The 57,671-nt window shown below is 57.9% G+C and carries 53 protein-coding genes (2 of these 53 cut by a window edge); 26 read left to right on the forward strand and 27 right to left on the reverse strand.

All coding sequences use genetic code 11. The features are described from left to right. Positions 1-1,239: the 3' portion of an ArnT family glycosyltransferase gene (locus ACN1C3_RS07575; RefSeq protein ID WP_419115185.1), read on the forward strand. The gene continues 297 nt to the left of window position 1, outside the view; the window shows 1,239 of its 1,536 coding nt (coding positions 298-1,536); its start codon lies beyond the left edge, outside the window; it ends in the stop codon at positions 1,237-1,239. Positions 1,240-1,276: 37 nt separating this feature from the next. Here ACN1C3_RS07575 and ttcA read toward each other — a convergent pair whose 3' ends face one another. Then, on the reverse strand, positions 1,277-2,101 hold the full coding sequence (gene ttcA / locus ACN1C3_RS07580) for a tRNA 2-thiocytidine(32) synthetase TtcA (protein WP_419115186.1): 825 nt from the start codon (positions 2,099-2,101) through the stop codon (positions 1,277-1,279). A 316-nt stretch (positions 2,102-2,417) separates the two neighbouring features. On the opposite strand from ttcA, the gene ACN1C3_RS07585 reads away from it, so the two are divergent. Next, complete coding sequence (locus ACN1C3_RS07585) at positions 2,418-3,020, forward strand: Yip1 family protein (protein ID WP_419115187.1); 603 nt, start codon at positions 2,418-2,420, stop codon at positions 3,018-3,020. 142 nt (positions 3,021-3,162) lie between these two features. Beyond that, positions 3,163-3,657 (forward strand): SprT family zinc-dependent metalloprotease, encoded by a 495-nt coding sequence (locus tag ACN1C3_RS07590; RefSeq protein WP_419115188.1) that lies wholly within the window; start codon positions 3,163-3,165, stop codon positions 3,655-3,657. A 34-nt stretch (positions 3,658-3,691) separates the two neighbouring features. Here ACN1C3_RS07590 and ACN1C3_RS07595 read toward each other — a convergent pair whose 3' ends face one another. Both ACN1C3_RS07595 and ACN1C3_RS07600 read right to left on the reverse strand, forming a co-directional pair. Further along, entirely contained in the window at positions 3,692-4,873 is a 1,182-nt protein-coding gene (locus ACN1C3_RS07595) for a CaiB/BaiF CoA transferase family protein (protein WP_419115189.1), read from the reverse strand. Between the two features lie 151 nt (positions 4,874-5,024). Then, positions 5,025-6,359 carry a dicarboxylate/amino acid:cation symporter gene (locus ACN1C3_RS07600; RefSeq protein ID WP_419115190.1) on the reverse strand — a complete coding sequence of 445 codons (1,335 nt, stop codon included), beginning with the start codon at positions 6,357-6,359 and terminating at the stop codon, positions 5,025-5,027. Between the two features lie 335 nt (positions 6,360-6,694). On the opposite strand from ACN1C3_RS07600, the gene ACN1C3_RS07605 reads away from it, so the two are divergent. Beyond that, positions 6,695-7,693, forward strand: a complete 999-nt coding sequence (locus ACN1C3_RS07605; protein ID WP_419115191.1) for an AraC family transcriptional regulator — start codon at positions 6,695-6,697, stop codon at positions 7,691-7,693. A 193-nt stretch (positions 7,694-7,886) separates the two neighbouring features. On the opposite strand, the gene ACN1C3_RS07610 is transcribed toward ACN1C3_RS07605, so the two are convergent. Both ACN1C3_RS07610 and ACN1C3_RS07615 read right to left on the reverse strand, forming a co-directional pair. Continuing rightward, positions 7,887-9,233, reverse strand: a complete 1,347-nt coding sequence (locus ACN1C3_RS07610) for an ATP-binding protein (RefSeq protein WP_419115192.1) — start codon at positions 9,231-9,233, stop codon at positions 7,887-7,889. Beyond that, entirely contained in the window at positions 9,230-9,907 is a 678-nt protein-coding gene (locus ACN1C3_RS07615; RefSeq protein ID WP_419115193.1) for a response regulator, read from the reverse strand. Before ACN1C3_RS07615 ends, ACN1C3_RS07610 begins: the two co-directional genes overlap by 4 nt. Before the next feature lie 330 nt (positions 9,908-10,237). On the opposite strand from ACN1C3_RS07615, the gene ACN1C3_RS07620 reads away from it, so the two are divergent. Next, positions 10,238-11,029, forward strand: coding sequence for a dienelactone hydrolase family protein (locus ACN1C3_RS07620; protein WP_419115194.1), 792 nt, complete (start codon positions 10,238-10,240; stop codon positions 11,027-11,029). Between the two features lie 206 nt (positions 11,030-11,235). Next, positions 11,236-11,961: a 4'-phosphopantetheinyl transferase family protein gene (locus ACN1C3_RS07625; RefSeq protein WP_419115195.1), complete on the forward strand. Its 726-nt coding sequence runs from the start codon at positions 11,236-11,238 to the stop codon at positions 11,959-11,961. 173 nt (positions 11,962-12,134) lie between these two features. Here the strand turns inward: ACN1C3_RS07625 and ACN1C3_RS07630 are convergent, their stop codons facing one another. Together ACN1C3_RS07630 and ACN1C3_RS07635 are read right to left on the reverse strand one after the other, a co-directional pair. After that, a complete protein-coding gene (locus ACN1C3_RS07630; protein ID WP_419115196.1) occupies positions 12,135-13,745 on the reverse strand; it encodes an ATP-binding protein in 1,611 nt (536 codons plus the stop codon). Next, on the reverse strand, positions 13,742-14,461 hold the full coding sequence (locus ACN1C3_RS07635; protein WP_419115197.1) for a response regulator: 720 nt from the start codon (positions 14,459-14,461) through the stop codon (positions 13,742-13,744). Before ACN1C3_RS07635 ends, ACN1C3_RS07630 begins: the two co-directional genes overlap by 4 nt. Positions 14,462-15,198: 737 nt before the next feature. Here ACN1C3_RS07635 and ACN1C3_RS07640 point away from each other — a divergent pair. Next, positions 15,199-18,093, forward strand: a complete 2,895-nt coding sequence (locus tag ACN1C3_RS07640) for a ribonucleoside-diphosphate reductase subunit alpha (protein WP_419115198.1) — start codon at positions 15,199-15,201, stop codon at positions 18,091-18,093. 230 nt (positions 18,094-18,323) lie between these two features. Here the strand turns inward: ACN1C3_RS07640 and ACN1C3_RS07645 are convergent, their stop codons facing one another. Genes ACN1C3_RS07645 through ACN1C3_RS07655 form a run of 3 tightly spaced genes read right to left on the reverse strand, consistent with a single transcriptional unit; the run spans position 18,324 to position 20,436 of the window. Further along, positions 18,324-19,568: an RNA polymerase sigma factor gene (locus tag ACN1C3_RS07645; RefSeq protein ID WP_419115199.1), complete on the reverse strand. Its 1,245-nt coding sequence runs from the start codon at positions 19,566-19,568 to the stop codon at positions 18,324-18,326. Then, positions 19,568-20,059, reverse strand: coding sequence for an SRPBCC family protein (locus tag ACN1C3_RS07650; RefSeq protein ID WP_419115200.1), 492 nt, complete (start codon positions 20,057-20,059; stop codon positions 19,568-19,570). Before ACN1C3_RS07650 ends, ACN1C3_RS07645 begins: the two co-directional genes overlap by 1 nt. A gap of 32 nt (positions 20,060-20,091) precedes the next feature. Further along, entirely contained in the window at positions 20,092-20,436 is a 345-nt protein-coding gene (locus ACN1C3_RS07655; RefSeq protein WP_419115201.1) for a YciI family protein, read from the reverse strand. Between the two features lie 286 nt (positions 20,437-20,722). Here ACN1C3_RS07655 and ACN1C3_RS07660 point away from each other — a divergent pair, with 286 nt between their 5' ends. Further along, positions 20,723-21,208 carry a GNAT family N-acetyltransferase gene (locus tag ACN1C3_RS07660; protein ID WP_419115202.1) on the forward strand — a complete coding sequence of 162 codons (486 nt, stop codon included), beginning with the start codon at positions 20,723-20,725 and terminating at the stop codon, positions 21,206-21,208. A 116-nt stretch (positions 21,209-21,324) separates the two neighbouring features. On the opposite strand, the gene ACN1C3_RS07665 is transcribed toward ACN1C3_RS07660, so the two are convergent. Continuing rightward, the gene (locus ACN1C3_RS07665; protein WP_419115203.1) at positions 21,325-21,822 is read right to left on the reverse strand and encodes a GNAT family N-acetyltransferase; all 498 of its coding nucleotides are present in this window, start codon (positions 21,820-21,822) and stop codon (positions 21,325-21,327) included. 49 nt (positions 21,823-21,871) lie between these two features. Between ACN1C3_RS07665 and ACN1C3_RS07670 the strand changes: the two genes are divergently transcribed. Further along, a complete protein-coding gene (locus ACN1C3_RS07670) occupies positions 21,872-22,252 on the forward strand; it encodes a hypothetical protein (RefSeq protein WP_419115204.1) in 381 nt (126 codons plus the stop codon). 46 nt (positions 22,253-22,298) lie between these two features. Here ACN1C3_RS07670 and ACN1C3_RS07675 read toward each other — a convergent pair whose 3' ends face one another. Further along, positions 22,299-22,787, reverse strand: coding sequence for a GyrI-like domain-containing protein (locus tag ACN1C3_RS07675; protein WP_419115205.1), 489 nt, complete (start codon positions 22,785-22,787; stop codon positions 22,299-22,301). A 67-nt stretch (positions 22,788-22,854) separates the two neighbouring features. Next, positions 22,855-23,517, reverse strand: a complete 663-nt coding sequence (locus ACN1C3_RS07680; protein ID WP_419115206.1) for a LysE family translocator — start codon at positions 23,515-23,517, stop codon at positions 22,855-22,857. Between the two features lie 253 nt (positions 23,518-23,770). On the opposite strand from ACN1C3_RS07680, the gene alaC reads away from it, so the two are divergent. Further along, positions 23,771-24,991, forward strand: a complete 1,221-nt coding sequence (gene alaC, locus ACN1C3_RS07685) for an alanine transaminase (RefSeq protein ID WP_419115207.1) — start codon at positions 23,771-23,773, stop codon at positions 24,989-24,991. Positions 24,992-25,590: 599 nt separating this feature from the next. Then, positions 25,591-25,875, forward strand: coding sequence for a fructose-bisphosphate aldolase (locus ACN1C3_RS07690; RefSeq protein WP_419115208.1), 285 nt, complete (start codon positions 25,591-25,593; stop codon positions 25,873-25,875). Positions 25,876-25,961: 86 nt separating this feature from the next. On the opposite strand, the gene ACN1C3_RS07695 is transcribed toward ACN1C3_RS07690, so the two are convergent. Further along, positions 25,962-27,314, reverse strand: a complete 1,353-nt coding sequence (locus tag ACN1C3_RS07695) for a GntP family permease (RefSeq protein ID WP_419115209.1) — start codon at positions 27,312-27,314, stop codon at positions 25,962-25,964. An 82-nt stretch (positions 27,315-27,396) separates the two neighbouring features. Further along, positions 27,397-27,930, reverse strand: coding sequence for a gluconokinase (locus tag ACN1C3_RS07700; protein WP_419115210.1), 534 nt, complete (start codon positions 27,928-27,930; stop codon positions 27,397-27,399). A 214-nt stretch (positions 27,931-28,144) separates the two neighbouring features. Here ACN1C3_RS07700 and ACN1C3_RS07705 point away from each other — a divergent pair, with 214 nt between their 5' ends. Continuing rightward, on the forward strand, positions 28,145-29,176 hold the full coding sequence (locus tag ACN1C3_RS07705) for a LacI family DNA-binding transcriptional regulator (protein ID WP_419115211.1): 1,032 nt from the start codon (positions 28,145-28,147) through the stop codon (positions 29,174-29,176). Positions 29,177-29,229: 53 nt separating this feature from the next. On the opposite strand, the gene ACN1C3_RS07710 is transcribed toward ACN1C3_RS07705, so the two are convergent. After that, a complete protein-coding gene (locus ACN1C3_RS07710) occupies positions 29,230-30,525 on the reverse strand; it encodes an SLC13 family permease (protein WP_419115212.1) in 1,296 nt (431 codons plus the stop codon). A 302-nt stretch (positions 30,526-30,827) separates the two neighbouring features. Here ACN1C3_RS07710 and ACN1C3_RS07715 point away from each other — a divergent pair, with 302 nt between their 5' ends. Then, positions 30,828-31,727: a LysR family transcriptional regulator gene (locus ACN1C3_RS07715; protein WP_419115213.1), complete on the forward strand. Its 900-nt coding sequence runs from the start codon at positions 30,828-30,830 to the stop codon at positions 31,725-31,727. Positions 31,728-31,966: 239 nt separating this feature from the next. Here ACN1C3_RS07715 and ACN1C3_RS07720 read toward each other — a convergent pair whose 3' ends face one another. Continuing rightward, positions 31,967-32,587: a DUF998 domain-containing protein gene (locus tag ACN1C3_RS07720; protein ID WP_419115214.1), complete on the reverse strand. Its 621-nt coding sequence runs from the start codon at positions 32,585-32,587 to the stop codon at positions 31,967-31,969. A 208-nt stretch (positions 32,588-32,795) separates the two neighbouring features. On the opposite strand from ACN1C3_RS07720, the gene ACN1C3_RS07725 reads away from it, so the two are divergent. The 6 genes from ACN1C3_RS07725 to ACN1C3_RS07750 all read left to right on the forward strand — a co-directional run bounded on the left by ACN1C3_RS07725 (position 32,796) and on the right by ACN1C3_RS07750 (position 40,406). Then, positions 32,796-33,428, forward strand: a complete 633-nt coding sequence (locus ACN1C3_RS07725; protein WP_419115215.1) for a glutathione S-transferase family protein — start codon at positions 32,796-32,798, stop codon at positions 33,426-33,428. 47 nt (positions 33,429-33,475) lie between these two features. Then, positions 33,476-34,216 (forward strand): NAD-dependent epimerase/dehydratase family protein, encoded by a 741-nt coding sequence (locus tag ACN1C3_RS07730; protein WP_419115216.1) that lies wholly within the window; start codon positions 33,476-33,478, stop codon positions 34,214-34,216. A gap of 205 nt (positions 34,217-34,421) precedes the next feature. After that, on the forward strand, positions 34,422-36,347 hold the full coding sequence (locus ACN1C3_RS07735; protein ID WP_419115217.1) for an IucA/IucC family protein: 1,926 nt from the start codon (positions 34,422-34,424) through the stop codon (positions 36,345-36,347). Further along, positions 36,337-37,545 carry an MFS transporter gene (locus tag ACN1C3_RS07740; RefSeq protein ID WP_419115218.1) on the forward strand — a complete coding sequence of 403 codons (1,209 nt, stop codon included), beginning with the start codon at positions 36,337-36,339 and terminating at the stop codon, positions 37,543-37,545. Before ACN1C3_RS07735 ends, ACN1C3_RS07740 begins: the two co-directional genes overlap by 11 nt. A gap of 14 nt (positions 37,546-37,559) precedes the next feature. Beyond that, positions 37,560-39,668 carry a TonB-dependent receptor gene (locus ACN1C3_RS07745; protein ID WP_419115219.1) on the forward strand — a complete coding sequence of 703 codons (2,109 nt, stop codon included), beginning with the start codon at positions 37,560-37,562 and terminating at the stop codon, positions 39,666-39,668. Positions 39,669-39,896: 228 nt separating this feature from the next. Beyond that, positions 39,897-40,406: a hypothetical protein gene (locus tag ACN1C3_RS07750; protein WP_419115220.1), complete on the forward strand. Its 510-nt coding sequence runs from the start codon at positions 39,897-39,899 to the stop codon at positions 40,404-40,406. 155 nt (positions 40,407-40,561) lie between these two features. On the opposite strand, the gene ACN1C3_RS07755 is transcribed toward ACN1C3_RS07750, so the two are convergent. Then, on the reverse strand, positions 40,562-41,434 hold the full coding sequence (locus ACN1C3_RS07755; RefSeq protein ID WP_419115221.1) for a LysR family transcriptional regulator: 873 nt from the start codon (positions 41,432-41,434) through the stop codon (positions 40,562-40,564). A gap of 99 nt (positions 41,435-41,533) precedes the next feature. On the opposite strand from ACN1C3_RS07755, the gene gstA reads away from it, so the two are divergent. Further along, positions 41,534-42,136, forward strand: a complete 603-nt coding sequence (gene gstA / locus ACN1C3_RS07760) for a glutathione transferase GstA (protein ID WP_419115222.1) — start codon at positions 41,534-41,536, stop codon at positions 42,134-42,136. A gap of 125 nt (positions 42,137-42,261) precedes the next feature. On the opposite strand, the gene ACN1C3_RS07765 is transcribed toward gstA, so the two are convergent. From ACN1C3_RS07765 to ACN1C3_RS07780, 4 genes are all read right to left on the reverse strand, one after another. Next, the gene (locus tag ACN1C3_RS07765) at positions 42,262-43,275 is read right to left on the reverse strand and encodes an ABC transporter substrate-binding protein (RefSeq protein WP_419115223.1); all 1,014 of its coding nucleotides are present in this window, start codon (positions 43,273-43,275) and stop codon (positions 42,262-42,264) included. Then, positions 43,272-43,838, reverse strand: coding sequence for a sigma-70 family RNA polymerase sigma factor (locus ACN1C3_RS07770; RefSeq protein ID WP_419115224.1), 567 nt, complete (start codon positions 43,836-43,838; stop codon positions 43,272-43,274). The genes ACN1C3_RS07765 and ACN1C3_RS07770 overlap by 4 nt, the downstream gene beginning before the upstream one ends. Positions 43,839-44,013: 175 nt before the next feature. Beyond that, on the reverse strand, positions 44,014-44,805 hold the full coding sequence (locus ACN1C3_RS07775; RefSeq protein WP_419115225.1) for a phosphate/phosphite/phosphonate ABC transporter substrate-binding protein: 792 nt from the start codon (positions 44,803-44,805) through the stop codon (positions 44,014-44,016). Between the two features lie 10 nt (positions 44,806-44,815). After that, positions 44,816-45,757, reverse strand: a complete 942-nt coding sequence (locus ACN1C3_RS07780; protein ID WP_419115226.1) for a fatty acid desaturase — start codon at positions 45,755-45,757, stop codon at positions 44,816-44,818. Between the two features lie 393 nt (positions 45,758-46,150). Here ACN1C3_RS07780 and ACN1C3_RS07785 point away from each other — a divergent pair, with 393 nt between their 5' ends. Continuing rightward, positions 46,151-46,573: a GNAT family N-acetyltransferase gene (locus ACN1C3_RS07785; protein WP_419115227.1), complete on the forward strand. Its 423-nt coding sequence runs from the start codon at positions 46,151-46,153 to the stop codon at positions 46,571-46,573. Between the two features lie 5 nt (positions 46,574-46,578). On the opposite strand, the gene def is transcribed toward ACN1C3_RS07785, so the two are convergent. From def to ACN1C3_RS07800, 3 genes are all read right to left on the reverse strand, one after another. Continuing rightward, positions 46,579-47,118 carry a peptide deformylase gene (def, locus tag ACN1C3_RS07790; protein WP_419115228.1) on the reverse strand — a complete coding sequence of 180 codons (540 nt, stop codon included), beginning with the start codon at positions 47,116-47,118 and terminating at the stop codon, positions 46,579-46,581. Positions 47,119-47,120: 2 nt separating this feature from the next. Beyond that, entirely contained in the window at positions 47,121-48,065 is a 945-nt protein-coding gene (locus ACN1C3_RS07795; RefSeq protein ID WP_419115229.1) for a YihY/virulence factor BrkB family protein, read from the reverse strand. A gap of 176 nt (positions 48,066-48,241) precedes the next feature. After that, the gene (locus tag ACN1C3_RS07800) at positions 48,242-48,433 is read right to left on the reverse strand and encodes a CsbD family protein (protein ID WP_419115230.1); all 192 of its coding nucleotides are present in this window, start codon (positions 48,431-48,433) and stop codon (positions 48,242-48,244) included. A gap of 199 nt (positions 48,434-48,632) precedes the next feature. Between ACN1C3_RS07800 and ACN1C3_RS07805 the strand changes: the two genes are divergently transcribed. The 5 genes from ACN1C3_RS07805 to ACN1C3_RS07825 all read left to right on the forward strand — a co-directional run bounded on the left by ACN1C3_RS07805 (position 48,633) and on the right by ACN1C3_RS07825 (position 53,804). Beyond that, on the forward strand, positions 48,633-49,010 hold the full coding sequence (locus tag ACN1C3_RS07805) for a hypothetical protein (protein ID WP_419115231.1): 378 nt from the start codon (positions 48,633-48,635) through the stop codon (positions 49,008-49,010). A 240-nt stretch (positions 49,011-49,250) separates the two neighbouring features. Continuing rightward, entirely contained in the window at positions 49,251-51,746 is a 2,496-nt protein-coding gene (plsB, locus tag ACN1C3_RS07810; RefSeq protein WP_419115232.1) for a glycerol-3-phosphate 1-O-acyltransferase PlsB, read from the forward strand. A gap of 128 nt (positions 51,747-51,874) precedes the next feature. Further along, a complete protein-coding gene (locus tag ACN1C3_RS07815) occupies positions 51,875-52,573 on the forward strand; it encodes a YbaY family lipoprotein (RefSeq protein WP_419115233.1) in 699 nt (232 codons plus the stop codon). Positions 52,574-52,688: 115 nt separating this feature from the next. Further along, the gene (locus tag ACN1C3_RS07820; RefSeq protein ID WP_419115234.1) at positions 52,689-53,087 is read left to right on the forward strand and encodes a YbaY family lipoprotein; all 399 of its coding nucleotides are present in this window, start codon (positions 52,689-52,691) and stop codon (positions 53,085-53,087) included. 27 nt (positions 53,088-53,114) lie between these two features. Continuing rightward, positions 53,115-53,804 carry a DUF4197 domain-containing protein gene (locus ACN1C3_RS07825; protein WP_419115235.1) on the forward strand — a complete coding sequence of 230 codons (690 nt, stop codon included), beginning with the start codon at positions 53,115-53,117 and terminating at the stop codon, positions 53,802-53,804. 42 nt (positions 53,805-53,846) lie between these two features. Here ACN1C3_RS07825 and ACN1C3_RS07830 read toward each other — a convergent pair whose 3' ends face one another. Beyond that, positions 53,847-55,202 (reverse strand): Fic family protein, encoded by a 1,356-nt coding sequence (locus tag ACN1C3_RS07830; RefSeq protein WP_419115264.1) that lies wholly within the window; start codon positions 55,200-55,202, stop codon positions 53,847-53,849. 212 nt (positions 55,203-55,414) lie between these two features. Continuing rightward, on the reverse strand, positions 55,415-57,671 hold the 3' portion of the coding sequence (locus ACN1C3_RS07835; RefSeq protein WP_419115236.1) for an efflux RND transporter permease subunit. 815 nt of this gene lie beyond the right edge of the window; only the last 2,257 of its 3,072 coding nucleotides appear in the window; its start codon lies off the right edge, out of view; its stop codon occupies positions 55,415-55,417.

Here is a 57,671-nt window from a genome sequence, read left to right on the forward strand (position 1 = left end):
TGGCTGGTCTATTTGATCGGCGAGCAACTGTTTCGCAAAGGTACTGGCCTGATCGCCGGGTGGATGCTGGCGACAACCTTCTATTTCATCTTCTGGGCACGGGTCGCTACCGCCGACATCCTGACTGTCTGCGGTGTACTGGCGGCCGTCTGGTGGTACTGGCGCGGCCCGGATGACACCCGCCTGGGCCGCTACACGGTGTTCTTCCTTTTGCTGGCTGCGACCTCGCTACTCAAGGGGCTGATCGGCTTCATCTTGCCGGGGTTGGTGCTGTTGCCGCACGTGCTCAGCGAGAATCGCTGGAAGCGCCACCTCAACCCGCGACTGTGCCTGGCCCTGCTGATCGCAGGCCTGTTTTACATGGTGCCGTTCGTCCTTTCACACTTCTATGGTGCCCCCACTTACGGCCAGAGCGGGCTCGGCCAAGTGTTCCGGGAAAACGTGGTGCGCTTCTTCCAGCCGTTCGACCAATTCGGCCCCATCTACACCTATCTGATCTACCTCCCGGTCTATACCTTGCCCTGGGCGCCGTTCTGGATACTCGGGTTGTGGCTGGCGCTACGCAATTGGCGGCAAACCGAACCCAACACTCGCTGGCTAATCTGGAGCCTGGGCCTGCTGTTCCTGTTCTTCACCGCCAGCGGCAGTCGGCGTAGTTACTATGTGTTGCCACTGGTGCCCTTCGCCCAACTGTTAGCCGCCTGGTGGGTCATGCGCCGTATTGACGAAAAACGCGCTGCCGGCAAGGTCAGCGGTCCAGGCTGGAAGAAAGGCTTCGGTGCGGCGGCAGCGCTGCTGATCGTGGTGCTGGGCATCATCTATCCCTGGACCAACCTCGGTGGTGGGGTCGTCCCGTTCAGCGCTCAGGTGCGTGCCGAGGCCAGCAAGAGCGCGCCCTGGAATCAGTGGCGTATCGTGATGGTTGAGGTCGATAACAAACTGCCGATGTACCTGCAGAATCAGGGTGCACCGTTCTACTACGTACAGGAGACCCAGGACTTTCCACGCGAAGGCGACAGTGCAACGCTACTGGCATGGCTGGAAAAAACCAGCGGCCAGCACTGGGACCCGCAGCGCACTATCATCGTCGCGCAATATCAAAAGGCTGATCAGTTGCCGCTGAACTACCTCGCCGCCGACCACCAGGTGATTCTCACCAAACCTAACAATGGTGAGCGGATGTTCCACTCTCGTGACTATGGCAGCGTTGCGTTTATCCCCAAGGTAACGACGCCTTGAGGGATCGATCGAGAGGCCTGGCAGGCCTCTCGATCTATTAGAGGTTCAGCACATTGACGAACCGCGAAGCTGCGGTTTCGTCGATACGCAGGTGGGTGAAGTCGAACAGGTTGCGGTCCGCCAGTTGAGACGGAATGACGTTCTGCAAGCTGCGGAAGATGCTTTCGGTTCGCCCCGGGGTCTTGCGGTCCCATTCCTGGAGCATTTCCTTGACCACCTGACGTTGCAGGTTTTCCTGAGAACCGCAGAGATTGCACGGGATAATCGGGAACTGTTTAAAGTCGGAATAAGCCTGGATGTCTTTCTCGTTGCAGTACGCCAGCGGCCGGATCACCACGTTGCGTCCATCATCGGCGCGCAGCTTGGGCGGCATGGCCTTGAGCGAGCCGTTGTAGAACATGTTGAGGAAAAAGGTCTCGACGATGTCATCGCGGTGATGACCGAGGGCCATTTTGGTCGCGCCGATTTCGTCGGCGAAGGTGTACAAGGTGCCGCGGCGCAGACGCGAGCATAACGAGCAGGTGGTCTTGCCTTCAGGAATCAGCTCCTTGACCACCGAATACGTGTCTTTTTCGACGATGTGGTATTCCACACCCAACGCTTTCAAATAGGCCGGTAGCACGTGCTCGGGAAAGCCCGGCTGCTTCTGGTCCATGTTCACCGCGACGATGTCGAACTTGATCGGTGCAACCTTCTGCAGGTGCATCAGCACATCGAGCAGGGTGTAACTGTCCTTGCCACCGGACAGGCAGACCATGACCTTATCGCCCTCTTCGATCATGTTGAAATCGGCGACCGCTTCACCGGCCTGCCGACGAAGGCGTTTCTGCAGTTTGTTCTGGTTGACCGTAAGAGTGCCCATGGCGCTTGAAATCCGCGAAGGTGTTTGACGAAAAGCCGGCATTTTACGCAAAAACTCTGCGTGGGCGAAGAGGCTGCCCATGCGCAAACCCCGCAAGGCTGGCGCATACGCAGTATTTGCACGATTCCAGAAGATGCAGCGATTAAGCCTCGCGTTTACAGCGCGATTTGCTCTAAAGGGTCGCACCTTTGCAAGCAACTCCTTTCTATACTGCGACATAAGGTCGAACACATACAGAGACCTCTACTTACTCAGGCCGCTTGGCCCGTAGGCGCTCCGTTGGGGGGCGATGGTAATAACAAAAGGAGTGACTGGCATGATCCATCACGTAGTGGGGCTCTTCACCCACCCTGATCAAGAATGGCGAGATATCCGTGGCGATGAAGAAGAAAGCATCAGCCATATGTACCTCACTCACACGCTGATTCTGGCGGCAATTCCTGCAATTTCAGCCTTTATCGGTACCACTCGGGTCGGCTGGGTCATCGGCAGCCGCGCTCCAGTCATGCTCACTCAGGAAAGTGCACTGTGGATGACGATCATGTCCTATCTGGCCATGCTCGGTGGCGTAGCCGTGATGGGCGCCTTCGTTCACTGGATGGCGCGTACGTATGATGCCAGCCCAAGTCTGGCCCGATGCGTCGCATTTGCTACCTACACTGCTACGCCGCTATTTGTCGGAGGTCTGGCGGCGCTGTATCCACACATGTGGTTGGGGATGATCGTCGGGACTGCCGCCATCTGCTACACGGTGTACCTGCTGTATGTGGGCTTGCCGACCTTCATGAACATTCCATCGGATGAGGGTTTTCTGTTCTCGAGTTCGGTGCTGGCCGTTGGGCTGGTCGTGCTGGTCGCGATCATGGCCTTCACCGTAATCGTCTGGGGCCTGGGCGTCGGCCCCGTCTACACCAACTGACGCCATCTATAACAAACAAAAAACTGCCAACACAGGCCGCCGCAAGGCGGCCTTCTAATGGGTGGGTGACCATTCGGCGACTGACCGATTCGGAATTCGCGAAGATTGCGGCATACTCGACACCTCTGGAGATCCGTACAGCATGCCCGAGCAACTCAATACCCGCGTCGAAGACTGTTTCCAACAAGCCGAATCCTTTTTCAAACGAACATTCAAACGCCCCATAGTCAGCTTCAAGTTGCGTGGACAGAAAGCTGGCGTCGCGCATTTGCACGAAAATCTGTTGCGTTTCAATCCGCAGTTGTACCGGGAAAACAGCGAAGACTTTCTCAAACAGACCGTGCCCCACGAAGTCGCGCACCTGATTGCCCACCAACTGTTCGGTGAGCGCATCCAGCCCCATGGCGAAGAGTGGCAATTGATCATGCGCGGGGTGTACGAGCTGCCGCCCAACCGCTGTCACACCTACGCGATCAAACGCCGCAACGTCACCCGTTACATCTACCGCTGCCCTTGTGCTGACAGCGACTTCCCGTTTTCGGCCCAGCGTCATGGATTAGTCAACCAAGGGCGACGGTATTTGTGTCGTCGGTGTCGGCAGACACTGATGTTTACCGGTGAGACCAGGGTGGAGTAGCTACCTGTGTGGCGGCCATGCCTCCGCACAGGCACTAAACAATCACCTTGGCCCCCCTCAAATCTTCTATCTGCCGCGCACTAAATCCAAGTTCAGCCAACACCTCATCGGTATGCGCGCCCAGCGCCGCGCCAATATGCCGGGGCTCAGGCAATCCGTCGGAAAACTTCAACGGGCACGCCATCTGCGGCTGCCTACTGCCATCGGCCCGAGGCACCTGGCTGACCAGTTCTCGCGCTTTCAGCTGTGGATGTTCGAGGGCTTCGGCGAGGCTGAGCACCGGTTCGACGCAGGCATCGACGTTGGCGAAAAGATCGCACAGCCAGGCAAAATCATGCTTCTCGAACTCAATCTGCAACTCCAGTTTGAGCGCCCGCTGCTGTTCAGGGTTGGGCGACAAACCTTGTACAGCCAGTTCCGGGCGGCCCAACGTCCTGCAGAGCTGCTGCATAAATGCCGGTTCAAGGCTGCCCACCGACAGCCAGCGGCCATCACGCGTGCGGTAGTAGTCGTAAAAACTGCCGCCGTTGAGCATCTGGTTTTCCCAATCAGGCTCGACACCGCAGGCCAGGTAACCGGCACCGGCCATGGCATTCAAACTGAATACACAGTCGGCCATGCTCACGTCCAGATGTTGCCCTTGCCCGCTGTGCTGGCGGGCAATCACGGCCGCCAACAGGCCTATCACACCGTGCAGCGACCCACCGGCAATGTCCGCCGCTTGAATCCCCAGTGGTAAAGGCCCGCTGTCCTTGCGCCCGGTGTAGCTGGCAAGCCCGGTCAGGGCCAGGTAGTTGATGTCATGGCCGGCGCGATCCTTATACGGACCGGTCTGACCGTAGCCGGTGATCGACACGTAAATCAGCTTTGGGTTGATTGCCTTCAAGGCCTCGTAACTCAACCCCAGACGCTCCATGACACCTGGACGAAACTGCTCCAGAACGATGTCGTAGTCCTGCACCAGTTGCTTGACCACCTCCAGCGCCGCGGGTTGTTTGAGGTCCAGCGCCAGGCTGCGCTTGTTGCGATTGAGGTAAGCGTGGCTGGCAGATACACCCTGATCATGGGGCGGCAACACCCGCAACAAGTCCATGCGGGTCGGCGACTCGATGCGCAAGACCTCGGCGCCCATGTCCGCCAGCAACAGCGAGGCAAACGGCCCCGGCAGCAAGGTGGAAAAATCCAGTACTTTGAGTGACGCCAGAGGACCTTGCATGAGTGCTCCACAATCCGAACCTATTACCTCCAGAGTAGGCAGCTGACAGGCCCACGGCAATCACTGCAAGCATCAGCCGGACTGACAGTTGCGCTCAAACCCCAGCCATGAAAAAACCCGCCGAAGCGGGTTTTTTCATGACACCACGGTGTTACTTGACGGACGTCGGAGTATGGCCTTCAGCCACGCCCAGATCGTCTTCTTCACGGGTGTCGGAGATACCGCGACCACCGGAAGTCAGCTCCGATTGCATCTTGTCGACGTCCAGCTCCTTGACCCACTTGGCCACCACCAGAGTGGCGACAGCGTTACCCACCAGGTTGGTCAGCGCACGGGCTTCGGACATGAAGCGGTCAATGCCGAGGATCAGCGCCAGACCGGCAACCGGCAGATGGCCGACAGCCGACAGGGTCGCTGCCAACACGATGAAGCCGCTACCGGTCACACCGGCAGCGCCTTTAGAGGACAGCAGCAGCACCACCAGCAAGGTAATCTGGTGAGTGATGTCCATGTGCGTGTCGGTCGCCTGGGCGATGAACACCGCGGCCATGGTCAGGTAGATCGCAGTACCGTCGAGGTTAAACGAGTAACCGGTCGGGATCACCAGACCCACTACCGATTTCTGCGCACCCAGGCGTTCCATCTTGATCAGCATGCGTGGCAGCACCGACTCCGAAGACGAAGTACCCAGCACGATCAGCAGCTCTTCACGGATGTAACGGATCACCTTGATCACGCTGAAGCCATGAGCGCGAGCGATACCGCCCAGCACCACCAGCACGAACACCACGCAGGTGATGTAGAAGCAGAGCATCAGCTGGCCCAGTTGCACCAGCGAGCCGACGCCATAGGCACCGATGGTGAAGGCCATGGCGCCCAAGGCACCAATTGGCGCGAGCTTCATGATCATGTTGATGATGTTGAACATCACGTGGGCGAAGCGATCGATGAAGTCCAGTATTGGCTTGCCGTAGGAACCCAGACGATGCAAGGCGAAACCGAAGATCACCGAAAACATCAGCACCTGCAGGATATCGCCAGTGGCGAAGGCGCCGACAATGGTGGTCGGAATGACGTTCAGGAGAAAGCCTACGACGCTTTGATCAGCACCGGCAGCCACATAGGCGGCGACCTTGGAGGCGTCCAGGGTAGTCACGTCGATGTGCATGCCGGCACCCGGCTGGACGATGTTGACCACAACCAGGCCCACCAGCAGAGCGATGGTGGAAACAATTTCGAAGTACAGCAGCGCGTAACCGCCGGTCTTGCCGACCGACTTCATGCTCTGCATACCCGCGATACCGCTGACGACGGTGCAGAAGATGATCGGTGCGATGATCATTTTGATCAGTTTGATAAACCCGTCACCCAGCGGCTTGAGCGCCACGCCGGCCTGAGGGTAGAAATGGCCGATCAGAATACCGATAGTGATAGCTACGATCACCTGTAGATACAGGGATTTGTACAGTGGCTGACGAGTCGTCATTGCAAAGATCCTCAAGTGTGTCGCCCGGCAATCATCCATCTGACGCCCACAACACCTAAAGTGCGAACCCTCCTGAACCGGAGGGATTTGTTTTATCGAGCTGCACGCTGGCAGACCTCTCATCCCTATCGCAAAGCCCGTGCCATCTCCCCGATACCCCCCTGAAGACCTTTAGGCATCAGGGGTAAGCAGCGCTAACCGGAACATTCCCCTTCACCGAAGTGGCGGATATCCGCCCATCGACCGACCAACGTCCTACAATTTGGCGGATATCCGCCTTGTCCATCTCCGGGGGCGTGGCTAACATCCGCCCCTCAGTGGACGGATCTACTCTCATGCGCGAACGTACCATCGCCAGTCATTTCGCCCGTGCCGCCCTCGGCGGAGCGCGCAGGCAGGGCTACGACTATTCGGGCCTGCTGCAACATCTGGGCATCAGCGCAGAGTTACTGGACGAGCCCAAAGCACGCCTCGCGCCCGAGCAATTCACTGGCCTGTTGCAATTGCTTTGGCAGGCGCTGGATGACGAATACCTGGGGTTTGGCCATGGCCCCAGTAAACGCGGCACCTTCGCCATGATGTGCCACGCCTTGATTCACTGCCGCAACCTGGAGAAAGCACTCAGTCGCGGCTTATTATTTTATAGCCTATTCCCCGACGCTCCGCGTCTGAGCCTGACCCGCGAAGGCGAAATGGCGCGTTTGAGCCTGGACGATTCGCAGCTTTGGGACCCGGATCACTTTCTCAGCGAATGCCTGCTGGTGATCTGGCATCGACTGGGCAGTTGGCTGATCGGCCAGCGCATTCGTCTGGAACAAGCCACCTTCAGCTACCCCAAACCCGAACACAGCGCCGAATACGATTTGCTGTTCCCTTGCCCGATGCTGTTCTCGGCCGAGAACAGCAGCCTGCTGTTTCACAGTCGCTACCTGAGCATGCCGCTGCTGCAGGACGAGCGGACTCTCAAGCATTTTCTCGAACGCTCGCCGGCCGATCTGCTGTCGCGACCGGATGACGGCGACAGCTTAAGCAGTCAATTGCGGCGTCTGCTCAGCCGTGACAGCTCTCGCTGGCCTGATCTTGAAGCCGTGGCTGCGCATCTGCATATCAGCCCGCAAACATTGCGTCGGCATTTGCGCGAAGAAGGGACGAGCTTTCAGGAATTGAAGGACCAGCTGCGACGCGACATCGCGATTTATCACTTGGGGCGCGCCAATCTGTCGTTGCAACAGATCGCCGAGCAACTCGGCTTTTCCGAGCCCTCGGCCTTTCACCGGGCCTTCAAGAAATGGACCGGGCTGACGCCCGGGGCCTATCGTGCGCAGGAGAATTGAGGGAGAAGTTGGTTTTGCGTTGCGGCCAGTGACGCCATCGCGAGCAAGCGAACGTCGCCCGGCCCTTCCCACATTAGATCGGTGTTGACCGCAATTTTGGTGGTTGAACTCAATTTAGTGTGGGAGCGGGCTTGCTCGCGATGAGGCCAGCGAAACCAACATGAATTTCCAGCGGCCCGAATAGCACGCAAACTCAAACCACCAAAAAATGAATCCTGAACGCCGCCCCGCCCAGCGGCGAATCATCCAGCGTCAACTTCGCGCCATAGCTTTCGATGATGTCCTTGACGACTGCCAGGCCGATGCCCTGTCCCGGATGCTGGCGGTCCAGACGCTCTCCTCGCTGCAGGATTCGTGCGCGTTGATCCGTTGGTACGCCGGGGCCGTCATCTTCCACGCACAACTCAGTACTGCTCAGGGTCTCGCGAACGCTAATGCGCACCTCGCTCAAACACAGACGGTAGGCGTTCTCCAACAGGTTGCCCATCATCTCGAGCAAGGCGCCCTGTTCGATCGGCACATAACACGGCTCTGACAGATCGAAAGACACCCGTACCCGCTTATCGCGATAGACTTTGTCCAGTGTGTCGCACAGGCTTTGCAGCACCGGCCGTAGCCGGACCTGATGACGAACCAGACCACTTTTTCGCAGGCTCGCGCGCTGCAATTGATAGCTGATCTGCTGACTCATGCGTTCGATCTGGCTTTGCAGCACCCAGGCCTGATCCCGATCCTGCGGTCGCCGAGCCATGTCCTCACTCACCCCTTGCAAGACCGTCAATGGGGTTTTCAAGCTGTGGGCCAGGTCATCCAGCGAATCACGATAACGAGTGCGCTGCTCGCGTTCGCTATGCAACAAGCGGTTCAACGAGCCGGTCAATCGCAGCAGCTCACGGGGGTGCTCTTCGCTGAGGCTTTCGCGGGTCCCGCCCTCGATCTGATCCAACTCCTGACTCAAACGCCGCAACGCCTGCAAGCCCCAGGTCAGACCAATCCAAAGTAACGCCAGCAACACCAATAGTGCAGCGCCGAAACCCAGATAGAGGTTTTCCCGCACCCCTTCCATAGTCAGCTGATACTCGCGCACCGGTTGCAGCGCGACAATACTGAACGCCGCGCTTTTGCCACCGAGCAACTTGACCTCGACGTCATAGACGAAGAACTCCTGGCCATCAGCCTCGCGAATGCGTGCGAACTCATTGCCACGCCCGTCGTAACGCGGGGTGTAGTTTATGTTTTCTTCCTGGGTTGCCTTCGAGCGCCAGACCAGATGCCCATCGCGGTCATAGATATAGCCGAGCAAACGGCTGTCGGTGAGATTGAAACGCTCATCCGGCAGCTGCGTCGGCATCAACAAGTGGTTGTTTTCGACCCGCGCAGCAGAAATCAGCGTGGTCACATCCGAGGCCAGGCGCTGCTCGATGGAATCCTGCAACGCCAGGCTGAATGCCCCCTGCATCGCCGGCAACAACGCCAGCATGAACAACACGGCCAAGGTGGTCGCCGCCAGCATCAAGCGCAGACGTAACGAACGAATCACCGGCAGCGCTCGTTGAACAGGTAACCCAGGCCGCGCACGGTATCGATCGGCTTGAACCCGGCAGACCCTTCCAGCTTACGTCGCAAGCGCCCGACCAAGACTTCGATCACATTCGGATCACGCTCGTCGTCATCCGGGTAGAGCTGCTCCATCAAGCGGTCCTTGGCCACCACTTGTTGGTGATGGCGCATCAAGTACTCGAGGATCCGGTACTCATAAGCAGTCAAGGCCAACGGCTGTTCATCGAGGGACGCCTGCTTGCGATTCAGATCAAGCAGCAAGGGCCCGGCGGTGATGGTCGACTGGGTAAACCCGCTGGAACGGCGCAACAAGGCATTGAGCCGTGCATCCAGCTCTTCGAACTGAAACGGTTTGACCACATAGTCGTCGGCACCCGCAGCCAGTCCTTCGACTTTGTCCTGCCAGTTACCGCGCGCGGTGAGGATCAGAATAGGAAAGGTCTTGCCTTGCGCGCGCAGTTGGCGAATCAGGTCGAGGCCGCCCATACCCGGCAGACCGAGATCGATCACCGCCAGGTCATGGTTGAACTGCGCAGTCTGGTACACCGCCTCCTCGGCATTGGCCACGGCCTCGACCACATGACCGCTGTCCGTGAGTCGGGTTTGCAAGTGATGACGCAGCAGCGCCTCATCTTCGACGACCAGCAGTTTCATAAAATCGACTCTCCAGGGGCGCTTCATGCGCCCTGATCACTTACACGGCAACGTCAAATTCAGGCCAGACTTTAGAAAGCGTAGTTGGCCGACAGCCAGGTTTGTTCGCTTCTGGTCAGGCTCAGCGACTCCTGCCTGCTGCTACCGCGCTCACTCATCTCGGTGCCGGCATTGCAGCGCAGATAACGGTAACCCAGTTCAACTGACGTGTTCTGCGAAACTTGCTGCTAGGTTAACCACCTGTCCCTGAACTCACCCTGAACGCGCTCTGAACCTAAGCTGAATCAAATCGACTAGGCTATCTGGACGTCTTTTAAAGGAGAGCTGACCATGCGCATGTTCCTTGCTTTCGCATTGCTGGTCTTGAGCGGGCTGAGTCAGGCGGCGATCAAGACCCAGGAAATTCCTTATCAGAGTCCGGACGGTACCAAACTCATCGGCTATTACGCCTATGACGACAGCATTCAGGGCGCTCGTCCCGGTATCGTCGTGGTTCATGAATGGTGGGGGCTCAACGACTATGCCAAGCGTCGCGCCCGTGACCTGGCCGCGCTGGGGTACAGCGCGCTGGCCATCGACATGTATGGCGAAGGCAAGAACACCGAGCATCCAAAGGACGCCATGGCCTTTATGGAGGCGGCGACAAAAGATAGCGCGGCGGCCAGTGCCCGCTTCAATGCCGGTCTCGATCTATTGAAAAAACAGCCTCAGACCGACCCGAACAAACTCGCCGCCATCGGTTACTGCTTCGGCGGCAAAGTCGTGCTGGATGCGGCACGCCAGGGCGTGCCACTGGCCGGCGTGGTGAGTTTCCACGGTGCATTGGCGACCACCACCCCAGCCACACCGGGCAGCGTCAAGGCCAAATTACTGGTTGAGCACGGCGCCAAGGACAGCATGGTCACACCGGACAACGTCAAGGCCTTCAAGGCCGAAATGGACAAGGCTGGCGCCGACTATAAATTCGTCCTCCTTGCAGGCGCCAAGCATGGTTTTAGCAACCCGGATGCCGATCGCCTGAGCCACGGCGATCATGGCGGGCCTGATATTGGCTACAACAAAGCGGCCGATGAGCATTCGTGGGCGGACATGCAGGCGTTCTTCAAGAAGATTTTTGGGTGATCAGCAAGACTGCATAACGGCCTTCGCGGGCAAGCCACGCTCCCACATGGATCGCACGTACCCTGTGGGAGCGGGCATGCCCGCGAAGCGAACACCGCGGTTTTTCAGGCATCGCGCGTCATCGTTCTTCGCGGGCAAGCCCGCTCCCACAGGGATTACACCAGAGTCACTACCCAGCGCTGTCCCGACCCGGCAAAATGCCCGGTATGAATCCACACCCCGCCCTTCCCGCCTGCTGCACCCCACTCGACGCTCACTGGCCGTTGCCTGTCGCTCTGCCGGAGACGGTGTTGCTGGGTACTCACTTTGATCCGTCGCTGTTAGCGCCCGATGATTTCCAGCGCAGCGCTATCGAGCCACCCGCGAGTATTCAGCGTTCGGTGGCCAAGCGTCAGGCCGAGTATCTCGCCGGGCGACTCTGCGCTCGGGCCGCCTTGCAGCAACTTGAGGGACTCGATTGCATCCCGGCCATTGGCGAGGATCGCGCGCCGGTGTGGCCAGCGCATATCTGCGGTTCGATTACCCACAGCACCGGCCGGGCCGCAGCCATTGTTGCGCGCAAGGCGCATTGGCGCGGTTTGGGGATGGACCTGGAAAACCTGCTCAACACAGAGCGCGCCCAGCGACTGGCCGGTGAAATCCTCACCCCGCCCGAGTTACAACGCATGGCCGCCGGCCCCCAGGAACACATCGCCCTGTTGGTGACTCTGACGTTCTCGGTGAAGGAAAGCCTGTTCAAAGCGCTCTACCCGATCGTTCAGCAGCGCTTCTATTTCGAGCATGCCGAACTGCTTGAATGGAGCGAAAGTGGACATGCCCGTCTGCGCCTGCTGACCGATCTTTCCAGCGAGTGGCGCAACGGCAGTGAGCTGGATGCGCAGTTTTCTGTGGGGGATGGGCAGTTGTTGAGTTTGGTCAGCATTGAGGCCTGAAGATCTTTAGCGCCTGTTCGGCCGTTATCGCGAGCAGGCTCGCTCCCACAGTGGACCTGTGTTGATCGCAAAATCGCGAACACACTGAAGATCTAATGTGGGAGCGACGGTGCGGCGATCCGACCTGCTCGCGATGGCGATCTATAGGCCAATAGAGAATCCTGGGACCTGGCTCAATTCTTCTCCTGATGCCGCGGCCAGCTCAGGCTGAAACACGCTCCGCCCAGCTTCTTGCTCTTGCTGATCAACGCCCGGCCGTCATGCCAGTGAATGATCCGCCGCACAATCGACAACCCCAGGCCATGCCCACCAGACGCGCGGGTTCGGCTGTCGTCCAAACGCAAGAAAGGCGTAAAGATCCGTTCCCACGCGCTTTCCGGAACCCCAGGGCCGTCGTCTTCGACATCCACCCGACAACGCTGCTGGCCGACCTGATAGCTGATGGACACCTGCGACTCGGCGTGACGCATGGCGTTGCTCAGCAGATTCTGCAACGCACGGTGCAGGTAGCGCGGCTCGGCCTCGACCCAGGCGTCATCACAGTCGGCAGCGGACAAACACAAACCGCGCTGAACCTTGACGTCGGCACGTAACGGCGCCAACTCGCTGATCACCTGGTTGACCAAAGCATCCAGATCGACCCGCTGAAAATTCAGCGCCGGCGAACCCTGCTCCAGGCGTGCGTAGGTGAGCATTTCGTCCACCAACCGGTCGAGGTCCTGGATATCGTTGTCCATGCCCACCCTGTATTTTTCCCGCGCTTGGTCGGTAGTAGCAGAACCGATCATCTCCAGACCAAAACGCAAGCGCGCCACCGGTGTACGCAACTCATGAGACACCGCCCGCACCAGTTCACGCTGAATCGCCAGCAATCGCTGCAGGTGCTCGGCCATGCCATTGAAGGCGGCCGCCAGGCGCCCGATCGAGTCGGCACCGCGGGCCGGCACCCGGGTTTCCAGGCTGCCCTTGGCGATCCGCGTCGCGGCCGATTCCAGCCCGCTCAAACGCCGCTCCAGTTGTCGCACCAGCAAATACACAATCAAACCGATCAGGCTCAAGCCAAGCGCTGCGATCAACACCAGCCATTGCGGCGGATAAGGATTCATCTGATACAGCGGACCGATTTCCAGCACCCAGGGCGTGCCGACCATACCGGCAAACACCCGTATCGAATCGCCGCCCTTGCCCAGCGCCATCACCGTATCGCCTTCGGAGACCCGGCGACGCTGGTCCTCGTCCATGTCCGCCTGATCGAGGGTGACCAGTTGCAGCTCGAAGCCAAAGCCCTTGTCCGCCTTCAGCGCCGCCAGGCGTTGCGGTTGCTCCGCCACCGGGTAACGCACCAGCTCATCGGCCAACAGGTAAATAGTTGCCCGCGCCAGTTGCTCGCTGATTTGTTGCACTTCGCCCGTGAGGACCAGTTGTTCTTTATCGCTGACCAAACGGTAGACCTTCGCCGCGTACGGGCCGGTCTGCTCAACCAGCGCCTGACCCCGCTGCACACGACTGCGCTGGGTCAGATCAAGATTGGTCTGGGTGAAGGTTTGCAAGGCCAGGGGAATCCCCAACAAACGCTCCCACACCACCAGCGCCCGACGCCGCTCGATCTCGCTCATCGGTTGCAGGTTGTCGGCCATCAACGAAAACGTACCGTGAGCCAAGCGCTCGCGGTACTGCTCACTGCGCACTTGATTGAGCAGGTTCAGCGCCAGCGCGCCAAGCACTGCCACCAGAATCAGCGCTGCACACATGCCGCCATAGATACGCAGGAAAATCGAGTTCACAGCGGCATGTCTACGCACGCTTCGGGGACGAACAAGTAGCCTTTGCTGCGAATGGTCTTGATCAGCCGTGGATGAATCGGGTCATCGCCGATTTTCGGGCGAATGCGCGAGATCCGCACATCAATGGAGCGATCCTGACCGTCGTAACCGATGCCCCGCAGCGCGGTGAAAATCTCTTCGCGGGAAAGAATCCGCCCGGCATTGGCCACCAACAGCCACAGCAAATCGAACTCGGCACTGGTCAGCTCGATACCGCTCTCATTCAGCCAGGCTTCGCGTAACGCGTTATCCACCACCAGTGGGCCGAACTGCAGACGCCTTTCAGGGGCCACTGCTTGCGGCGGCTCACTGCGCCGCAGTAACGCCTGGATCCGCGCCAGCAACAAGCGCGGGCGCACCGGTTTGCACACGTAATCATCGGCGCCCATGTCCAGGCCCAAGACCTGGTCCATGTCGTCGGTGCGCGCGGTCAGCATCAGGATCGGCCCGTCATAACGATCGCGCACCTTGCGGCAGATGCTCAGACCGTCTTCGCCGGGGAGCATCAGGTCGAGGATCACCAGGTCCGGTTGCTCGGCAATGATCCGCGCCGCTGCCAGGGCACCGTTACCCTCGATAGCGACCCGCAGACCGTTGCTTTCCAGGTACTCGCGGGTCAACTCAGCCAGACGCTGGTCATCCTCGACAATCAATACCTGCCAGGCTTCTTGCTCCACGGGTGACCTCTTTTTGCCAAAACCACAATTCAGGAAGGATCCACCCCTCTTTTTGTAATGATCAGGATGGATAAGACAGCGTATAGAAGGAGCGATTGTAGCAATGGCTCCCCTTAAGAACACAAGCAGGCAAATGCGCTCGGTGACAGCGTTTTTTTGTGATAGGGTTCGCGCCCGCAAAAATCCGCCCAAGGCTGTTTTCGGCGGCTTGATTCAGTGACAAACGGTCTATTACGGTACGGTCGCGGCCTACACGACGTTTGGCGGTTTCATACACAATTTACGCACAGCTTTATCCACAGGCAGCACGTTGCAATCGCCCCCCAAAACGCATTATCTTGTAGCCCGGCGGCAAAAAAACCCTACATGTAGGGTTTTGCGCAAAAAACCAAACACAAATCAGACAAGAAACTCAAGCGCTTTTCTTGCTTCTGTTTGGTTGAACTAAACACTTTTTCAGAAGCCCAAACCGCGCCTGCGGATGGCTACTGTTTTCCCGCCTCTGGCGGCGAAAACGGAACGGGTGTTGCAGTATGAATACTGTCACCCGTCAAGAATTCGGTTTTCAGCCCTGCGGCTGGAAACCAAAGACTTCGGCATGGAAGCGACGCCCGAAAGAGCTCCTTCCTACTGTCCTGAAGTTGTTATGCCCGGCGTTTGCCGGTTGTAGTGCTTCAGGACGGAACGGTGGGCACCGTGATGGTGCCCAAACAAACATAGAGAACGTGGAGACACCCATGCAAACCGACACAACTCGCGAGAACCCGCAGGGCACCGTGCCGCAGGCCGCTGATTCGAATCTGGATCTGTCCGCCACCGCGCCGGGCCAACTGCGCGTGATCAAGCGTAACGGCACTGTCGTTCCTTACACCGATGACAAAATTACCGTCGCCATCACCAAAGCGTTCCTCGCAGTTGAAGGCGGCACCGCTGCTGCCTCGTCGCGAATCCACGACACCGTTGCCCGCCTGACCGAACAAGTCTCCGCGACCTTCAAGCGTCGCATGCCATCGGGCGGCACTATCCATATTGAAGAAATCCAGGACCAGGTAGAACTGGCCCTGATGCGTGCCGGCGAACAGAAAGTCGCTCGCGACTACGTGATCTACCGTGACGCCCGCTCCAAAGAGCGCGCCGTTCGCACCACCAGCGAGGAGCCGGTACAAGCTCACCCATCAATCCGCATTGCCCTTGCCGATGGCAGCCTGGCACCGCTCGACATGGGTCGTCTGAACACCATCGTGACCGAGGCCTGCGAAGGTCTGGCAGAAGTCGACGGTGACCTGATCCAGCGCGAAACCCTGAAAAACCTCTACGACGGCGTGGCGCTCAAAGACGTCAACACCGCGCTGGTGATGACCGCCCGTACGCTGGTTGAGCGTGAGCCGAACTACTCCTTCGTGACCGCTCGCCTGCTGATGGACACCCTGCGTGCCGAAGGCCTGAGCTTCCTCGAAGTGGCCGACAGCGCCACTCACCACGAAATGGTCGACCTGTACGCCAAGGCCCTGCCTTCGTACATCGCCAAGGGCATCCAGTTCGAATTGCTGAACCCGGTTCTGGCCACCTTCGACCTGGAAAAACTCGGCAAGGCGATCAACCACGAGCGTGATCAGCAGTTCACCTACCTGGGCCTGCAGACCCTGTACGACCGTTACTTCATCCACAAGGACGGTATCCGTTTCGAACTGCCGCAGATCTTCTTCATGCGCGTGGCCATGGGCCTGGCGATCGAAGAGAAGAACAAAGAAGACCGTGCCATCGAGTTCTACAACCTGTTGTCGTCCTTCGACTACATGTCCTCGACCCCGACCCTGTTCAACGCCGGCACCCTGCGTCCACAGCTGTCGAGCTGCTACCTGACCACCGTGCCGGATGACCTGTCGGGCATCTACCACGCGATCCACGACAACGCCATGCTGTCGAAATTCGCTGGCGGTCTGGGCAACGACTGGACGCCTGTTCGCGCACTGGGCTCTTACATCAAGGGCACCAATGGCAAATCCCAAGGCGTCGTACCGTTCCTGAAAGTAGTGAACGACACCGCCGTAGCCGTCAACCAGGGCGGTAAGCGCAAAGGCGCTGTCTGCGCCTACCTGGAAACCTGGCACATGGACATCGAGGAGTTCATCGAGCTGCGCAAGAACACCGGTGATGATCGTCGTCGTACCCACGACATGAACACTGCCAACTGGATCCCTGACCTGTTCATGAAGCGCGTCTTCGATGACGGCCCGTGGACCCTGTTCTCGCCGTCCGAAGTACCGGATCTGCACGACCTGACCGGCAAGGCCTTCGAAGAGCGTTACGAGTACTACGAAGCCCTGTCCCAGTACCCGGGCAAGATCAAACTGTTCAAGACCATCCAGGCCAAAGACCTGTGGCGCAAAATGCTTTCCATGCTCTTCGAAACCGGCCACCCATGGCTGACGTTCAAAGACCCATGCAACCTGCGTAGCCCACAGCAGCACGTTGGCGTGGTTCACAGCTCGAACCTGTGCACCGAGATCACCTTGAACACCAACAAGGACGAGATCGCTGTTTGCAACCTGGGTTCGATCAACCTGCCGAACCACATCACCAACGGCAAGCTCGACACCGCCAAACTGGAACGCACCGTGAACACCGCCGTACGGATGCTCGATAACGTGATCGACATCAACTACTACTCGGTGCCACAAGCGAAGAACTCCAACTTCAAGCACCGTCCGGTCGGTCTGGGCATCATGGGCTTCCAGGACGCTTTGTACCTGCAACACATCCCGTACGGTTCCGACGCTGCCGTCGAGTTCGCCGACAAGTCGATGGAAGCGGTCAGCTACTACGCGATCCAGGCTTCCTGCGACCTGGCCGATGAGCGCGGCGCTTACGAGACGTTCCAGGGTTCGCTGTGGTCCAAAGGCATCCTGCCGCTGGATTCGCAACAGATCCTGATCGAACAGCGTGGCCAGAAGTACATTGATGTCGACCTGAACGAATCCCTCGACTGGGCGCCGGTCCGTGCCCGCGTGCAGAAAGGTATTCGTAACTCCAACATCATGGCCATCGCACCGACCGCCACCATCGCCAACATCACTGGCGTATCGCAGTCGATCGAACCGACCTACCAAAACCTGTATGTGAAATCGAACCTCTCGGGCGAATTCACCGTGATCAACCCGTACCTGGTTCGCGACCTGAAAGCCCGCGGCTTGTGGGACTCGGTCATGATCAACGACCTGAAGTACTACGACGGTTCCGTGCAGCAGATCGAACGCATCCCGCAAGAACTCAAAGAGCTCTACGCGACTGCTTTCGAAGTGGACACCAAGTGGATCGTTGACGCCGCCAGCCGCCGTCAGAAGTGGATCGACCAGGCTCAGTCGCTGAACCTGTACATCGCCGGCGCATCGGGTAAAAAACTCGACGTGACCTACCGCATGGCTTGGTACCGTGGTCTGAAAACCACTTACTACCTCCGTGCCCTGGCCGCGACCAGCACCGAGAAGTCGACCATCAGCACCAGCAAGCTGAACGCTGTTTCCAGCGGCGGTAACCACGGTGACGATTCGGTACTGGCAGCCCCTGCCGGTCCAGCGCCAGTGCCAAAAGCCTGCGCCATCGACGAGCCGGATTGCGAAGCTTGCCAATAAGCTGAGCGGGTAAGCGCCTGACGGCGCTTATTTGAAGCCCCCGATAGACCCTGGCTGGATTTGGGTTTATCGGGGGTTTTCTTTTGCCTGCGTGAAAAATTGCAGTGTTCGCTTCGCGGGCAAGCCCGCTCCCACAGGTTATTCGCCAGCCACAAATAGAGCGGTTCCACTCGGACACTGTGGGAGCGGGCTTGCCCGCGAAGAGGCCCGCAGGCACACAGAAACATTGATCATTTCAACTCCCTCAGCCGCCGCTCTATAAACCGCCGCTCCGGCAGTTGTTGAGTCAATTCAAGGGCCCGCTGCCAAGCCTCTCTGGCCTGCTCAACACGTCCCAGTTGCCGACAAAACTCTGCCCGGGCCGAATGTGCCAAGTGGTAATCAAGTAGTTCACCTCGCGCCAGAATGCCCTCGATCAATTCCAGCCCGGCCAAGGGCCCATCTCGCTTGGCCAAGGCTGCCGCGCGGTTCAGCTCGATAACCGGCGAAGGCACCGCCCGCAGCAGTACGTCATACAGGCCGACGATCTGAATCCAGTCGGTCTCCCCTGCGGTTGGCGCTTCAGCATGCACCGCGGCGATCGCGGCTTGCAGGCAATAAGGGCCAAAGCGCCGAGTGCTCAGCGCCTGCTCCACCAGAGCACAGCCTTCAGCGATCAGTTCGGCATTCCACAACGAACGGTCCTGTTCATCCAGCACAATCAACTCACCCGCAGCCGAAGTCCGGGCCGGGCGTCGCGACTCATGCAGCAGCATCAGCGCCAACAGGCCCATCACCTCAGATTCCGGCAGCAGCTCCATCAGCAAGCGAGCAAGGCGTATGGCCTCGGTGGTCAGGTCTTCCCGGGTCAGCTGCGCGCCCATCGACGCCGAATAGCCTTCGTTGAACACCAGATAAATCACCCGCAATACGCTGTCCAAACGCTCAGGCAGTTCGGCCATGGACGGCACTTGATAGGGGATTTTCGCATCACGAATCTTCGCCTTGGCGCGCACAATGCGTTGGGCGATGGTGGTCGGCGCCGTGAGAAAAGCCCGGGCGATTTCTTCGGTGGTCAGGTCGCAGATTTCCCGAAGCGTCAACGGCACTTGAGCATCTGCCGCCAAGGCCGGGTGGCAGCAGGTGAAGATCAAACGCAGCCGATCGTCCTCCACGTCTTCCTCGCTCCAGTCGGCCTCTTCGAGCGCTTCCATCTGGCTGACCAACGCCGCCTGGGATGCACTGAAGCGCGCCCGCCGACGCAACCCGTCAATGGCCTTGAAGCGCCCGGTCGACACCAGCCAGGTGCGCGGATTGTCCGGCACACCGTCACGCTGCCAGCGCTCGACCGCAACAAAGAAGGCTTCATGCAAAGCCTCTTCGGCAAGATCGAAATCGCCGAGCAAGCGAATCAGGGTCGCGAGTATCCGCCGAGACTCGGTGCGATAAACCGTCTCGACCAGTGCCTTGACCGCCCCGCTCGCCTCGCCCGGCATCAGTCGGGCATGCCTTCGGTCACCAGCGTTACCAACCGGTCCAGGCTCTGTCCCCACCCCTCATGAAAACCCATCGCCTCATGGGCCTGAAGATCCTCTTCAGTCCAGTGCATGGCGCGCGCGGTGTAGAGGGTTTTGCCATCTACATCTTCAAGGATCACTTCAGCGGTCATGAAGGGTTTTCCCGAAGGAATCCAGCCCGGTTTGAAAGCATCGGTAAAGACAATCCGCTGTGGCGCGACAATCTCCAGATAGATGCCCTGGGTCGGATACTCGCTGCCGTCCGGTGCGCGCATCAGGGTGCGAAACTGGCCACCGACCCACAGGTCCATCTCACATTCCGGCGTGGTCATGCCATGGGGCCCCCACCACTGCGCAAGCAACTGCGGATCGGTCCAGGCGCGGAAAATTTTACTGCGCGGTGCATCAATCAAACGGCTGAGGGATAACTCGAATTCGGCGGGCTGGCGCTGAGTGAGTTGAGCGCTCATCGGGGATCTCCTGCTTATGCTTATGGTTGTTATCAGGGATTCAATTCACGTACGGGACGTACTTCAACACTGCCGACTCGGGCCGCCGGGATGTTGCCGGCGACCTGGATGGCCTCGTTGAGGTCCTTGGCATCGATCAGATAGAAGCCGGCCAATTGCTCTTTGGTTTCGGCGAACGGGCCGTCGGTGATCGACAGCTTGCCGTTGCGCATACGCACCGTGGTGGCGGTCTGCACTGACTCCAGAGCCTCGGCAGCGAGCATCCGGCCACTGCCCTGAACCGACTCGGCGTAAGCCATGCATTCGGCATCCTTCGGGCTATCGGGATGACTGTGCAGCTGATGCTCGTCGCTGTAGACCAGACATAGATATTTCATGAAATTCTCCGTCACCAAGCAGATCAACTATGGCTGCTGATTCGCGGTTTGGCGAACCAAGGCGCGGATTTCAGTTTCGGGGGTGTGAGTGCTCATGAGGGTTCTCCTTGCGATTGAGGTGCGAAGGTTCATCGACCGACCGCTAATGTGCGGCGTTTAAATCGTGAAGACACCCTTAGTCGTATGGCACGAACCGAAATCGACACGTTCGATGTGTTGCCACAAAAATACTTTTGCCCGCCGCAAACTCGTTAGAATCCGGATCTCACCTTTGTCGGTACCGCTCGTGACTACTCAACTTGTGCCCTACGAAAGCCTGACCCCGGTTCAGCGCCGACAAGTCGAAGCCATCGAAGTCCACCCGCAGCAAAAGGAATTCTCTGGCGATATCCACAGCGCCTTGCACAGCCTGCTGTCCAAACCCAACCCCGGGGTCAAAGGCTTTGCCTTGCTCGCGAAGGGAGTTCCCGTGGCTTTCCTGCTGCTCAAACGTCCGCCGTGTCTTCCCCATTGGGCCGATGAAGACACGGCCACCCTGCACGCCCTGCAAGTCGACCACCGCGCCCAAGGCAAAGGCTATGGCAAAGCCTGCCTGCAAGCCCTGCCGCAAGTCGCTCGCCAAACCTGGCCGGAGATCAACGGGTTGATGCTCTCAGTGGACGCCCACAATGAAGCGGCGCTCAACCTGTACCTCAAGCACGGCTGGGTCGATACCGGCGAAGCGTACAAAGGCCGGATCGGCTATGAGCGCAGGCTGGCGCTGGCTTTCTGAAGAGATATTGACCTGTTGATCGTTCCCACGCTCTGCGTCACATCCAAAGCGGACGCGGAGCGTCCGGTGAGGCATTCCTTTGCTGCGCGTGGGAACGATCAATCATCGGTGTTACATCACAGATCCAACACCATTTCATGCCAGGCCATTCCGCCATGGTCTGAGGCTGAAGCCTTAAGGTAGATAAAACCGAACTGCTCATAAAACGGCACATGCCGCTCTTTGCACATCAGGTTGATGCTCGCCTTCTGCATTGCGCTCATGCGCTCGATGAACTCGCTCATCAAGCGTTTCGCCAGACCTTGCCCCTGATAATCTGGATGCACCACCACCGACATGATCACTACGTGCGGGCCGTCCGGGTCGTGGCCGATCAGTTCCTTGAAGGCTTCATCGGCCATTTCCACCTGCCAGGCGGCGCCGGAGTTGATGAACCCTGCGACCACGCCATCGGTTTCAGCCACGATAAAACCCTCAGGCCAGGTGGCGATGCGCGTGGCGATTTTTTCCCGGGTTGCGGCTTCATCGCCTTCATAGGCAACCGATTCGATGGCGAAACAGCGGTCCAGATCAGCGGGCGTGACCAGGCGGATAACAGTGTTTGACGATTTCATAGGAGACAACAGCTACCTTGTAAGGTGAAGACGACAGGCGCAACGGCCGGTGATTTTAACAACAGCTAAGGACAGGGGATCTTTGATGCGGCGGTTCCTGACAAAATTCTGGTCGCAACTCGATGAAGGCATCACCAAAGATGTCTTCGACAATCTCAGAAATTTTCTGATGTGCGCACTGCTATTCGCTGCGGGCAACGATGCTTTACGCGGCGACTCGCGGCTGCTCCTGGGCTTGTTCGTTTCTCATCTGGCCGGTTGGGGGATGATCTGCCTGGCCACGATCCTGATGCTGTTGAACATCTGCGATGGACTGAAAAAGCTCTCGAAGCTGCGCTATCACGTCGCCTTTCAAGTGCTGGTGTGTTTGTTTTACATCATCATGGCGGAGCGCATCGTCGAGCTGGTCTGGAACTTCAGATCGTCTTGATCGCGGGCAGCGCTCCTTTCTGCCCGCAGCTGGTTGTGAAGCTGAATCAGTCGGACTTGAGCGGCAGCCAAATCTCCAGAACACCTTCCCCTGTGTGCGGATTGAAGTCCGCGCTGTAACGCTCGAACTCCGGTGCATCCGCGGCTTCATGGCCGGACTTGGGCAACCAGGTTTTCCAGATGTATTGAAAGGTCTGGGGCAAGGTAGCCAACGAGCCTTTGTGCTCGAACACTGCATAGTGCTGCGGCTGTACTTCAATCCAGCGGTATTGCTCAGGCAAATCATCGAGCTTGCTGATTTCAACTCCGGCGATGTATTCAAAACCGCCCTTGCCATCCGGGTTGCAACAAATGCCGTAGGTCACGTCGTCTTTTTGGCCCGGGACCTTGCCGATATGCGGAATGAATTTTTCCCAAAGCTGCGGGATGCCTTGAGTTGTCTCGGCAGTAAACCGCCCGCCGAGCCCTGCAATCAGCAGGAAATGACCGTGTTCGAAACGCGGTTCAGCCCTTTCGACGCGTATTTGTTCATCCATGACTCAACTCCTGGAACAAAAAGGTGGGTTCGGCTGGGAGTATAGAAGCCAAACCCGATTCGCCCAGTCAGAGGCCGGGAAGTTGTGTGACCCCGGTCGAGCCGACGAACTCGTTGTAACCCGAAACGATCACGTAGACCGCGAAATAGCAGAAGATCGCTGCAGATGCCATGTAGGAGTATCGCAACAGTTTGTCGCCCAACAACTTGCCACCCTGGGTCGCCGCCAGGCACAAGCCACCACACCAAATCAGTCCGGCGCAAAAGAATCCCGCCAGAAACAACCCGGAGCTGAGCAGGCTCCCGCCGCCGGAGCGAGCAATGAGCGTGCCGCCCACCGCAGCGAACCAGAGGATGGCGCTTGGCGAGGACATCGCCAGAAAAATCCCACGGAAAAACTCGCGCCGATGGGAGCCGCCACTGACTTCGCCCGCCTCGGCCAGGGCCGCCTGATGGTAGATCGCCGAATAAATCATCTTCGCGGCGAAGTACAGCAGCAGTGTCGATCCGCCGATCCACAGCACCCAACGCACCGTCTCGTATTGCAGTAACACCGTCATGCCGGCCAATGCCAGCAGTGCGTAAATCAAATCACCCACGCAGGTCCCAAGCCCGAGGGCAAAACCCTGAAAATAACCGCGTTGCATGGCGAGGGTGATCATCGCGATATTGGCCACGCCGATATCCAGGCACAGCGAAAGGCTCAGCAAGAAGCCACTTGTAAATTCCATCGTTCATTCCATCGAAAGCGGTGAGTAGTCGGCGAGCATTAAACGCAGCGTTTTAACCCAAAGCGCGTACGGGTTGTATCGCAGAAAAATGCGGCGCTCGTAAATGTGCCGAATGTCGTCGCAAACGGCCATCGAAATATTTGATTACACGCTCTGGACAATCTGCCGCCCCAGCCCTTATCTTGCGCCACAGGCCACCGCAGTGGCCAACGTCGCTCGGACGGTTCCGGGCGCTTACGTACCAGAGGCACCCATGGCAGACACAGGTTCGCCGCGCCGCTTTGCGCGCATTGATCGACTCCCCCCTTACGTATTCAACATCACTGCCGAGCTGAAGATGGCCGCCCGTCGTCGTGGCGAAGACATCATCGACTTCAGCATGGGCAACCCCGACGGCGCCACGCCGCCACATATCGTCGAAAAACTCGTCACCGTTGCCCAGCGTGAAGACACCCACGGTTACTCAACGTCCAAGGGTATTCCGCGCCTGCGCCGGGCGATTTCCAATTGGTACAAGGATCGCTACGAGGTCGACATTGACCCGGAAAGCGAAGCCATTGTCACCATCGGCTCCAAGGAAGGCCTGGCGCACTTGATGCTCGCCACCCTCGATCAGGGCGACACGGTGCTGGTGCCGAACCCAAGCTACCCGATCCACATTTACGGTGCGGTGATTGCCGGCGCCCAGGTGCGTTCGGTGCCGCTGATACCGGGCGTGGACTTCTTCGCCGAACTGGAACGGGCGATTCGTGGCTCGATCCCCAAACCGAAAATGATGATTCTCGGCTTCCCGTCCAACCCGACCGCGCAATGCGTGGAGCTGGATTTCTTCGAGCGGGTTATCGCCCTGGCCAAGCAATATGACGTGTTGGTGGTCCACGACCTGGCCTACGCCGACATCGTCTTCGACGGCTGGAAAGCCCCGTCGATCATGCAAGTACCAGGCGCCAAGGACATTGCGGTGGAGTTTTTCACCTTGTCCAAGAGCTACAACATGGCCGGCTGGCGCATTGGCTTCATGGTGGGTAACGCCGAACTGGTCAGCGCTCTGGCGCGGATCAAGAGTTACCACGACTACGGCACGTTCACCCCGCTGCAGGTCGCGGCCATTGCAGCGCTGGAAGGTGATCAGCAGTGTGTGAAAGACATCGCCGAGCAATACTGCCAACGTCGCAACGTGCTGGTCAAAGGCCTGCATGAATTGGGCTGGATGGTCGAAAACCCTAAAGCCGCGATGTACGTCTGGGCCAAGATTCCGGAAGCCTACGCGCACCTCGGCTCGCTGGAATTCGCCAAGAAGCTGCTGGCGGAGGCCAAGGTGTGTGTGTCGCCGGGGGTGGGTTTCGGTGAATACGGTGATGACCATGTGCGCTTTGCACTGATCGAGAACCAGGACCGGATTCGTCAGGCCGTGCGCGGGATTCGCGGAATGTTCAGGGCGGATGGGCTGGTGCAGAAGACTGGCGCCAGTTGATCACCTGCCTCAAAAACCACCCCTCACCCCAACCCTCTCCCCAAAGGGGCGAGGGAGCAGAATGTGAGTTTCTGAGGATGTACTGCGACCTGAAAGTACTAGGTTGAATCCATAATCGACTCGGTTTCACAGGTCGCAGCAGTTCGGCAGACACTCAAGATCAGTCCCCTCGCCCCTCTGGGGAGAGGGTTTAGGGAGAGGGGTGGATTTCGGATCAGAACACCGCATCCGGCCCCTCCCACACTGGACCTGTGTGCTTTGGAGATTGGCCTTCGGCTCTTACTCACAAAGTCGGCCGTTCCTACAGCGCCCGGGTTGCACCTGCGCAAGGCCCCCCTTATAGTTCGCCCCGTCAGCTGACCTCGGTCAGCGACAGGGTTTCGCAGCCCTTGCAAAAATTTACACAACATCCGTCAAATGACAGCACAGACGAACTCCGTCTGCGTTTCGTTTTATGGCGGCTGTGCGTGGGAGACCTTCGGGTCTGCCGAGTTTGGTGTGAATTTTTCTCGGTCTGCGAACCCGCGCGCAGCTGCCACCCATTTGTTTCGCAGCAAATAGTGGCAGTCCTTCTTATTAGCTTAAGGAAGCCCCCAAAAATGCACACGCAGCTCCCGCCCCACCGCTTCATTCCCCTGACCCAAATCGCCACCGACTCTCCGGTTCTGGTGATCGACAGCCACGCGCCTCTGGTCGACCTACATGCTTGCGTCAGCGAACGTTTGCACACCGTCCTCAGTTACCTGACCTTGATGGCCTGCACCGCCCTGCGCGACACCGATGAACGCGACATCAGCACCGTGGCCAACGTCGCCCGGCTGATGGTCCAGGACATCAGTGATGTGCTTGGCGTGATCGAGACGCGAGCACTTGGGACGTCGTAAACCCGCCAGTTAATCGGCCACAAAAAAACCGCATCGCTGCGGTTTTTTTATTTGTGACTGGGCGGCTACAAGGTTATTCGCTCGCCTTAGACCACCAACGACAGCAGCATGATGAAGATCAGTGCGACGACGGACAGGATGGTTTCCATCGCGGTCCAGGTCTTGAAGGTTTCGGCGATGGTCATGTTGAAGTACTGCTTCACCAGCCAGAAACCCGCATCGTTGACGTGAGACAGAACCAACGAACCTGCGCCCGTTGCCAGCACCAGCAACTCACGGTTAACCCCCGGAATCATCCCCACCACCGGCACCACAATGCCCGCACCGGTAATGGTTGCGACCGTCGCCGAACCGGTGGCGATGCGGATCACCGCAGCCACCAGCCATGCCAGCAGAATCGGTGAGATCTGCGCATTCACCGCCATATGGCCGATCACATCACCCACACCGCTGGTCACCAGCATCTGCTTGAAGCCACCGCCGGCACCGATGATCAAGATGATCGCAGCCGTTGGCGCGAGGCTGGAGTCGAGCAGCTTGAGGATTTTCTTCGAATCAAAACCGCGCTTGTAGCCGAAGGTGTACAGCGACAGCAGCAGGGCCAGCAGCAAGGCAGCGATCGGGTGGCCGATCATGTCCATCCAGTTGCGCACGCCATGACCTTCAGGCAACGCCACATCAGCGAAGGTCTTGAGCAACATCAGGAACACCGGCAACAGCACAGTGATCAGGGTGATGCCGAAACTTGGCAGCGTGGAGGCTTCCGGTTCATGGGCCAGTTGATCCACCAGCTCCTGATTCGGATGACCCGGGATGTATTTGGAGATGAACGAACCGTACAGGGGACCGGCAATGATGGCCGTTGGCAGCGCGACGATCAGACCGTAAAAAATGGTTTTGCCGATGTCGGCACCGAATACACCGATGGCCAGCAACGGACCCGGGTGTGGCGGGACCAGACCGTGAACTGCGGACAGACCGGCGAGCAGCGGGATACCGATTTTGATCATCGACACGCCGGTAGTCCGGGCGACGATGAACACCAGCGGGATCAGCAGCACGAAGCCGATTTCGAAGAACAACGGAATGCCAACCAGGAAGGCTGCGCACATCATTGCCCATTGCACACGCTCTTTGCCGAACGCCTGGATCAGGGTGCGGGCGATCTGATCCGCTCCGCCCGACTCGGCCATCATTTTGCCAAGCATCGTGCCCAGCGCCAGGATGATGCCAACGAAACCAAGAACGCCACCGAAGCCGTCCTGGAAGGCCTTGATGATTTTGTCCACTGGCATGCCCGAGGTCAGCCCGAGGAAAGCGGCAGCGATGATCAACGCAATGAACGGATGCAGCTTGAACCGGGTGATCAACACGATCAAACCGATAATAGTGACCACTGCATCGACGAGCAGATAGGTCTCTTGGGACATGCCAAACATGGGGGTAACTCCTGTTTGTTGTTTTTATAAAGCGGCTTAAAACCGTCTGCTAATGGGACAGCGCTATCTCTTGGAGCAAAACTCACACCGCAAGTTTTAGCCCATGTTCAAGCCACCAGGCATTGGCCAGCTCAGCGAGGCGTTCAACACTGTGAGTGGACGCGTCGAGGGCCAGGGTCAGTGGCTCACCGACCGGCGATTCGAGGGTGGCAAACTGGCTGTCGATCAACGTCGAAGGCATGAAATGGCCCGGACGATGGGCGACTCGCTCAGCAGCAACCTGCGGAGTCAGTTCAAGAAATACGAAACCCAACCCCGGCAAGGCGCGGCGAAGGCGTTCACGGTAACTGTGTTTGAGGGCCGAGCAGGTCAGCACAGGACGCTGGCCACTGGCATCGACGCGGCGCAGCTCATCGCACAGGCTGTCGAGCCAGCCGGCACGGTCGTCGTCGTTCAGGGGGATGCCCGCGCTCATCTTTTCGATATTGGCGGCAGGGTGGAAAGTGTCGCCTTCGATGGCGGTGGCGCCGCTGATTCGGCACAAGGCTTCGCTGACGCACGTTTTGCCGCAGCCGGCGACGCCCATGATGACCAGGGCGGTGATAGGTTGATTCATGTAACACCTCAGCACGCAGACAGCGCTACCTTTGCTAAATAAAACTCTAGTGCAAAAATAGATTCCGCCGGCGCCTTCTTGTCATTTTTATGGGTTGCAGCATGTGCTGTTTCGACGCCGACGAGTGGGATCAGGCAAGCCACACTCAAGCATTTGCAGCCGCATCGAGACAGCGCTACCTTAGTGCCTTGAATTTTGTTTGGCAAGCCGTCCGATGACCTCCTCTAAAAACGATAAAAATACCCGCACCACGGGACGCCCTACCCTTAACGAAGTCGCGCGTCTGGCGGGTGTCAGTCCGATCACAGCTTCCAGAGCGCTGCGCGGCATCAGCAGCGTTGCCACCGAACTGGTGGAGAAAGTCCAGCAGGCCGCCCTCGAACTGAACTACGTGGTCAACTCCGCCGCCCGCGCGCTGGCCTCGGCCCAGAGCCATTCGGTGGTGGTTTTGGTGCCGTCGCTGTCCAACCTGCTGTTCATCGAAACCCTCGAAGCCATTCACACCGTGTTGCGGCCCAAAGGCTTCGAAGTGCTGATCGGCAACTATCACTACTCGCGCGACGAAGAAGAAAACCTGCTGCGCAATTACATGGCCTACCAGCCGCGCGGCCTGTTGCTGACCGGATTTGACCGCACCGAAAGCGCCCGACGGATGGTCGAGGCCAGCAACATTCCTTGCGTCTACATGATGGACCTGGACCCCGGTGCCGGACTGAACTGCGTCGGTTTCTCGCAACTGGCCGCTGGCGAGACTGCCGCCGAACATTTGATTTCGCGCGGTCGCAGGCGGCTGGCCTACATCGGCGCGCAACTCGATCAACGCACCCTACTGCGTGGCGAAGGATTCCGCCGGGCGCTGCAAAAAGCCGGTTTGTATGACCCCGACCTGGAAATTTTGACCCCGCGTCCGTCGTCGGTCGGTCTGGGTGGCGAGTTATTTCTGCAATTGATGGCCAGCCATCCGCAGGTCGACGCGATCTTCTTCGGCAACGACGACCTGGCCCACGGCGCCCTGCTCGAAGCCATGCGCTGCGGCATCAAGATCCCGCAGCAAGTGGCAGTCCTCGGCTTCAACGACCTGCCCGCCTCGGCTCACATGGTGCCGCGCCTGAGCAGCATCAGCACGCCGCGAGAGGCTATCGGCCGTCGCGCTGCCGAGCAGATGTTGACCCTGATGGCTGGCAACACCGTGGCCAAACCGGTGCAGGACATGGGTTTCGAATTAATGGTGCGCGAGAGTACTTAGTGGTCTGTGTGGCGACACGGTTTAATGAATTGGCCGTGTCTGCCGCTTCAGGATCATGGTAACCAACCCAGAAAGACGAACCATCCGTAATTGATGGGAACCAATACAACAAACGTGATGAATGCAAGCGCAAGACTCAATCGTAACGCTGCCACGAAAGGGATTCGTCCCATTTCAATAGCGAGAACAATCGGCGATGCCTGGTAAGGCAGAAGCGGTGTTGAAAACCCGATGACCTGAATCATCAGAACACTCAGTAATGGCAACCCGGATGCGGTGGCTAACGACTGTGCCAGGGGGGTAAAAAGCGCTGGCACTCCGTTCGCTGTAACCACAAAGTTGAGCAGCGTTGAAAGACCTACGATTGAGGCGTAGCTGCGCAACGGCGAGGCCGGATCCAACGGTGCGAGGGTGAGTACTTCATTGCCTATTAATGTTCCGAGTCCGCTTTGCCCTACAAGTGCGGCGAGTCCGAGGATTGCTGCGACATAGACTGCTGTCCGATGATTTACCTCTTGACCAAACTCTTCACTGGATACAAAGCCGATTCGGGGAAGGAGGCATAGGCAAGCTGCCACGAGACCGACCCATGCAGGGGAAATACCGTGCAAGGAGTCGGTAAGCCAGAGCCCCAATGTTATCAAAAGGAGAACTCCCAACCTCTTCTCCTCCGGACTCAAAGGGAGAGTTGGTTCCAGCTCTATACTTTTTTCCGCTTTATCTGGAAACAACCAGACAATGCATGCACATAGTGCTAGTCCCTTCAGAATGCCAAGCACGGGCGCGTGCAGTATCAGATAAGGCAGATAGGATAATTGCAGCCCGTACGTGGTATCGATCGCCCCCGCCATGACAAGATTTGGAACATTCGCAGGCAGAATGGATGCCGAAAGCTGGAAGGTTCCAAAGCCGACAGCGAGCGAAAGACCCGTACGCCCGGGACTTTTCTCCCTAAACCCCACTCGATCAGCAAACGCCAGGACAATAGGCATCAGAAGCGCAATACGTCCCATGTTAGAAGGCATAACAAAGGCAAGCGCGTAAGTGAGGCCAACAATGCCAAAGACCATGTGTGGATATGATCCGGAAAGATGGACCGCGAGCACCCTCGCACATCGAGCAGCCAATCCCGTCTTGCGGATAGCGATTCCAATGACATAGCCGCTGATAACGAGCCAGAATGCGGCTGAGGTAAACCCAGAGAAGATCAAGGAAGCGGGCGCAACATGGAGAATCATAGCGAACGCGAAGAACAAAAGTGCAGTCAAGTACTCCGGAAGTTTACGTGTTGCCCATAGCGCGATTGTCACAGCCACCAAACCGGCCGCCGTAATGAGTTGCACATCCATGTTGCTTTCCTATGTTCCGCGGATTTGGTTTTACGTCTTGATTTAACTCAGCTCCTGCAGTCCGCATTCATGGCAGGACTTATAACAAATCCAGCGCAAGATACCGGTTGGTCTGAGCGATTTTTTCGCGTTCCTCGAAACTCGTCAATTGCGGTGCCATGGCGCTGCTATCCCCAATTCTCGAACCGTAAACGTTCTGACCGAACCACTGACCGTATCTTTGGCGCAGAAGAAGCATGGCGGCAGACAAATAAAATGTCTAATATTTAGAAAATACAAAATTAGTATCTTTGGAGTCCTAATTGGAACTCAGGCATCTACGTTATTTCGTCGTCACGGCCCAAGCAGAGAACTTCACACGAGCAGCCGAGCAACTTGGGATCGCCCAGCCTCCACTTGGACAGCAGATACGTGATTTGGAGGATGAAATCGGTACGCCGCTTTTTCACCGGGTAGGACGCGGCGTCATACTCAGTGATGCTGGTAGGGTATTCCTGGTATCGGCGCAAGATATTCTTGCGCGTGCCGAGGAAGCCCAAAAAAACGCGCGGCGCGCTGCACGAGGAGAGGTCGGCTCGTTGAACCTGGGATTCACCGAATCCGCTTCGTTCAACGATACCGTCACCGGTTTGATCAGCCGTTACCAGCGACAGCACCCCAAGGTGGAGGTAAACCTTGAGGAGAACGATAGTGAATCACTTATTTCCAGGCTCGTCCGTGGAGAAATTGACGCCGCGTTTGTCAGGCCTCCCTTTGCTATGGGCGGCGACATTGACTTCATCACCTTATCCGAAGAACCACTTATTGTTGTCCTGCCTGACGGCCACCCCTTAACGTCACGCAAGCGTCTGTCGCTTGTTGATTTACGGCAGGAGAACTTCATCCTGTATTCGCGCAAATCCGGTTATGGTCTGAGTGCGGATATCGTGGCCGCATGCCGGCAATGTGGCTTCAATCCGACCATCCGTCAGCAGGCGCCCCAGCTATCGTCCGCTGTTAACCTGGTATCTGCGGGGATGGGTATCGCCGTGGTACCCGCATCGATGCAGCGAATTCAGCGCGATGGCCTGCACTACAGACCGCTTCGGCTTGATTGGCCCAAGGCCATACTTGGATTGGCCACGCGAAAGGCGAATCGGTCAACAATGGTCGAAGACCTGATTAGCTCGACTAACGAAGTGCAACTGGGTGGTACCCGATGAACCTTCCGACACGCAGGGCAAAACAAAACGGATTGTAAGTGCTTCCAGCCGCTCAATGAGTCTCTGCGGTTGTAAAGTCAGTATGGGAGTAGAAAGTCGAAGCTGCGAAACTTGGGGGAAAATACCACCCAATATTGCTTGACCCTGGCTCCCTCGATCCGGGTGACTCAGAGTAGGGTCAGTCAGTCGGGCGCAAATCGGAATGGCGGGAGCCTACACTCCTCCGCTTATTATCAAGGTCAGTGGGTGCTGGACATGGGTTTCAGTACCCAAGCGAATACGCCCACCCACAAGATTGAAGCGCCATAGTTGATCCGCTGATACAGACCAAACCCTTCCCCTGCTGCAACTGCCTGTCCCATCAACGGCAATACCAGCAGCGCGACCAACGTGCAGGCCAGCGAGAACCAGGCGAACCATTTCAAGCCCAGTACGCGTGTCGCCAAATAGATCCAGAGCGTACTTGCGAGCAGCAATGTGAGAAACATCACCATACCCGAGAGGTTATGCAGGTTCTGACTGTCCGAAGGATGCTCAAGACCACAACCCACATCGCAGGAAAAGTAACCGGTGCACAGGCTGGCGACGCCATGCAGCACGATCAACACACCGCTTGACCGCGCAAGCGCCGAGCCTTTGAACACCGCAAATACGGCGATGCCGAAAACGACAAACAACACACCCAGCGGAAAATTGTTGATCAGCGGCGAAAGCTCATGGGTGGGTGCACCCAGTGCTCCCAGCTCACTCATCGCCTGATTGAGATGGCTATAGCCCGGGTACAGACTGCCAGCGATAGCGACACCAATGACCAGCCAGACTGGCGTTATCAAGCCCGCCAGATACCCGTATTTCAACATTCCCTTGTTCAATTGCGCCGCACTCCATTGAGGCCATGCCCAAGATAGACGGGTGGCATGGGCTCAGAAATTTAGACACTCATGCAGCTAATGTCATCCTCTGGTAGCAAGCAAGATCAAAACGGCACCCGTTGTTAATTGTCAGGCGCCCAATCCCCCGAACACTGCTAGATTCCTTGGGTTAAATCACCACAGCCAGGGAAGCTCAATGGGAAACTCACTCAGAATTCTAGGTAAAGCCTCTTCAATCAACGTCCGAAAAGTCTTGTGGACCTGTCATGAACTGGGTCTGGCCTACGAGCGTGAAGACTGGGGCAGTGGCTTTGCCTCGACCCACACGCCAGAGTTTCTCAGGCTCAATCCCAATGCCCAAGTGCCGGTCATCATCGACGAGGCCGGGGTGCTTTGGGAGTCCAACACCATCTGCCGATACCTCGTCGGCAAGCAGCGAAATACCGACCTCTTGCCAACCGAACCCGTATCCCGGGCACGCGTCGAGCAATGGATGGATTGGCAAGCCACCGAACTCAATCCGTCTTGGAGTTACGCTTTCGTTGCGCTGGTGCGGCAGAACCCGGACTTCCAGGATCCACAGCGAATCGCTGCCGGCGTGCGCGGGTGGAACGAAAAAATGGGCATTCTCGAGCAGCAACTGGCCGTAACCGGTGCCTATGTGGCCGGCCCTGACTTTACGCTGGCCGATATCGTCATCGGTTTGTCGGTCAACCGTTGGCTGATGACGCCAATGGAGCGCCCCGACTATCCGGCGGTCGTGGCCTATTACGAAAAACTCAGCGAGCGCTCAGGCTTCAGGGAGCACGGTCGCAACGGCCTGCCTTGAGCACACAGCCGTTCAACCATGCCAACACCCCTAAAAAGAGGCAACCCATGAAAGGACTCAACGTACTGCTGACAGGCGCCTGCGGCAGGATCGGTAAAACATTCTTCGACGCGTCGAAGGACCGCTATCACTTCATCCTCACGGATCGTGTCGACCCTGATTTCGCCATCGGCCCCCATCGTTTCCTGCGACTGGACCTGACCGACAAACAGGCCTTGAGCTCAGTCCTCGAAGGCATCGATGTGATCGTTCACCTGGCCGGCATTCCTCACGCAACGGCCTCGTTCGATGAACTGCTGCCCAACAATATCCTCGCCACCACCTACCTGTTCGAGGCTGCCGTCGCGGCGGGCTGTAAACGGTTGATCTTCGCCAGCAGCGCGCAAACCATCGAAGGCTACCCGGTGGATCGACAGATCACACCGGGCATGCAAGTGATGCCGGCCAACCTATATGGCGTGAGCAAATGTTATGGCGAAGCCTTGTGCGCTTTTTATTCGGCCAAACACGACCTCTCGACCATTGCCCTGCGCATCGGTGCTTTCGAGTTCCCGGAGCGCCACGAACTGACCAATGCCCGTGACCTGAGCGCCTGGCTCAGCCCAAGGGACGCGGTGCAATTGCTGCAACGCTCGGTAGAAGTCGAAGGGGTGAGTCACCTGATTGCCCACGGCATTTCCAACAATCGCTTCAAGCGACTGGACCTGAGCGAAACCACTCGGGTGCTGGGTTATCAACCGATTGACGATGCGTTTCAGATGTTTGATTTGCCGATTGAGTACTCATAAGACCATAGGCTGAAAAAATTTTCAGGTCACCGAAAAGCCGGCTTCACCCCTTCACCGCCTAAGCATTACAGGCATCTGAAGCTCAAAAGGCCCGTCCTAGGGCCTTTCCTACAATACAAATGGGAAACGCTATCATTGGCACTAGCGTTTTCAAAAGGTATTCTCTGCGCGCTTTGTATCGAAACAGTGTCCCAAGGAGTCGGAATTGACACTCGCGCATATTGAAAAACAGCAGCAATTACTCTCGCGCTGGAGTGAGGCCCTCAACACCCCAGCCTTCAGATCCCATCGAATCACGCTCGATCATTTGAGCAATGCCCTGGAGCCCGCAGCGCAACGCAGCTTCCAACGTCTGATCCAGGCGCTGTTCCGCGAAGGTCTGATCAACCCCGACGACTGTGAATACGACGAGCACAGCCACTGCTGGTTACCGCTCGAGAATGGCGCCCATCTTTGTTTCGAACATTTGTCGGGAGGACGGATGAACAGCTGGGACGTGCGTGGCAGCATTACGCTGCACAGTTCCGCAAACCTGCCTCATAAAATCCAGCTGCCTTCTGAATTGCTGGCCCTGCTCAGCACCCGGCTCAACCCGGCTGCGTCGAGCGAAGTACTGGAACGTCTGGCCCTGGAGCTTGATGACAGCTTCAGCAATGACACGCTTTGCCTGGCCTTCCATCACGGCTGGACCCTCCAGCTGAAAGACCGGATTGACTCGGCCTGTGACGACAATCTACTGGCCTGGCTCAAAAACAGCTGCGTGCTGGAGAACCCGACCTCGCTGCTGGAACAGTGGGGCACACTGGGTCATCCCTGGCACCCGAATTACAAGACAAAACTGGGCCTCAGTGCCTCTCAGGTCATCGCCTTTTCGCCAGAGTTCGAGGCGAAATTTCCCATTGTGTTGTGTGCCCTGCACCGTCAATACGCCCACGTCGAATCGCTGACAGGTACGCCGGATTATTGGGACTGGTGGCAAGGCAACTTCCCGCAAGCCGCCGAACAACTGCATGCGCAATTGCAAAGCCGTGGGCTGGATGCAGCGGATTACCTCCCGCTCCCCGCGCACCCTTGGCAGGCCCATGAGGAATTACCACGGTTATTCACCAATGAGATCGCCGACAACCTGCTGATCGTGACCGATATCGTCGCGTTCACCGCTCATCCCACCATGTCGTTTCGCACCGTTGTGCCAGATGCCAGCCGCACCGCGCCGATGGTCAAACTCCCGGTGGCATTGCGTCTGACCAGCGTGCAACGCACCGTCTCGCCGCGCTCGGCGCGGATGGGGCCGCGCATCAGTCATCTGTTGCTGCAAATTCTCGATCAAGAGCCGCAGATCCAGCGCTTACTGAACATCGTGCCGGAACGCATCGGCGTGCATTACGCGCCACAACCGGTGGACGACGAACGTTCACGGCATGCCGCCGTGCTTTACCGGGACAACCCGCTGAGCCTGTTGAACACTGGTGAAATGGCCGTGCCGGTCGGCAGCCTGTTCGCGATGGATGAGCATCAGCAGCCCTTGCTTCGTCAGTGGGTGAAACTGGCACAAGGGCGCGATGACAGCGAAGCCATGCAGGCATTCTTCCGTGATTATCTGTCGATTGCCGTACCGAGCCTGCTCGGCATCTACCTGATGTATGGCGTGGCCTTCGAAGCTCACCAGCAAAACAGCTTTATGGTGATGGGCGCCGATGGGCAATTGAATCGCCTGCTGGCGCGCGACTTCGGCGACATTCGCATTGATCGCAAAACCCTGCATGCCCATGGCCTCGATATTGAGCTGCACGATCCGAAGATGACGCTCTACGACGAGTCCGGTTTTGTCCGCGACAAACTCCTGCACACCACGTTCATGTGCCACTTGGGCGAACTGGCCCTGCTCTGCGCTCGTCATTGGAACGTGCCGGAAAATCTCCTGTGGGATGAACTGGCGGCGCAGGTCAGTGATTGCTTTGACGCATTGCGCGAACGCGTCGAACCGCAGCGCTGGGAAACCGAGCGTCACGCCTTGCTCGTGCAGGACTGGCCGGCCAAGTCGTTTATGCGCATGCGCTTGCTCGACAGCCATGCCGATATCGTCGGCCGTCTCAGCAACCCACTGCGCGTTAACGCCCATGGCAGCTAAAGGCAGCGCTTTACGGCTGTTGGTGCTGATCCAGTTCATTTCCATGGGTGCCATGGAAATGAGCGGTCCGTTCTGGCCCTTGCAGATTCAACATCTGCTCGGTCCCGAACAGGCCCACTACACCGCACTGCTGTCAGCCATGGTCTATGCCGGCCCGATGCTTGCGGCCATGCTCTTGACGCCGTTGTGGGGTCGCCTCGGCGACCGCACCGGGCACAAGCCGATGATCGTTCGGGCATTGCTGGCGTTGGCACTGTGCCAAGGGCTTGCGGCCATTACGCTCGACCCATGGTTGCTGGTAGCGATCCGGGTGATGCAAGGCGCCCTGGCCGGCTTTCTGGCCGCCGCTCAGGCATACGCCCTGGCCTGCTGTGACAGCTCGGAGCGCGGGCGAACCCTGGCGCGCCTGCAATCGGCAACGGCCGTCGGCTCGCTGGTGGGGCCGGTATTGGGCGGTTGGTTGATGGACGTCTCCGGGTTTGCCCTGCTCTGCTATGGCGCCACGCTGATTTGCCTGCTGTGTGCACTGGGCAGCTTCTTTCTGCCCGCAGATACAGCGCGGTCAGCACAGAAAAAAACACCCGCCAGCACGGCCTTACCGAAAGGCTGGATGGGCGGAATTCTGCTGGTGATCGTGCTGATCCAGGCCGCAAAAATGATGCCTCAACCCTTCTATGCGCTGTATGTCGCCGATGTACTGCAAGCGCCCGGCTGGCTGATTGGCGCGACCTATGCCGCCAGCGCCGCGACCCTGGCCATTTCCGCGCCACTGTGGGGACGGCTGTTCGATCGCTGGCAACCGGCCTACACCCTGCGCGTCATTGAGGGCGTGGCGTGGTTGTGTGCGTTGACCCTCGCCGCAACCGCACTGGCCAACGAATGGATCGGTTTTCTCGCCACCCGACTGTTGTGGGGCCTTTGGCAAGGTGCCTTGCTGCCAGTGGCCTATGCCCTGATCGCCAATACCGTTTGCCCCACCCAACAGGGTTTTGCCCTGGGCCTGGGCAACAGCGCGGCGAAAGCCGGCGCACTGCTGGGTGCCGTCCTGGGCGGCATCGGTATGGGGCTGGTCGGGCTGGACCATAGCTTCTGGCTGGTGGCCCTGACCTACGCCTTGGCCGCGTTGGGCATCCGCTGGGTAAGAGCCTCAACCGCGATGCAGCCCACTGTTTTCTCTACCAACACTCATCAAAACTAAAAAAAGACCGCACCATGACCCGAACCAAGCTATCCCTGCTGATCCCGCTGATTGGCTCCTTCAGTGCCCCGACCTGGGCCGAAGAAACCGAGCAACCGGCCTCTCTGAACCTGCAAGCCACCGTCGTCTCGGCAACCCGCAACGAAGCGAGCATCGCCTCGATTCCAGGCTCGGTACAAGTCATCGACGAACACCAGATCCGTGAACAGAGCGGCGCCGGTCGTCGAGTGTCCGACATCCTTGGGCAACTGGTGCCGGGGATCGCACCGTCCACTGGTGGCATGAGCAACTTCGGTCAGACCTTGCGTGGGCGCAACATTCTGGTATTGATCGACGGAGTGTCGCAAAACGCTACCCGCGACAACTTCCGCCAGCTGAACAGCATCTCGCCCGCCAGCATCGAGCGCATCGAAGTAGTATCCGGCGCGAGCAGCATCTACGGTGCCGGCGCATCGGGCGGCATCATCAACATCATTACCAAGCGCAACCAGGGCCAGGACATCGCGTTCAGCAGCAAACTGGGGATGACCAGCGGCAACAACCTCAACCGCAAAGGCTTCGCCTACGAGGCGTTCCAAAGTGCGACAGGTCGTCAGGACGCACTGGACTGGTATGTCTCGGCCGACATGACCCAACGCAACGACCAGTTCGACGGCAACGGCAACCGCATTCCTCAGGACACGTCCCAGGGCAGCAACATGGACACCGAAACCTATGACCTGCAAGGTCGGTTCGGTTATGAGCTGGATGCCGACAAAAAAATCAGCCTGTCGCTGCAAGACTACAAAGACCAGCAGGACACCGGTTACACCAAGGATCCGAAAAATACCAACGACGCCGTCGCAGTAAAGGGCTTGAAGCTCGACGATCAGCCCTACACCCATAACCAGGCGGTCAACCTCAACTACGTCGACAAGGATTTCTACGGCCAGGGCCTGCAAGTCGAAAGCTACTGGCGTCGTGCAGATGCGCTGTTCTTTCCCGACCTGTCACGCGGCAAGGCCGGCGTCTCGGACAACAACAGCGTGCAAGACGTGTATGGCCTGCGCGCAGCCATCGACACCCCGCTGCCGTCCATTGGCGCTGCCACCGGCAACCTGGTCTGGGGTGCCGACTACGACCATGAGCGCTCCCGTCAGCGAGGCGACCAGTACACGGTCAATGGCCTGAACTACACCAAGACCGGCACCACCTATGAAATGGGCCCGGACATCGAAACGGCCACCAAGGCACTGTTCGGGCAAATGTCCTGGGACATCGGCGACTGGACCTTGCGCGGTGGCGTACGGCGCGAATGGATCGAAAGCGAAGTTGCCGACAGCATCGCCTATGGTGAAATCGTCCAGACCGGGAACCGCGCGGTCTTGCCCGGCGATACCCTCAAATATGATGCGACCCTCTACAACCTGGGGGCGGTCTATCACCTGAGCGAAAACCAGGACATCTTCGCCAATTACAGCCAAGGTTTCTCGCTGCCCGACATCCAACGCTTCCTGCGGGACGTCAACAGTCGCTTCGATATTCAGACCCTCAACGCCCAAGCGATCAAAGTCGACAGCTACGAGCTGGGCTGGCGCGGCAACTGGGATAAATGGCAGGCCGACGTCACCGTGTATGAAAACACTTCGGACGTGACTCAGTTCTACGACGCCAATGATCGTGTACTGCGCCTGATCAACCAAAAGGAGCGGGTACGCGGCATTGAAAACAGCCTGACGTATCGCCCGACCGATCACTGGTCGGTGGGCGGCACCTATGCGTGGGCCAAAGGCGAAACCGAGCAGGACGGTAAATGGATCGACCTGCCAGCCACCCGCATTTCACCGGCCAAAACCACCCTGTTCGTCGGCTTTACCGAGGACGACTACAGCCTGCGCCTGCAGGGCATGCGCCTGAGCAGCTACGACGCCGCTTTCAAGGACAACAACGGCCGCGACATCGAGGGCTACACCCTGGTGGACCTGCTCGGTTCGGTGGAACTGCCGGTCGGGCGTCTCGAAGGCGGGATCTACAACCTCACCGATCGCAACTACCAAAATCTGTTTGCCCAGGCCAACGCCCGGGCGCCGTTTGCCAATGCTGAAGGTCGCACATTGAGTGTGAGTTATTCGCTGGATTGGTAAGCAGCAGGGCAAGGCGACGATTTTAAGGCGTCGCCTTGCGTCTGGACGAGGTCACCCGGATGTCGATTTGAGGCAGGAAGAACGCGGTCGAAAGCGGCAAGGTTTGTCCGCTGGGCGGCGCGCCTTGACGGGCATGATGCTGTCATCCCCCGCAAAATCTGGGCATGGCTACACCGGCATGCAAATTGCCCCGTACCTGCCAATAGTCATTATTCAGGTGCTCGAATCATGTTGGTCAACGCACAGAAAGCCCCGACAGTGCAGCCTACTCAGCGGTCCGATATGGACCCGACCACGGCTGCCGCCAGCGCGCTTTACAGCGGTTTGATGCAGAACGTGCAAAATACCGCAAGCAATCAGGCCTCTACGACAACGCAACAATCCAGCAACACGGTGAACGACAACGTCGACGCCGCGTTCGCCAAAACCCGCGTGTTGCTGCAAGCCACTGCGCCGGCCACCAACACACCGAATGCAAGCACCGCCACGGACAGTACAGCGCTTACCGACTTCAAGGATTACATGAGCAAAACGCCCGAACGGCGGATGCGCGACAGTATTCTGAAAGAGATGGGTATTACCGAAGACGACGTGAAAAACATGTCGCCTGAAAAACAACTGGCGATCGGCAAGGAAATTGCCCAACGCGTTGAAGACAAAATGAAACTGGCCCAGGCCGATAAAGAGAACAGCGCCACCGGAAAACAAGTTCCTGAGACGTTTCTGGCTGCTCTTTAATCGCCTCAAGCAAGCACTGAAGAGGGTTTCTCTATCAGGCTGCAATGCCTGGAAGAGAACCCTTTTTGACCAATGCCGGTAAGTTAAGCGAACGCTCCTACACATACCCTTAACTGGCTGGCATTGCTCTTTTTGGCTGCCGATATCATAAACCGCTAAGCCGGGCGCAGCATTTCCAACAACGCTTGCACCGCCGCTGACGGTACCCTGCCCTGTGGCACCACCAGCGCGAACTCCCGATGAATCGGCGTGGTCAGCGGGACGATGCGCAGTCCTTTGCGATCAGTTGGCAGGGTCATTTCCGGCACCACCGTCACACCGACATTTTCCCGAACCAGCGTGAAAGCACTACTCCACTCGCGAACCTCAACCCGGACGTCGAGCAACGCAAGACCGGCGTCCGCCGCCAGGCTACGCGCATTGACCGAACAACCACCGGTGGCCAGAACGAAAGGCTGTGCGCTCAACTCTGCCAGCGACACACTGGCCTCGTTTGGGCGCCGGGCCAGCGGATGACCTATCGGCAGTACTGCCACCCAGTTATCGCGCCCCAACAAACCTGCGCTGCGCTCGGCAGGCGGATTCAACACGACGCCCACATCAATCAGGCCGGCACTGAGCAGGTTTTCGACTTCGTCATCGCTGACCTCCAGCGCCACCACCTGAATACCGGGATAAAGCTGATTGAATTGGCGCAGCAGCGGCGGCAGGAAGGTGGCCAGCACCATAGGGAAACTCGCCAGACGGATCGTGCCGCGTTGAATGTCTTTCGCGGCATCGACGGTGGTGCGAATGGTCTCCAGCGCCCCGAGCATCAACCGCGCCTGCTCGATCACTTGCAGGCCGATTGCGGTCGGTAGAGTCTGGCGGTTTTCCCGGGTGAACAGCTGCACGCCGAGCATGTCTTCGAGCAACCCCAGTGCCTGGCTGGCGCCGGACTGGGTCATGCCGACGCGCTCGGCGGCGCGAGTGATATTGCCGGCATCCGCCACCGCCACCAGCATGCGCCAATGCATCAGGTTCATCATGGCAGTAGCTGTCCTTATGGGTACGTTCTGAAAGAGTAATTTTACGGATGATGGCGACGACTATGACACTGATCAAAACCGTCCAGAAGAGTCCTCTCCATGAAGTTGTATTTCGCCCCTCAAGCCTGCTCGTTGGCGCCGCACATTGTCCTGCGTGAACTGGATCTTGCGTTCGAACTGATCCGTGTCGACAACACCACCAAGAAGACCCTCGATGGCGCCGACTTTCTCGCCATCAATCCCAAAGGTTATGTCGCGGCCTTACAGCTGGATAACGCACAGGTGCTGACCGAAGGCCCGGCCATCCTGCAATACCTCGCCGATCTCAAGCCGCAAGCAGGTCTGGCACCGGCTAACGGAACCTGGGAAAGAGCGCGTTTGCAGGAATGGCTGAACTTCGTCTCCAGTGAGATTCATGGTGGATTGGGGCTACTGTTCAACAGCTCGATTCCCGATGACGTGAAGGCGATTTTCCGAGAGAAACTGTTCAAGCGCTTCGCGATACTGACCCGGACACTGGAGCAGCAGGATTACCTGATGGGTGAGCAGTTCAGTATTGCCGATGCCTATCTGTTCAGCGTATTGCGCTGGACGCCGTTGTTTGCCATCGATCTGGGGCAATGGCCGGCTCTGGAGCGCTTTCAGGCGCGGATCGGCGAGCGTGCGACGGTTAAAGCGGCGTTGGTTGCGGAGATGGCGTAAGTCTTTAGTTCATTCGCGGGCAAGCCCGCTCCCACTGGGGCTACACAATGCTTGTGGGAGCGGGCTTGCCCGCGAATGCGATGTCTCAGGCGCCCTTGAAACATCAGGCAAATAATCGAATCCCTCTACAAACTCCCACTCACCCGCGTCGCCACCTCAGCAGGCACCCAACCCTGCCACACCTGCGGCTGATCCTTCAGAAACGCTTCGGCAACCTGTCTCGGTTGCTGGCGTTTTTCGCTCATTTGGCCGAGGGTCTGGTTCAGCAGATTGATCGGCAAGTCGACTTTCTCGAAGAACGCCACCAGATCCGGGTATTGCGCTTTGAACGGTGCGGAGACGCCAATGGCCAGGCTCGCGGGCATCGAGCGAGTGCCCTTGGGATGCGGGTTGTTGGCATCGGCCAAGGTTTTCCAGGCCTGGGCATCGAACGCCGGCTCTTCGAGTTTTACCAGTTTGAACCGACCCAGCAACGGCGTCGGTGACCAGTAGTAGAACAGCACCGGTTTGCCGCGACGGATCGATGAGGCGACCTCTGCATCCAGCGCCGCACCGGAGCCGGTGCGGAAGTTGACGAAGCTATCAGTCAGCTCATAAGCCTTGAGTTTCTGGCTGTTGACGATTTCCGAGGTCCAGCCGGTCGGGCTGTTGAGGAACCGCCCGCGGGTCGGATCTTCGGGATCACGGAACACATCCTTGTAGCGCGCCAGATCGGCGACAGACTTCAGCTCCGGAGCCAAAGGCTTGATGCCACGCTCCGGGTCGCCCTTGATCACATATTCCGGAACCCACCAGCCTTCCGTTGCGCCTTTGACCGTGTCACCGAGGCCAAACACCTTGCCCTCCGATTGCGCCTTTATCCAGGCCGGACTGCGCCCGGCCCACTCTTCACCGATCACCTGGATGTCGTTCTTGGCCAGCGCCGCTTCGAGGCTGACGGTGCTGCCCGGCATCGTGTCGGTCGGGTAGCCGTAACCTTTCTCGACGATCAAACGCAGGATCTCGGTGATCAGGCTGCCGCTTTCCCAGGTGATGTCGCCGAAGTGGATCGGCGCAGATTTCTCGGCGGCGGGTGCCTGTTGTGCCAGGAGGCTTAGCGCCAGCAGCGAGCTGCCGAGCAGGGTTTTGATCGATCTCATGCGGACCTCTGAATGGGGGGTTGTCGGAGTAATGGTGGGTTGGCACCAGGGTGGTTCGCGGCATTCCACGGCGCACAGACAGCGCTTGAGCGGACCATGTAATCACTCACCGAACGTTGGGAAATCCCAAGCTCCTCGGCGACTTCGGGATAGGTCAGGCCATTGACCCTGGCCAGCAGGAAAGTCGCCCGGACCTTGACCGGCAAGCGTTTGAGCTGACGGTCGATGCCGTGCAGGGTTTCGAGTACTTGCGCCAGAGCCTGAGGTGACGCCCCTTGGAATTCTTCGTCTTGCTGCAAGGCTGCGAGGTGACTGTGTTCCAGATCGCGGCGGCGCCAGAGCTGGTACATCAAGCGCTGGGCAATGGTGGTCAGCAGCGCCCGCGGCTGATGGATAGGGATCAGCCCCGGGTTGCTCAGCAGTTGGACGAAGGTGTCGGCGGCAATGTCTTCTGCATTGGCGCTGGAATCCAGATGGCGGCGCAATCGTGCGCACAGCCATGGGTAATGACTGCGGAACAATCCGCCCACGTATTCGCTGTGAGAAGTGTCGGCGCCGGACATGGAGGCTCCAATAGAAATGGTTGCGCTGTATGTCCGGTGTTCCGGTGACGCGATCCTAGCAAGGAGACTTATTCTTTAATAATACTTAAAAAGCATTTTTATATGTATTTTTGGAATTACGCGCCAAGCAAGATCTTTTGGCAAACCCAATGATTAACTGACTGGCGCCAAGCCTTCAGCGCAATCGACCAAAACCAAGCTCCTCGGCCTCTTGTTGATAATCAAGAAGGATTTGGTAATCGCGTTCAGAGGCCGGCAAAACCTCCCTCAGCCCAAGGGTCTCACCCACCTCAGGCAATGCCTGCAACGTCAGGTTCATCGCCCCACGAATCCGCTCAGACTGCTCATCAGACAACCCAGCGGCACCGATATACGGCAAGGTCGGGCTGAACGCACTGCGCGCCACCACTCGCAAACCGGCGACTTCCTCCTCGGCATAACGCGCCAGGTAGGCAAAGGTGACGCTGTCGATAGCCGCGAGATCCGCCTTGTCTTCACGCAACCAGCGCAGGCTCTCGCGGTGGCTGCCGCTGATGGAGACACTGGAGAAAAACCGACCGTCCTGTTGCAGCGGTGCGAGCCGGTGGCGCAACAGGTTCATCCCGCTGTTGGAGTCCTCGCCATTGATTACGCCACGACTGTCAAACAGCGCCGCCAGAGTCCGGCGGGGTTCATCGGTACGGGTCAGCAGCAGGCTGCAATGGTTGCCGCCAGAGCTGTCGGGTAGCTCATAGCGAGGTCGGCCGATCACCCGGACCTGTCCGCGCAAGGCTGTCATCAGCGGATAACCACAGGTCTGGGTCAGCAGCAGTTGCGGGGCGAGCCAGAGCTGCATCAATGCCAGACCCTCGGCGCTGCGACGGTTGACGTCGAGCCGTTCGAGGATACGCGTCAGCCATTGTTCGTTGGCCTGCCGTACCTGTTCGGGTGCGACGTACATCAATAGTTCTGCATAGCGTGACGTCATTATTGTTTTCTCAACTAAACGGATGCTCTGGGCTGTCCACCGCCGTCAGCCCATGTCGACGAAACAACTCACCATAGCCTTGCACCAAAAATTCGCCACTGCGCCTGAGCCACTGCTCACGGCGGGCACGGTACACACGAGGCAAGTAGTACCAGGGCAACCCCGGCAAGTCGTGATGCACCAAATGCAGGTTCAAATTGAGAAACAACCAGGTCCAGGGCCACGCCGCTTCGTTGATCACCGTGCGTTGCTCGGCTTGAGCGTGTGGGCGATGTTCATAGTAGGAGCGGATCATCGCCACCGACAACGCCGGCACGCTGATCAGTAATAGGTAATGCCAGACCGGCACCAGACTGTAGCGAGCGATGAAACCCAGCATCAATAACGTCAGCGCGCCGTGGGTCAGCCACATCCGCCACGCCTGTCGTTCGCCTCGACGCAAGCGCTGCAACTCGTCCTTCGCCAACCCCAGCAAAGCCAGTGGCGCACCCAATAGCAGACGGCCGAACACCGTCTTGTTCAGCCAGTGCAGGCCTTGTTCAAGCAACGAGCTGCCCTGCCATTGGTGGCGGCTCAGGTAGCGGCTTTCAGGGTCGCGACCGGGCAAGGTCAGGTCTTCGTCACGGTGATGCAGCAAATGGCTATCGCGATACAGCGTGTAGGGATACCAGACCGCAAACGGCGCATAACCCAGGATCTTGTTCAGCCAAGTAAGGCGCGTCGGATGTCCGTGCAACAGCTCGTGCTGCACCGACATCCACAGCACCACGATGGGGATCAGCAGCGCAGTACTCAGCCATAACCCGAGCCACGGACTGGCCAGCAGCACGCCAAACCAGGCGCCATAGACACCGATCAGTAACAGCCAGGTCGGCCACTCCGTGCGACCGGTGAGGCTCCGTTTCAGGACTTCGATTTCTTCACGTTGGGCTTGATCAAGATAATTGGACATGGCATCGCTCAAAGCAGGGAACCGCCGACAGACGAACGTCGACGTCATCCCTCTCTGTGCAATAACTCAGGGAAATCTTGCAGATCGATTGGTACTTACTTGGAAGTGAAAACTTAGAAATGAAAGCGGAGCCCGATTGCCGGGCTCCGTGAAAGACGACTCAGTGACCGAACACGCCGACCTTTTTGGCTTTCTTGTCTGCGCGTTTTTCATCGGCGGTTTTTGCCGGTTTTTTCTTTGCAGCTTTCTTTGAATCCATGCCTTTGGCCATGATGCACGCTCCACTCATACGGGATGTAACATGAGGTATAACACCTATTGCGCGGCAGAGTTTTATTTCAGCGATTTATAATTTTTTGCCCTTCATCACCTGCCATAGAAATCCTCTCAACCATGCCAGACCTTCATTTCAGCCCGCTTGCCGAGCCTCTACGCCCCCTGCTCAATAAGTTCTATCGCCTGCACAATTCGCCGATGCGCGCTGCCAGCGAGGGGCAATTGTGGGTAGCCAAACGAGAAGGGATCGTTGCCGGATTGTGCCTGTCGCCAGTTGCTCAAGGGCATTGGTTGACGGGGTTGTTTGTCGATCCGGCCTGCCGGGGCCAAAGGATTGGCACGCAGTTGGTCGAGCGTGCCGTTGCGCCTATCAATGGACCGGTCTGGCTGTTCTGCCACCCGGACCTGCAAACGTTCTACGAGGGAGTGGGGTTTTCCATCGACCCGCAGCTGCCGCAGTCCCTGACAGATCGTCTGGCTCGCTACGCTCGCACTAAACCCTTGATTGCCATGGGTATAGAACCGTTGGTTCGCGATTAATCGACTCAATCGTCCGCTGCAGGATCCATATCCGGAAACATCACGTCGATAAAACCAAACTTGCTGAAGTCGCTGATCCGCGACGGATACAACCGGCCGATCAAGTGATCGCATTCATGTTGCACGACGCGGGCATGGAAACCTGAAGCGATGCGCACGATGGGTTGGCCCTTGGGATCGAAACCTTCATAGCGAATCTGCTGATAACGCTCCACGGCACCGCGCAACCCCGGCACCGACAGACAACCTTCGAAGCCCTCTTCCAGAATCGGATTCAACGGCGTGATCAGCGGGTTGATCAGAATCGTCTGCGGAACGGCTTCCGCGTCCGGATAGCGTTCACTGTGCTCGAAGCCGAAGATCACCAATTGCAGGTCGACGCCCACCTGCGGCGCGGCCAGGCCCACACCCCCCACATGCTCCATGGTCTGGAACATGTCATCGATCAACTGCCAGAGTTCCGGGCTGTCGAACATTTCGGACGGTACCGGCGGGGCAATGCGCAGCAGGCGCTCATCGCCCATTTTCAGAATTTCACGGATCATGTTCAGACTTCATCAATGGTCGGGTTGAGCGAGTGATCCCGTCCCAGTCCCGAAACGTGGTGTTTGTCGTCGTGCTCGTCGAGGTCCTTTTCGCCAGGATGCTTGCCTTGAGCCGACATATGGTCGATCACTGCATTCATTTCCGCGCCAAGCAACAATGCCGCCGCAGAAATATAGAAATACAGCAGCAATACGATGATCGCGCCGATACTGCCATACATAGCGTTGTAATCGGCGAAGGCTTTCACGTAATAACCGAAACCCAGTGAGGCGAGGATCCACACCACCACTGCCAGCACTGAGCCCGCGGTAATAAGGCGGAACTCCTGCTTCACATCCGGCATGACGTAATAGATCAATGCCACGGCGACCATCAGCAGCACCACGATCAATGGCCAGCGCACAACGGTCCAGACGGTGACGATAAAATCCTCCATGCCGATCTGCCCTGCCAGCCATTCCATCACTTGCGGCCCCAGGACCATCAAGGCGGCGGCAGCCAGGAGCATCCCGGCGATGCCGACGGTGTAGAAAATCGACAGTGGAAAGCGCTTCCAGATCGGGCGCCTTTCGACCACATCGTAAGCGGCGTTCATGGCGCTCATCATCAGCCGCACGCCAGCGGACGCGGTCCACAGTGCAATCACGATACCCGCCGAGAGCAGCCCACCCTTGGATTGCTGGAGCTGGTCGATCACCGGGTTTACTTGTTCGAGGGCCTGGGGCGGTAACACCAGTTCCGATTGAAGACGCAGCCAGGAGAAGAAGTCCGGCAGGTGCAGGAAGCCGATCAGGGCGATGAGAAACAGCAGGAAGGGAAACAGCGAGAACAACATCTGGTAGGCAAGCGCCGAAGCATAAGTCGACATCTCGTCATCGATGAATTCGGTGACCGTTCGCGTCAAAACACGGTGCAGGGGCAAACCTTTCAAATCCGGAAAAATCATAGCGTCTCCTTCGCCGCAAAAGGGTTGAAGTCGGTGGCGACTCAGGGACCGTTTTCTTTCATCAAAGTAGCTTAGTTGACCACGTTGAAACAATTTCGTTGTTTAAACGCCAATGACCGACACAAAAACGGCCATCCGCGGATGGCCGTTCAGCTGCAATCAAACCGACGTCCACGTCAGGCTTTATCAATCGTTTTCTTGATCGCATCTTTGACCTGGCCTTTAGCCTTTTGCGCATCGCCCTTCAATTCCTGAGCTTTGCCTTCGGCCCGCAGCCTGTCGTTGCCCGTGGCTTTACCCACGCCCTGTTTTACACTACCCGCCACTTCGTTCGCGGTGCCTTTGATCTTATCGCCAGTGCTACTCATGGTGTTTCTCCCGGTAGAAAAAGGGGTATCAGTGTCCGTACGTAAAGATTGACCCGGCCCCAGTACGCAGAGTTTCATTTATTTTCACGGCGTCATTTCATCGCCGCGTGCAGGTTTGGCTTTATGTTTACCCCTCAACCCCCGAGAATGCGCAACGTATTCAGGCCATGGCGCTGAAGATCCAACCCGTAGGAATGTTATGAAACTCGATAAAGCGCAGGCCATTGCCCGCAGAAACCAGGAACTCGGCGGCGCCGTGCTGGGCGTCAATAACTGCCATTTCACTGAACTGAACCGCAACAAGAACATCTGGTGGTTCGATATCCCCGTCAGCCGCCTGGCCATCGGTCAGTACGAGTGGATTCACTTGTTGCTGCACACCCCGAGCACCGACCAGTTGCTGCACCTGAAAGTGCCAACCGTGTTTCTGCGTGAGAAGATGGAAGGCCTGGTGGTGCGCAACCAAGGCAAACGCAAGCCTACCGTGAGCCTGGAGTTGAGTGCCGACAAGGACGCCTTCCTTGAAGACGTGCGCCCGGCCGGTACTGGCGTGAATTTCGCGAAGTTTTTGCTGTAACCGCCGAAGTTTCCAACGCACTACACGTCACCGAAAAATCCGGAATCCGATAAAGATTCCGGATTTTTTATGCCTGTAACACCGGATCTGGATACTGCTCTGAACAGGGCTGAATGCAAGACCGGCATAAAAACCCTCAACTCAAGTTTACTTCCCCGCTTTTTTGCCGATTTTCGGTGAATACGGCACACTACCGGGCCCGAGCATCTGCTCGGTTTTTTTAACTAACGCAGAAGCCGTATGACCCGCTCCCCGTTCCGCCGTCTAGTGTTTGGCGCCTTGCGCCGACTGTTGTACCTCTGGGTTCGCTCGGAGACGATCAACCAGTCGTCCTTCACCCTCAAACTCGACCGCAGTCGTCCGGTGTTCTACGTCCTGCAAAACCCATCGCTGACCGATCTGGCCGTGCTCGACACCGAGTGCGGCAAAGCCGGTCTGCCACGCCCGGTGTTGCCGGTGTCGGTGGGCAATCTGCTGGAACCTGCCGCGTTCTTCTACCTGACGCCGGAGCCCGATTGGCTTGGCCGCCAGGACAAACGCGGCGCGCCGCCAACGTTGACCCGACTGGTCAGCGCCTTGAGCCAGAACGCGGTTGACGACGCACAAATCATCCCGGTCAGCGTGTTCTGGGGCCAATCCCCGGACAGCGAATCGAGCCCGTGGAAGCTGCTGTTCGCCGACAGTTGGGCCGTCACCGGGCGTCTGCGTCGCCTGCTGAGCATCATGATTCTGGGGCGCAAGACCCGCGTGCAGTTCTCGGCGCCTATTCATCTGCGTGAACTGATCGAACACAACAAAGGCCACGAGCGCACTGTACGCATGGCCCAGCGGATTCTGCGGGTGCATTTCCGCAACCTGAAAGCGGCGGTGATCGGTCCGGACATTTCCCACCGGCGCAATCTGGTCAAGGGCCTGCTGAATCAGCCGCTGGTCAAACAGGCGATCCTTGAAGAAGCCGAACGCGAAAACATCTCCCCGGAGAAGGCCAAGGCTCAGGCGCTGCGCTACGGCAATGAAATCGCTTCGGACTACACCTTCACCGCGATCCGTTTTCTCGAAGTGGTGCTGAGCTGGTTCTGGAACAAGATCTACGACGGCATCAAGGTCAACCACATCGAAGGTGTGCAGGCCGTCGCCCAAGGTCACGAAGTGATCTATGTGCCGTGCCATCGCAGCCATATCGACTATCTGCTGCTGTCCTATCTGCTGTTTCGCAACGGCCTGACCCCGCCGCACGTCGCCGCCGGGATCAACCTCAACATGCCGGTAATCGGCAGTCTGCTGCGCCGTGGCGGGGCGTTTTTCATGCGCCGTACCTTCAAGGGCAACCCGCTCTACACCTCGGTGTTCAACGAATACCTGCACACTTTGTTCACCAAAGGCTTCCCGGTGGAGTACTTCGTCGAAGGCGGCCGCTCGCGCACCGGACGCATGCTGCAACCCAAGACCGGGATGCTGGCGATCACCCTGCGCAGCTTTCTGCGCTCATCGCGGATGCCAATTGTCTTCATCCCCGTGTACATCGGCTATGAGCGCGTTCTCGAAGGCCGGACCTACCTCGGCGAGTTGCGCGGAGCGACCAAGAAAAAAGAATCGATCTTTGACATCTTCAAGGTCATCGGCGCCCTCAAACAGCGTTTCGGCCAAGTCGCGGTCAACTTTGGCGAGCCGATCAAGCTGGCGGAATTCCTCGACCAGGAACAGCCAGATTGGCGCTCCCAGGAACTGGGTCCGCAGTTCCGCCCGGCATGGCTGAACGAAACCACCAACCGCCTCGGCGAGCGTGTGGCTCAGCACCTGAACGAAGCAGCAGCGATCAACCCGGTCAACCTGGTGGCACTGGCCTTGCTCTCCACCAGTCGTCTGGCGCTGGATGATCGGGCCATGGCGCGGGTCCTTGACCTGTATCTGGCGTTGTTGCGCCGCGTGCCCTACTCGCCCCACACCACGCTGCCGGAAGGTGACGGCCGCGCGCTGATCGAGCATGTGAAAGACATGGACCTGCTGTCCGAGCAGAGCGATGCCTTGGGCAAGATCCTTTATCTGGACGAGCAGAACGCCGTTCTGATGACCTACTACCGCAACAACGTGCTGCACATCTTTGCCCTGCCGGCGCTGCTGGCGAGCTTCTTCCAGAGCAGCTCGCGCATGAGTCGCGAACAGATCCTGCGCTACGCCCGCGCTCTGTATCCGTACCTGCAATCGGAGCTGTTTATCCGTTGGTCGCTGGACGAACTGGATGCGGTGATCGATCAATGGCTGGAAGCCTTCGTCGAACAAGGCCTGCTGCGCTTCGAGAAAGAGGTCTACCTGCGCCCGGCACCGAGTTCGCGGCATTTTGTGCTGCTGACCTTATTGTCCAAAAGCATCGCGCAAACCCTGCAGCGTTTCTACATGGCCATCTCGCTGCTGCTCAACAGCGGCCAGAACAGCATCAGCGCTGAAGAACTGGAAGACCTCTGCACCGTCATGGCCCAGCGCCTGTCGATCCTGCATGGCCTGAACGCGCCGGAATTCTTCGACAAAAGCCTGTTCCGTCACTTCATTCAAACACTGCTGGATCTCGACGTATTGCGTCGCGATGAAGCCGGCAAACTGAGCTATCACACACTGCTCGGCGAACTGGCCGAAGGCGCGGCCAAGCGTGTATTACCGGCGGAGATTCGCTTGTCGATTCGTCAGGTGGCGTTGCATCGCAGTGAAGATGCGGCCGATCAGCCAGAAAACATCGGATAGATAACGGCTGAAGCGTCAGATAATTCGGCAAAGAAGCAAGGATGCTTCCTTGAAGGAATTTCTACCTAAATCTCTGACTACGCTACTCAGTACGTTGGCTTTTCAACGTTAATGATAAGGAAATCACCATGAGCAGCGAAACTGTACAAACCATGGACAAGGTAAAAACCCTCACCCTCAACTTTGTCTACCCGCAAGAGGTTATTTCGTGGGAAGGCATGAGTGCCAATCTGGTTATCCGAGATATCACATCAGCTGAAAATCCGGTTTCTATCGTTGCATGGGGAACGAATCAATTAGCCAATGCACTTGAAACGATGTCCTTCGACGTCGTCAATCCGACAGGTCTGGCACGTTATTCGATGAGTCTCGAACTGGCACGGGACGGCGCTTCATTGTTCAGCTGTTCGGAACACTTATTCAATATTTATTGGAAAGATACCGACGCAACCGACAATAGTGTGCGGGAACAGAAAACCATCTACCTCGATTCGCCAGGTACCCTGACCGTAGAGAATCTTGCCATGTTCAGATACCCGTATCCGGCCGATTCTGTTATCACTCTGAAACTCACAGAAATTTCCGAGACCGGGGCTCCGGGAGACTTACTTAATGAAAGCAAATTTCTGCAAGGCTCACCTCGACCGTTTTACGTTCGCTATGACACTGACAAAGTAAAACCTGGCCAACGCTACAAACTGACCGGTTCAATCAGCCGCGGCAAGGACAAAGGCGAAGATGGCGCCCATCCTCTGCGCAGTCTCTATGTATTGAAGCCTGCACAACCCACTGTTTCATTTGGCTCAGCAGTCACTTCCGCGCAGTAGGCTGAACTCTCGTCAGCGTTTCTTTAGTCAATCTGCCAACACTTTTCTCGGGAAAATCCGTTAAATTGTCGTTGGCGCCAGTCTTCTTCAGGCGTCAACGATAGGGATTTATCTCATGCAAAAACTCGCACTACTGGGTCTAGCCGCTTTACTCGGTGCCTGCCAAACCATTCAAACTGCGCCAAAGGCTAGCCTCGACGGCGAAGTGTTCTACCTGCAACGCATCGCCCTGCCGCCAACCGCGACCCTGAGCGTCAGCCTGCAGGACGTTTCCCTCGCCGACGCCCCAGCCATCGTACTGGACGAACAAAGCGGGCCGATCAAAGGCCAGGTGCCACTGCCTTTTCACCTCAGCTATGACCCCAGTCAGGTTAAACCCGGCCATCGCTACTCGGTCAGCGCGCGCATCGAAGTGGACGGCAAGCTAGTGTTCATTTCCACCGAACATCACGGCGTACAACTTGACGGCAAAAATCCGCAGCCGTTGAAAATCCGCGTCAACGCGGTACGTTAATCCCCTCTCTTGATTAAGGAAGCTGCCATGCTCCGTCCTTCCATTCGCTTCGCCAGCTTGTGTGCGGGCTTGTTGATTTCTGCCAGTGCGCTGGCTTTGTCCCTCAGCGATCTTTCGCAAAAGGACGCCACCGGCGGGCTCAAGGATGCCTTGACCCAAGGTGCGCAAATCGCCGTGAAACAACTGGGTACTCCAGGCGGTTTCAGCAACAATCCAGAGGTGAAGATCGAGTTGCCGGGCCAACTGGGCAAGGTTGCCAAAAAGATGAAGCAATTCGGCATGGGCGCCCAGGTTGATGAGCTGGAAGCCAGCATGAACAAAGCAGCCGAAGCCGCAGTGCCGCAAGCTCAGACGTTGCTTGTGGATGCGGTGAAGAAGATGAGCGTGGACGATGCCAAAGCCATTCTCAGTGGCGGCAACGATTCGGCGACCCAATACCTGAACAAATCCAGCCGCGAGCAGATTCGCGTCAAGTTCCTGCCGATCGTCAAGCAAGCAACCGATAAGGTCGGCCTGGCCAAGCAATACAACTCCTTCGCCGCCCAAGCCGCGACCCTCGGCGTGCTGGACGCGAAAGATGCCAATATCGAAGGTTATGTCACAGAGCAGGCGCTGAACGGCCTGTTCGAAATGATTGGCAAACAGGAAGAAAGCATCCGCCAGAACCCGGCGGCAGCGGCGACCAGCCTGGCGAAGAAGGTGTTTGGTTCGTTGTAGACGATTACGCGGCCCGCAGGAGCTGGCGGCCTTCGCCTGCTCCTATGCCCAGGCTTTTTTGATGTCCTGGGTGTCGCGCAGAAAGAAAACCCACTCACGGCCCTGCTTTCTTTTCTCGAAAACCTTCAGCTCTACCAATCCATTCAACGTGGCCGACGCCGTGTTGTACGAGCAACTCAGATTTTCTTTCACATTCACTGCCGTGAACTCCTTGGCCATGCCGCTCTTGGCCACCTGAAACACGGTCCGTTGCTTTTCGCTCAGTTGCTTGAAAAGCCCGGACTCTTCCAGCCATCGATCAAAGCCCTCAGCGTACGCCAGACTTTTCTGATAAGCCGCGGTGAACCCGGTCACCGCACGGACGATCACCGAGCACTGGTAATCGATGAAATAAGTCAGATCCAGGTCGTCCGTTTCGGTATGCAAATAGGACCGGCCATATTTCACCGGCGCATTGCGCAACAAGAGGCTGATGGCGATGTAGCGGAACGCCGAGAAGTCATTCTTGAACATAAACCAATAAAACAACGCTCGCGCCACACGACCATTACCATCACGAAAAGGGTGTTCGTAACCGAGGGCAAAATGCAGGGCAATGCCCTTGATCAGCGGATGAAGGTAGTCGTCATGCGTAGGGTCGTTGTGGGATTGATTGATCCAGTTCGACAGCGCATGGAGCCTGGCCTGGATTCCCGCTGCCGGTGGCGGCGTATGGACCGTGTTGCCTATACCGTCCTGGACGACAACTTCGTCATTAAGCCTGAAAGCGCCCGGTGAGTACTGGCCATCATCGATGCCCTCGACACCGACCCGGTGGAGCTGCGTTATCAACTCGATACTCAGCGGCTCATGGCGTTTGTCCCAGGCAAAGATCATCATTTTATAGTTGCCGATAACCATCCGTTCATCGGGGGTGCGCGGCAGCCGGTTGCGCTTGAGCATATCTTTGGCCACCTGCGTGGTGGTGGCTGCGCCCTCGAGCTGGCTGCTGCTGATGGCCTCGTCTTCGATCAAATCATTGAGTAGATAATTGAAATGCGCTCGCTCACCGATCTTGCTGGTCATGTACTCAAAAGCTGCGGTGGTCGCCTGGCGGTCAACGGTCGAGAGGGTCTTCTGTGCGAGCGGCGTGAGGATGAACTTGCCCCATTGAGTGGGTTCCCCCAATGGCAGAAGGCTGGAATATTGAGCAGTGCGGGCTTTCTTGACGAGCGCCCAACACAAGGTTGAATCAAGGCCCGGCGCCCAGCGATAACGCAATTCGTCGAACGGCAGATAACGCCCTTGGTCATCCAACGGTTTAAGCAACGCCAGATAGTCGGGCAACTTCTCCTTATAGGGAGATTTGCCCAACAGATCGAAAACGCTGTCCGGGTTTGCGGGAGGACTTTTGATCATTGCTGTCTCAAAAAAGCAAAAAACTGAGCTCTGAGTACAGCACAAACACAGCACTGTCTCAATATTTATGAAAATTGAGACAGTGCTCGTTCCCACGCTCTGCGTGGGAATACCGCCATGGACGCGCAGCAATCGCTCTGGATGTGACGCAGAGCGTCACGGGATGCATTCCCACGCGGGAGCGTGGGAACGGTCACATCTGTGCCGTTTTATCACGCCTGCTCTTTCTTCACCCTGAACCACGCCGCATACAGCGCAGGCAGGAACAGCAGCGTCAGCGCTGTCGCGACAATCAACCCGCCCATAATCGCCACAGCCATTGGCCCGAAGAACACGCTGCGTGACAGCGGAATCATCGCCAATACGGCGGCCAGCGCAGTCAATACGATTGGCCGGAAACGTCGCACCGTGGCCTCGATGATGGCTTGCCATGGTTTTAGTCCGGCAGCGATGTCCTGCTCGATCTGGTCCACCAGGATCACCGAGTTACGCATGATCATCCCGGACAGCGCGATGGTCCCGAGCATCGCCACGAAGCCGAACGGCTGGCGGAACACCAGCAGGAACAACGTGACGCCAATCAGCCCCAGTGGCGCAGTGAGAAACACCATCGCCGTGCGTGAGAAGCTGCGCAGTTGCAGCATCAGCAAGGTCAGCACGACCACAATGAACAGCGGCACACCGGCCTTGACCGAGTTCTGCCCACGGGCCGAGTCTTCGACCGTACCGCCGACATCCAGCAAGTAACCGTCAGGCAGCTCGGCACGAATCGGTTCCAGGGTCGGCAGGATCTGCTGGACCAGGCTCACCGGTTGTTCCTGACCGTAAATGTCCGCGCGCACTGTCACGTTCGGCAAACGGTTACGGTGCCAGATAATGCCTTCTTCAAAGCCATATTCCAGAGTCCCTATCTGCGACAGGGCCACGCTTTTACCGTTGTCGGTCGGCACCGCGAGGCTCGGCAGCAAGGTCAGCTCAGTGCGCTCATGCAACGTGCCGCGCAGCAGAATCTCAATCAACTCATTGTCTTCGCGGTACTGGCTGACACTGGAACCTGTGAGCGAGCTTTGCAGGAACTTCGACAGGTTCGCCGTGCTCACGCCCAACGCTCGGGCGCGGTCTTGATCAACGTTCAAATAGACGACTTTGCTCGGTTCTTCCCAGTCCAGATGCACGTTGACTACATGAGGGTTCTCCCGAACCTTGGCCGCTACTTTGCGCGCCAGTGCACGGACTTCTTCGATGTGTTCGCCGGTGACCCGGAACTGCACGGGGTAGCCAACCGGCGGGCCGTTCTCCAGTCGTGTGACCCGCGAACGCAGCGCCGGGAATTGCTCGTTGAGGGTTTCGATCAGCCAGGTGCGCAGGCTCTCGCGGTCTTCAATGGTCTTGGCCAGCACGACAAACTGCGCAAAACTCGCCGCCGGCAGTTGCTGATCCAATGGCAGATAGAAACGCGGTGACCCGGTACCGACATAGGCCACATAGTTGTCAATGCCGGCGTGGTCTTTAAGCAGCCCTTCCAGACGCTTGACCTGATCGGCAGTGTTGCTCAGCGAGGCGCCTTCGGCCAGTTTGAGGTCGACCATCAGTTCCAGTCGTCCGGAGGCCGGGAAGAACTGTTGCGGTACGAAGCGAAATAACACCACCGACGCCACGAACAGCACGATGGTCAGGCCGATGACGGTTTTGCGCCGCCGCACGCACCACTCCACCAGACGCCGTACCCGTTGATAAAACGGCGTGCCATAAGGGTCCGGTTGACCGTCACCCGTACCATGTTTGGCGGCATGAATCTTCGCCAGGTCCGGCAACAGTTTTTCGCCGAGATAAGGCACGAACACCACGGCCGCAATCCACGACGCCAGCAACGCGATGGTCACCACCTGGAAGATCGAACGGGTGTATTCACCCGTGCCGGACTGCGCGGTGGCAATCGGCAGGAAGCCTGCGGCGGTGATCAACGTACCGGTGAGCATCGGAAACGCAGTGCTGGTCCAGGCATAGCTGGCGGCCTTGAGCCGGTCGTAGCCCTGCTCCATTTTGATCGCCATCATTTCCACGGCAATGATCGCGTCGTCCACCAGCAAACCTAACGCCAGTACCAGCGCGCCGAGGGAAATCTTGTGCAGGCCGATCCCCAGGTAATACATGGCGGCGAAGGTCATCGCCAGCACCAGCGGAATCGCCAGGGCTACCACCATGCCGGTGCGCACTCCTAGGGAGAAGAAACTCACCAGCAGCACAATCGCCAGCGCTTCGACCAGCACCTGAACAAATTCACCGACGCTGGTTTTCACCGCTGCCGGCTGATCGGAGACTTTGCGCAGTTCCATGCCGGCCGGGAGGTTCTTCTGAATACGGGCGAATTCGACTTCCAGTGCCTTGCCCAATACCAGAATGTCACCGCCGTCCTTCATCGCCACGGCGAGACCGATGGCGTCTTCGCCCATAAAGCGCATGCGCGGT

It is taken from the genome of Pseudomonas sp. H11T01 (assembly GCF_048515765.1).
Lineage (GTDB): Bacteria > Pseudomonadota > Gammaproteobacteria > Pseudomonadales > Pseudomonadaceae > Aquipseudomonas.

Coding starts and splice junctions, on each gene's coding strand:
- ACN1C3_RS07710 (WP_419115212.1), bottom strand. CDS start 30,525: ATGGATGTGCAACTCATTACGGCGGCCGGTTTGGTGGCTGTGACAATC.
- gstA (WP_419115222.1), top strand. CDS start 41,534: ATGAAGTTGTATTTCGCCCCTCAAGCCTGCTCGTTGGCGCCGCACATT.
- alaC (WP_419115207.1), top strand. CDS start 23,771: ATGGCAGACACAGGTTCGCCGCGCCGCTTTGCGCGCATTGATCGACTC.
- ACN1C3_RS07830 (WP_419115264.1), bottom strand. CDS start 55,202: ATGATCAAAAGTCCTCCCGCAAACCCGGACAGCGTTTTCGATCTGTTG.
- ACN1C3_RS07720 (WP_419115214.1), bottom strand. CDS start 32,587: ATGTTGAAATACGGGTATCTGGCGGGCTTGATAACGCCAGTCTGGCTG.
- ACN1C3_RS07730 (WP_419115216.1), top strand. CDS start 33,476: ATGAAAGGACTCAACGTACTGCTGACAGGCGCCTGCGGCAGGATCGGT.
- ACN1C3_RS07805 (WP_419115231.1), top strand. CDS start 48,633: ATGAAACTCGATAAAGCGCAGGCCATTGCCCGCAGAAACCAGGAACTC.
- ACN1C3_RS07605 (WP_419115191.1), top strand. CDS start 6,695: ATGCGCGAACGTACCATCGCCAGTCATTTCGCCCGTGCCGCCCTCGGC.
- ACN1C3_RS07600 (WP_419115190.1), bottom strand. CDS start 6,359: ATGACGACTCGTCAGCCACTGTACAAATCCCTGTATCTACAGGTGATC.
- ACN1C3_RS07595 (WP_419115189.1), bottom strand. CDS start 4,873: ATGCAAGGTCCTCTGGCGTCACTCAAAGTACTGGATTTTTCCACCTTG.
- ACN1C3_RS07640 (WP_419115198.1), top strand. CDS start 15,199: ATGCAAACCGACACAACTCGCGAGAACCCGCAGGGCACCGTGCCGCAG.
- ACN1C3_RS07625 (WP_419115195.1), top strand. CDS start 11,236: ATGAATCCACACCCCGCCCTTCCCGCCTGCTGCACCCCACTCGACGCT.
- ttcA (WP_419115186.1), bottom strand. CDS start 2,101: ATGGGCACTCTTACGGTCAACCAGAACAAACTGCAGAAACGCCTTCGT.
- ACN1C3_RS07825 (WP_419115235.1), top strand. CDS start 53,115: ATGCTCCGTCCTTCCATTCGCTTCGCCAGCTTGTGTGCGGGCTTGTTG.
- ACN1C3_RS07780 (WP_419115226.1), bottom strand. CDS start 45,757: ATGTCCAATTATCTTGATCAAGCCCAACGTGAAGAAATCGAAGTCCTG.
- ACN1C3_RS07755 (WP_419115221.1), bottom strand. CDS start 41,434: ATGATGAACCTGATGCATTGGCGCATGCTGGTGGCGGTGGCGGATGCC.
- ACN1C3_RS07785 (WP_419115227.1), top strand. CDS start 46,151: ATGCCAGACCTTCATTTCAGCCCGCTTGCCGAGCCTCTACGCCCCCTG.
- ACN1C3_RS07645 (WP_419115199.1), bottom strand. CDS start 19,568: ATGCCGGGCGAGGCGAGCGGGGCGGTCAAGGCACTGGTCGAGACGGTT.
- ACN1C3_RS07665 (WP_419115203.1), bottom strand. CDS start 21,822: ATGAAATCGTCAAACACTGTTATCCGCCTGGTCACGCCCGCTGATCTG.
- ACN1C3_RS07585 (WP_419115187.1), top strand. CDS start 2,418: ATGATCCATCACGTAGTGGGGCTCTTCACCCACCCTGATCAAGAATGG.
- ACN1C3_RS07775 (WP_419115225.1), bottom strand. CDS start 44,805: ATGACGTCACGCTATGCAGAACTATTGATGTACGTCGCACCCGAACAG.
- ACN1C3_RS07725 (WP_419115215.1), top strand. CDS start 32,796: ATGGGAAACTCACTCAGAATTCTAGGTAAAGCCTCTTCAATCAACGTC.
- ACN1C3_RS07795 (WP_419115229.1), bottom strand. CDS start 48,065: ATGATTTTTCCGGATTTGAAAGGTTTGCCCCTGCACCGTGTTTTGACG.
- ACN1C3_RS07680 (WP_419115206.1), bottom strand. CDS start 23,517: ATGGAATTTACAAGTGGCTTCTTGCTGAGCCTTTCGCTGTGCCTGGAT.
- ACN1C3_RS07615 (WP_419115193.1), bottom strand. CDS start 9,907: ATGAAACTGCTGGTCGTCGAAGATGAGGCGCTGCTGCGTCATCACTTG.
- ACN1C3_RS07765 (WP_419115223.1), bottom strand. CDS start 43,275: ATGAGATCGATCAAAACCCTGCTCGGCAGCTCGCTGCTGGCGCTAAGC.
- ACN1C3_RS07655 (WP_419115201.1), bottom strand. CDS start 20,436: ATGAAATATCTATGTCTGGTCTACAGCGACGAGCATCAGCTGCACAGT.
- ACN1C3_RS07590 (WP_419115188.1), top strand. CDS start 3,163: ATGCCCGAGCAACTCAATACCCGCGTCGAAGACTGTTTCCAACAAGCC.
- ACN1C3_RS07740 (WP_419115218.1), top strand. CDS start 36,337: ATGGCAGCTAAAGGCAGCGCTTTACGGCTGTTGGTGCTGATCCAGTTC.
- ACN1C3_RS07815 (WP_419115233.1), top strand. CDS start 51,875: ATGAGCAGCGAAACTGTACAAACCATGGACAAGGTAAAAACCCTCACC.
- ACN1C3_RS07700 (WP_419115210.1), bottom strand. CDS start 27,930: ATGAATCAACCTATCACCGCCCTGGTCATCATGGGCGTCGCCGGCTGC.
- ACN1C3_RS07690 (WP_419115208.1), top strand. CDS start 25,591: ATGCACACGCAGCTCCCGCCCCACCGCTTCATTCCCCTGACCCAAATC.
- ACN1C3_RS07675 (WP_419115205.1), bottom strand. CDS start 22,787: ATGGATGAACAAATACGCGTCGAAAGGGCTGAACCGCGTTTCGAACAC.
- ACN1C3_RS07820 (WP_419115234.1), top strand. CDS start 52,689: ATGCAAAAACTCGCACTACTGGGTCTAGCCGCTTTACTCGGTGCCTGC.
- ACN1C3_RS07620 (WP_419115194.1), top strand. CDS start 10,238: ATGCGCATGTTCCTTGCTTTCGCATTGCTGGTCTTGAGCGGGCTGAGT.
- ACN1C3_RS07800 (WP_419115230.1), bottom strand. CDS start 48,433: ATGAGTAGCACTGGCGATAAGATCAAAGGCACCGCGAACGAAGTGGCG.
- ACN1C3_RS07770 (WP_419115224.1), bottom strand. CDS start 43,838: ATGTCCGGCGCCGACACTTCTCACAGCGAATACGTGGGCGGATTGTTC.
- ACN1C3_RS07750 (WP_419115220.1), top strand. CDS start 39,897: ATGTTGGTCAACGCACAGAAAGCCCCGACAGTGCAGCCTACTCAGCGG.
- ACN1C3_RS07695 (WP_419115209.1), bottom strand. CDS start 27,314: ATGTTTGGCATGTCCCAAGAGACCTATCTGCTCGTCGATGCAGTGGTC.
- plsB (WP_419115232.1), top strand. CDS start 49,251: ATGACCCGCTCCCCGTTCCGCCGTCTAGTGTTTGGCGCCTTGCGCCGA.
- ACN1C3_RS07705 (WP_419115211.1), top strand. CDS start 28,145: ATGACCTCCTCTAAAAACGATAAAAATACCCGCACCACGGGACGCCCT.
- ACN1C3_RS07650 (WP_419115200.1), bottom strand. CDS start 20,059: ATGAGCGCTCAACTCACTCAGCGCCAGCCCGCCGAATTCGAGTTATCC.
- ACN1C3_RS07745 (WP_419115219.1), top strand. CDS start 37,560: ATGACCCGAACCAAGCTATCCCTGCTGATCCCGCTGATTGGCTCCTTC.
- def (WP_419115228.1), bottom strand. CDS start 47,118: ATGATCCGTGAAATTCTGAAAATGGGCGATGAGCGCCTGCTGCGCATT.